Source organism: Paenisporosarcina sp. TG-14, from assembly GCF_000297555.1.
Classification (GTDB): domain Bacteria; phylum Bacillota; class Bacilli; order Bacillales_A; family Planococcaceae; genus Paenisporosarcina; species Paenisporosarcina antarctica.
In genome coordinates this window covers 1-55,971 of record NZ_AMGD01000019.1, presented here as the reverse complement: position 1 = coordinate 55,971, position 55,971 = coordinate 1, and the positions used below count along the sequence as shown (strand labels likewise).

Below are 55,971 nucleotides of genomic sequence, written 5' to 3'. Positions count from 1 at the left end.
TATATAGGTGTTTTGCTTCCTTTATTGTCTGTATATTGATGAAATTCCCCAATACTTTCAAAAGGCGTCAGTGGCTTCAGTAAAACATGTCGTTTTTCCTCCACCTGTTATATTGTAGGTACTTATTAGACAACTTCTTTTTAACATTCTTTTTTTGAATGACAGAATATCATATGAAATATACACTATTTAGTCGATTTTAGTCTGAGTATCGCAGTTGAAAATTAACATATATTAATGAAAAAAAGAAAAATTTCCATGTTAAACGGAAAATTTTAAATGAGTTTTTTCTGCCATGGAAGTAGAGCTAGGTTGGTCATTTATGAATAAAGTGGGAGCGTTTCGTCTTAATTAAGCCGACTCAAGGTTTGACCAAAATGCTAGTTTTGAATATAATAGAAAAGTTATATTACTAGAAATAAGGGTGAATAAAGTGCTTTTTAATTCGATTGAATTTTTGTTATTATTTTTGCCAGTAGTGTTTTTAATATATTTTGGATTACATAAAATAAAATTACATAAAATGGCTTTATTTCTCTTAATTATTTCTTCTCTTGTCTTCTATAGTTTTTGGAACCCTGTTTATTTGTTCTTAATTGTAGGTTCTATGATTTTTAACTTTTTAATAGGAACTATAATGAATGGTTCAAAAAAAATATTTTCTCGAAATCTGTTATTGGTTATGGGCGTCTTAGGCAACGTTTCGTTATTGGGGTATTTTAAATACTATGATTTCTTTGTTGAGAATGCAAATTTCTTATTTGAAACGAATATAGCTTTACAGAATTTACTATTGCCTTTAGCAATAAGTTTTTTCACGTTCCAACAGATTGCCTTTATTATAGATACTTATCGTGGGGAGACAAAACAATATTCATTTATGACATATGCATTATTTGTCACCTTTTTCCCTCAATTAATTGCAGGTCCAATTGTCCATCATCATGAAATGATTCCTCAATTTAACGATAAAAGTAAATATCACATTCAATTGAGTAACATAGTTAAAGGTATTTTTATTTTTTCAATTGGATTGTTCAAAAAGGTAGGAATCGCAGATACTTTTGCTGTGTGGGCTAATGAAGGTTATGCAAATGTAGAAACATTAACGTTTGTAGAATCTTGGTTAACCTCTCTTTCATATACGATGCAACTCTATTTTGATTTCAGTGGTTATTGTGACATGGCTATTGGTTTAGCTTTATTGTTTAATATTAAATTACCGGTAAACTTTTTCTCACCATATAAATCTCGAAATATCCAAGAATTTTGGAAACGTTGGCATATGACGCTTAGTCGTTTTTTAACTCACTATCTCTATTTCCCGTTAGGTGGTAATCGTAAAGGCGAGTATCGAACATATATAAATATCATTATCATCTTTGCAGTTAGTGGTTTATGGCATGGTGCAGGCTGGACGTTTGTGGTTTGGGGAACTTTACATGGGTTTGCTTCCATCATTGTAAGAGTATGGGGCAAAACCAAAATTGTCCTTCCATTCGTAGTATCTTGGTTTATTACTTTCTCTTTCATTAACTTAGCATGGGTGTACTTCAGAGCGGAAAGTTTAGGACAAGCTCATACGTTGTTTGGGAAAATGTTTACATTGGATCAAAGTATTCTTCATGTATTCAATCAAAAACTTGCATTCGCGTCTACATGGGAAACCTTCGAGTTTTTAGGTGTCCATTGGTTAACGAATCCTATGTTTGTATTGCCTTTTCTACTATTATTTTTGGCAGTATCTTTACTGGCTCCGAATTCAATTCAATTATTGGAGAAATTCGAACCTAAAGTATCTACATTACTGCTAGTGAATTTCTGTATTATTGCTGTATTATTTGTTACGTATATCCTTCATAAGAATAGTGAATTTTTGTATTTTAATTTTTAGGAGTGTCTTTATTTGAATTATCGAAAATGGTTCAATCTATTTCTTGTGAGCATGTTGATTGTTCTCATCCCCGTATTTGGTGTAATGGGGTTCAATTATTATGTGGATCCTTATTGGAATTTCCAACATGCACATGCACATAATGATTATCAAAATGGTTTTGATGAGCGAATACAAAAAACGAATCTATTAGTTAATAATAGTCAATCTTTTAGTTCGTTACTTATTGGCTCAAGCCGTGTAACTTATATGAACACCAACAGCTTTAAGCAAGATGAAGTTTTTAATTATGGATTAAGTTCCATGCATATAAGCGAATACAGTGATTATATTGCTTTTGCCAAAAAAATAAATGATGGTGTACTAAATGACATATATGTTGAATTATCGTTACATTCCTACTATGCGAATGTCCAACCGCCGATGGGGAAACCTGATACTTTTTTTGAACAAGCCCAAAATCGAGTATTAGATTATACAGTACTCTTCTCAAAAGACACATTAGACAAATCATTGGTAAATTACAATGCATCAAAAGCAAATGCTTATCCTCTACAAAGATCGTATACGAGAGACAACCAAGTAAAAACAACTTATCCAAATAATCGATTATTAAAAGCTAAAGAAGATTTTAAAAGTCGATATGATAAAACAAACTATACGACTGGTTTCGCTTATAACGAATCTTACAAAGATGAGTTGATGAAGATTAAAAGAGAAAATAAAGACTCCAAATTTGTTATTTTCACGGACATGGCGCATGAAGACCGTTTGAAAATATACTTACGCAATCCGAATTTCTTTGATGCTTACGCACGCTCCATTCGCGAAATAGTCGAGGTGTTTGGTGAAGTGAAATCTTTTCATATGCAAAATGACCTAACTCAAAACGATAAACACTGGATGGACTTCTATCACTTTTATCCTGAAATTGGCGATAAAATGATTCATTCGTTAGAAACTGGGGATGGCGAAGGCGAAATTTATCTAAGTGTTACAGAGAATAATGTAGATCAATATTTAAGGGATATGAAGAATTGGATAAGCGAATAATCAGGAAACACTGGTCATAGGGCTCATCCAACTAATCAATATGTATTTAAAACTAGCAGCTTATTAAAGTTGCTGGTTTTTTTGTTGTAATAGATTTAATGGACTTAGAGATCATCAAATTACATCTTCACTCATCGCTCTCTTTTGAAAAGGCTTTTTTCTTGGCTATTTTCAAAGATGAGACAGAGATTAAGCCCTGTAACAAATCACTGGAATTTAAAAAGGATGATTTCTGTGCAATACAGAAATCATCTCCACTGAAGAGAAATAAATTAATTTGAAATTTCGTTTATAAACAATACACTATATCTTATCAAACTTCTTCTTTAAGCTCAGCTATATTAACTTCTGATCTTTCTTCTAGAGAGCGTCTTAAATGAACTGTCGCAAGTTCACCATTTTCATGTATCTGGTCAATCCAAACTGATACGCCATTGTATGTTACCTCAATTTCTTTAGGTGAAGAGACGATTTGTTTTATTCGTTTAGTATCCAAAAGAATTCCTCCTTATAATTGTAAAGTAGATTCGTATTAGTTTGAGTTTAAAAAGGAATAATCATGTATATAATTCTGGAGATATTTTTTAACCACTTGCAAAAAGTACATCATAGGGATTTATTATAGATTTTGTTAATATAATAAGAAATAAATAGGCTAAAATTAATTTCTGGTAATTTAATTGATTGAAAGAATACCAAACATAATAAAAGGAGCGTATTGGATGTTTAACTATTTCAAGAAGTCTTGCACGATTTGCAAACGTAAAATAAAACCATTGACAGCGTATAAAACTGATACGGGTAAGATATTGAAAGTATGCAATGCTTGTAGAGAGTATGCCGAGAGACGAGCTTATAAGAAACTTTAATATTTGAGTTTATTGTGTATGAGAAGTTAGTAACTATAAGCTACAAAAATATGAAACCAGTTGCGGTATAGTAGTTGTTTTTATAAACAAGTGTACGTGAAAAGTCCTGTAACTGCTTTTAAACAAATCAGTGGATGCAACTAAATGGATGTAAAAGCGAATTATCAGATTGTTTTAAAGGTTAAAATAAATTCGACAATTAATGACAAAAATTCTTGTTTAAAAATGGAAGTGCTTCCTATATAATTAGTTATAGATAAAAAGTACTTAGTAATAGATAAATAGTCTTGAAATTAATTTTTTTATTAAATAAACATCACTTTTTATAACTGTCTATATACCCAGTAGTAGTTATTTAAAGCGTTTTAAGACTTGAATTCTTATTAGAAAAGCCTTTTTTAGAAATATAGAAGAATGGGACTGAATTTTATGATCAAATTATGGAAAAAATCATGTGCGATTTGTAAAGATCAAGAGAGTTCCTTGATAAAATACGAAAATAGTAGTGGAATTCGCATGATTTTTTGCTACTCATGCAAAAATTATGCGGAAAAAAGGTCGTTTAAGATAGTAAAGCATTATCCTCAGACGAAAATTAGTAAACGTCTATTATTAAGGTGACGTGATACCGTAATTTACTTATAATAAATCCAAATATGAATTCAGCACTGACACTGGGTGCTGAATTTTTTTACACTCATACTGTAATCCATCTCTTATTCTTAATGCAATTGCTACTGAATAGAATGTATAAATCAGATGTCTAAAAATGTGAAATGGATTCACAAAAATTTATGGAGGGTAACTAATGAAGTATGAAAATTACCGATTACTATTATGGAAAAAGAAATTAAAAGATACTGAGCAAAAACACAAATTTATTGAAGCATATAAAAAAACAATAAAATACTTCGCAGAAACGAAAAAGGATCGAATGGAAAGTGGTAAATATGGCTTTGTAAAATGGGAACAGGGAAATCAACCAGAGCAAAGAAATAGCATCATTAAGACAATTGGAGAAATTTTTGGTGTAACTGCGTTAATGTCCATTACAGTTCTATCAATCTTAAGTGTATTAATTCTGTCTTTCGTTATGAGTGAACTGCTTACCTATTTTCGAGAGTTTGGATGGCTGACGTTAGGATTAGCGGGAATTATGCTTGGGGTAAGTTGGTATAAACCTTATAAAATTTGGAGTTTAATTATAGCCTTCTTAGGTTCATTTTTGTTCATTGTTACATTCGGTCCGCTTATTATTGAGGCGTATACAGGCGGTAAATTAATTGATGTTACTTATAAAAATGGTTATTTACTTACATTAAAAGCAACGCTCGTGTTTGTTAGTTATGTTATTGGGGGTATTACGTTTACTACATGGATTTATTTAATATGCAAAGGCCAACGTCAAAACCCATTAAGTAGATTACGTTATTTGCAGTTTAGAACGAAAAATACGTAATTAATTTGGGCATTAACCAATTAAAAAAGACAATCCGCATTGACAGGATTGTCTTTTTTTTGTTGAAAAAGTATTACAAAGACTTTTCTTTATAAACCACTGAGATTAATGACTTGGTTGCTTGACCTGAAGAAAAGGTGTTCCAATGATTTTTAAAGAAATCAATCTTTTCAAAATCAATTGTAGGATCTAAAATATGATTGATAACTTCGGTTGTTGATTTTACAATCGGGCCAGGAAAATAAAGACTATTTTCTGCCCATAAACCTTGTTCTTTATCATATGAATCCAAATCGTATGTGTAAAAAATCATTTTTTTACGCAATAGTGAAAACTCGAAAGGAATCGAGGAATAATCCGATATTAAGATATCACTTACTACCAATAGTTCATTGAGATAAGGATAAGCACTTACAACGAGGACTCTAGGATGGGTAGGTATATGCGTCAACGCTTTAACAGAAGGATGCAATCTGATGAGAAGTATATAATTATCGTCTAGTCTATCGAGAAATTCATTTATTTCAAGTTGCAAGTTCATTTTTTCCAGTGAGTCTTTCCTGAAAGTTGGAGCATATAAAACTACTTTTTTCCCTAGGATTATCGGATAAGTTTCTATAACGCGGTCCAAACTTTTTTTCTTGGCGATTTCATCATAATAAAAATCAGTTAGCGGAACACCTGTGAATAAAAATCGATTTTGATCCACTTGAAAAGATTCAGCAAATATTTGAGTCATTTGTTCTGAACCGACTGGGATATATTGAAATTGATTATATACTTTTTGAAATCTTTCTCTCGCTTGTTCGCTTCTTTCATTAGAAGTGGGATCGCTCCATCCGAATCGTTTAATAGCTCCAGCTGCATGCCATAATTGCACACACTTGACTTCTTTTCGAAATCTTATAGCCGACAATACACCTACATAGTTATCGACGAACACATATTTAGAAGTGGCCAAATGGTAAATTGATAGACAAGTATGTAGTAAATTTGATGTTTCGAACGCGTATATCTTCTTTTTGTCGGTAGGAATAGTAGAAAAATCAATTTTACAGCGAGATTTATTCAAAAAGATAAGTGAATGATTTTTTGAATGAGCTAATTCTTTTGCAACGAAAAGGGCATTATCGCCAAATGATGAAAGGAAAACAGTTTTATTTTGCAGTGGAAGAAATTTAAATACAGTAAAGATTACTTTAAAAAGGAATAAATATAATGAAATAATAGCTTCCTTTAACATTTTTTGTTAAATAAATCCTTTTTAATCTTAGAACTTGAAATTCCTTCAGTTCTTGGTAAGTAGATAACTTCACAATAAGGCATAAGTTCGTCGAATTTACCTTCCCAATCCGAACCCATAACGAATAGATCAATTTCATTAGATTGTATATCTATTATTTTTTGATTCCAATTATCTTCAGATATCACTTCATCGACATATTTAATTGCTTCTAAAATCAATTTTCTTTCTTCAAAAGAATAATAAGCTTCTTTTTCTTTTAAGGCATTAAATTCGTCTGATGATAGTCCTACAATTAAATAATCTCCATATTCTTTCGCTTTTCTCAAGATATTGATATGGCCGTGATGGATAAGATCAAATGTTCCATAGGTTATTACTTTTTTCATAAATGCTCACTCCATAAAAGGTTATTTTATTAATTCTACTGAAAATGGTATGATTATAGTTTATGTTATCATTTTAGAACAATATCATTTTTAAAAAAAATGAAAATTAGAGCAAAGAAGGAATTTCTATGAAAGTATACAGTAAAAATGTTCAATTAGTTGAAGATACATTACATAAAATCGAATTTATTATATTAGAGAATGAAAATGTCTTTATAATTGATTTGAATCTTGTGAATATTGAGAAACCACTTAATATTGGACAATATCAGACGGTAGATCAAGTCTTATTAAAAAAAGAAATGATTGATTATAACATCTTAGTATACACTAAATTTGGAGATATATTAGTAACTCGTGTAAATCATATTCCAAACGTAAAATTTCAAAAAACAGAAACTTCATATGAATTAAACTTTGAAAATTTTTCGGATTTATTATCATTTAAACAAACAGGAGAAACAACTTTCTCAGTATTCAATTTTAAAGAACAATATTTATTTAGTATTCACGATAGTGTATCACATGATTTATTAACTGATATATACCCAGTTGATCTTGAACTAACTACGATTGAATACCGTTATTTAACTATCGGTAAAATATATTACTCAACATATAATGAGTTTATTATTTATGATTTATTTAGAAAAGAATTATTTACAAAAAAAGTGATTTTAATAAATGAATTACCTATTATTGATTTAGAATTTAACTTAACCAGTCCAAGTTCACTTGAAATATCTTTTGAGGATGAAAGAGCTTCCATTAACTTTAAAAAAATATCAGGAAAAGGCACAAAAATATTTAATGTCGCTCAGTTAAAAAAACATCGTGAGAAACATATACTTGGAAAGTTTAATATTAATGGGTCCAAATACTATCTTCATAATAAGCAAAATGGAATCTTTTTAACTCGTTCAAATCCAACAAAAATTTCTGGATTCTATCCAAATATGAAATTACGTTTTTTCGGTAAAAACTTGTATATTTTTGGACGTAATACCCATTATGCCTATAAAGCGAGTGGAAGATATGAATATCTATATATTGGTGATTCTGACAAACCGATATCAAAATTTGTTAGACTCTTCAAATTGCCGTTACTTAGACGGTATGGTTTCTTTAAGGTTCCAATTGCATCTTTATATGTAAATAATCGTATCCATAATAATTTTTATTTAGGAAGTAAAATGAATGTTTTGCATAATTTAAAGCTTAAATTACGTCCTCGAAAAGCAAAAACATTGGACTTAACTATATACGATGATCAAGTTAATATTATAAGGACTAATTTGAGGGGGAGATCTCACTTCCACTATTATTTCTAAATCCGAAGAGTACACCCTGTTAAATAGGAATTTAATTTATTTGGCATTTATTTTATCTAAGATAATTTCAATGAGAAAAGAAAAAGTTAATCTGTATTTTGAGAAGAAGAGTATGAAAGCAGATGAATCGGCAATCAGAGTTTTTGAAAAAGTGATGATAGAAAAAAATATTAAGTCAAAAAATTACTTTATTCTTAGTAAGGAAGCCGAGAATTATAAAGCTCTTAAAAAGTCTTATAATAAGTCAATTGTTAAGAAACATAGCTTTTACCATTACTTCTTAACATTCAATGCATCTAACTTCATTTCAAGCGAGTTATCTAATCATTTGTTAAATGATCGTCTATATATAGACGTTATTCGCGAAAAAATTAAATCCGTTCCATTAATTTTCCTTCAACATGGAATTATGTTTGCAAAACCCGTAGATAACCCAATGGCTTTTGGATTTCATAAGGATAAAAATGTGTATAATATGAATAAATCTGTTATTAGTTCGGAGTTAGAAGCTGAAGAGTTTTATAAGATGGGTTACGACAGAGATGATTTAATTCTTACTGGTTTGGCAACGTTTGATCATGCCTCATTAAATGAATCAGCTGATAAAATTGCTTTTATGCCTACTTATCGCTACTGGGAAGAAGGCTTAATTTACCGAGGATTGATTGAACAGACAACTTATTATTTACAAATCATGCGTGTGATTGAAGCCTTTAAAGAGAAAGGGTTGTTGGATCGGTTATTAATTGTTCCACATAATAAATTTTCTGAATTTATTTATGAGAATATGAAAGAATATCAGCACATCATTAGTGCAAATCCATCAGAGGCATTAAGGGAATCTGTCATCACATTACTGACTATTCTTCAGCAATTTATGATGCTACTTTCAGAGGGGCTTATCCCATATTCTTCTGGGAGGAAAAAGACTATTTAATCGAACAATACAAGGCAATTCCTCCAGTTAATGATGAAAATGCACCGGGAGCGATCGCTTATACAATCAAGGAATTGATGGACACTGTCAATAAAGTCATTAACCAAAATTATCGTCTTGAAGACGAAATTCGACACAAATATATGCAAATTAATGAGTTTGACGATAGACAAAACACTGCCCGTATTATTGAGTTTTTAAAGAAGGATAAAATCTTGTAGTTATTGTGATAATAAACATATCTACGTTAAGTTAATAATATGAAAGAAAAATTGTATGCAGAATTGAGGTCTTTATCATGCTAAAAGGTCTTAAAAATAGTAAGTTCTTGTTAAAAGTATTTCGTTCCATTTTTGTTGTCATGGGAAGGATGCCTAAAAAGAAGAAATTGGTCATGTTCGAAAGTTTCCATGCCAAACAGTATAGTGACAATCCGCGTGCCATTTATGAGTATATGAAAGAGCAGCATAAGGATTACCAGTTACTATGGAGTATTGACAAACGATCCATGAAGTTATTCGATGATTTTCAGGTTCCATATATTACTCGATTTTCATTACAGTGGTTTCTAACATTCCCTCGCGCAAAGTATTGGGTTAATAATGTACGTTTACCAGGGTGGATGCCTAAACCTGAAGGGACAGTATACGTTCAAACTTGGCATGGGACACCATTAAAGAAACTTGGACTAGATATAGAACAAATACACATGCCTGGAACTAAAACAGATACGTATAAAAGGAACTTTATTAACGAATCTCGAAATTGGGATTACCTGATTTCTCCTAATGCGTATTCAACAGAAATTTTTAAAAGAGCATTTCACTATGATGGAAAAGTCATTGAATCAGGATATCCACGAAATGATGTCTTGTCTATTCCTTCAGAAGACGTGGTCAAAGGTTTGAAGAAAAAATTAGGAATTCCTGAAGAGAAGAAAATTATGCTTTATGCTCCAACATGGCGCGATAATGAATTTCATCAAAAAGGAAAATATAAATTTAACTTCAAATTTGATTTAGAAAACTGGAAAAGAGAATTCGGTTCCGAGTGGGTGTTATTATCAAGAATGCATTACTTAATAGCCGAAAACTTTGACTTCTCTGCACATGAAGGAACTGTTTACGACGTGTCTTCTTATCCAGATATTCGAGAGCTTTATCTAAGTGCAGATCTTTTAATCACAGATTATTCATCTGTATTCTTTGATTTCGCCATATTGAATAGACCGATTGTGTTCTTTATGTATGATTTAGAAACATACAGAGATGAACTTAGAGGCTTCTATATGAATATTCAAGAAGATGCTCCAGGACCAATTGTTCAAACAGAGGAAGAGCTGTTCCAAGCGATAAATGAACTTGAGCAAACTAATGTTCAATCTAATCCAACGTTTAAATCCTTTAAAACCAAGTTTACTTCATTGGAGGATGGTCATGCTACTAAACGTGTGGTACAAGCTTTCTTGAAATAGTGTGTGATAAAAAGTGAGTAGGTGATTAATTCTAATGAAATCAGTACTAAAGATTCTAAAAGAACAATTTCAATTTTTCTATTTGGTTAGAAGATTATCTATATATGAATTACGGAGTTTAACGAGCGGCAACTACTTAGGGGCTGCTTGGGAAATTATCAACCCGGCGATTCAAATATTAATTTACTGGTTCGTATTTGGTTTTGGGATTCGCCAGCGAGAAGCAATCGATGGTATTCCGTATTTCCAATGGATGTTTGCGGGTATTCTGGTGTGGTTCTTTATTAATCAAAGTGTTATGAAAGCATCCAAATCGATTTATAGCAAGATTCGGATGTTATCTAAAATGAGCTTTCCAATGAGTGTAATTCCGAATTATGTTATTTTTTCTCAATTTTATCCGCATCTATTGCTTTTAGGACTAGGAATGATCTTGTTACAGTTTATGGGTTTTCCAATTTCCATATACTATCTTCAACTGCCATTATATATAGCGGCTGTATTAGTCTTCATATTTAGCCTATCGCTTATTACTTCTACATTGACAACTATTGCACGTGACGTTCAGATGTTATTGCAGTCCGTCATGCGTATGCTCTTATATTTGTCTCCCATTTTATGGCCACCGACATTGTTACCAGAATCCTGGCAGATTTGGGTTAAGTTAAACCCCTTCTACTATATAATAGAAGGATATCGTTATTCTTTGCTTGGTCAAGGATGGTATTTCATAGAAAATCCACTTTACACCTTATATTTTATTGCAGTAATGGGTTTAACTTTGTTAATTGGTTCATATTTGCACGTGAAATTCAGAAGTCAATTTATTGATTTCCTATAAAAATTGGAAGTGACATGCATGGTAAAAACAGTCGAAGTTCAGAATGTATATAAGAGATATAAACTCTATAAGAAAAAATCGGAACGTATTCTTGATTTAATAATGCCTCACAAAGAATATGGCGAGGATTTTTTTGCACTACAAAACGTCTCTTTTGATGTAGAAAAAGGGTCGATCATTGGTCTTGTCGGTATTAATGGCTCTGGAAAGTCCACACTTGCGAATATCATCGCAGGTGTAATTCCAACTACTACAGGTGAAATTAAAATTCAAGGTAATGTGGCTTTGATTGCCGTTAACGCAGGGTTAGATGCAGGGTTAACTGGAAGAGAAAACATTGAACTTAAACTTCTAATGCTCGGTTTTTCCAAAAAAGAAATCATAAATATGGAAGAAGAGATCATTGAGTTTGCAGAGTTAGAGAAGTTTATTGATCAACCTGTTAAAACTTACTCAAGTGGTATGAAGTCTCGATTAGGTTTTTCCATATCTGTGAGAGTAGATCCCGATATTTTAATCATTGATGAGGCCTTGTCTGTAGGCGATAAAGCATTTGCAGAGAAGAGTCTTGAAAAAATGATGGAATTTAAGGTAAGAGGCAAAACGATGTTTTTTGTCAGTCATTCAATATCCCAAATGAAAAAGTTTTGTGAACAAATAATTTGGTTAGAGTTTGGTACTGTGAAAGAATATGGCAAGGCTAGTGAAGTTTTAAAGCACTACGAATCATTTTTGGCAGAATATCAAGCATTAACCAAAACAGATAAGAAGAAATACCGAACAGATGCCCTTAATAGGCAATCTTTGAAAAAAGAAAAAATCCTGTAAACATCATAAGATGTTTACAGGATTTTTTTTATATATGTCTTTCACGTTTCACATAAAATTTACGACTCGTCCATTTTTGTTTGTAAACTTCAGCTACAAAAATTGGTAATTTAATCATTCTCTTACTACGAATAGGCTGTGTAATTAAGCGGTACATCCATTCTAAATTATGTTTAAGCCAAAATTGTGGAGCTCTTTTCGTTCGGCCTGCTAAAACGTCAAAACTACCGCCAACACCCATTACTACAGCATTAGGAAATAAATGCTTATATTCTGCAGCCCAATTCTCTTGCAGAGGGGCACCAAGACCAATAAATACGAAATCAGGGTTTGTAGAAGCAATTTCTTCCGCAACCTCTTGTCCATAGCCTAAATAGCCATTTTTAGTACCTGCAATTCGAATATTTGGGTAAAGCTTAATTGCGTTGATAGCAGCGTCAACAGCTACACCTTCTTGAGAACCGAAGAAGTAAACAGACTTCCGTTTTTCGCTTGCATAAGATAGAAATGTATGGACAAGGTCATAACCTGTTATTTTTTCTTTTAAAGGATGTTGCAATATTTCAGATGCCCTCATGACTCCTGAACCATCAGGTACTATAAAATCAGCTTTTAAAATGGAATCTCGGTAAGATTTCGATTTCTTTGCACTCATGATGATTTCTGGATTAGCAGTTACAATGAATATATTCTTTTGTTTGAGTTCGATCTCATTGTAAACCACATCTAGGAGTCTATTTTTTGATAAGTTATCAATAGGCATATCCACAATCGTTACTTTATCATGCATCATAAGATTTCACCTCTTATTCTTTTGATTTCCATTAATAGATGTAAAGACTTTGTAAATGATTATACCATTTTTGTTAAGGTTTTATCAAGATACTGTAAAGGGGTTATCCTGTCTATGTAGAGGATAATTTGTAAGAGGTGTGCATGGAATCGTCTGAAACTGCATCTTCAGCCGAGATACTAATAGAAATATAATGTTGATTCTTTTTTTAGCAAAAAAGATATTGTACTGGTCAATCTCAGACCTTAGATGAATTTCTTAATATAGATGTTGTTTAGTATTTGGCTGATGAAGGGTATAAATGGATTAAGGATTAATTGAAGGAAAAAGGGGGATTCAAGATGAGCAAGCGAGTTGTTGGAGTTTATAATAGTAAAGAAGCAGCGATGTTAGAGATTGGTAAGTTAAAAAAATTAGGGCATGATGAGAACACAATTTTTATTTTAGCAAAGGATCCTGCGAGCGTTTCAGCGATTGTAAGAGATACTGGCGTTCAATTAGAAGAGGTTCCTGAGAATGGTGAACTGGAGCCGAAAAGCACTGGATTATTTGGTCGAGTTTTCTATGCGTTAGATTTTGATACGAAACATTCAGGAGTGGCAGCTGCATTAAAGTCGGCTGGAATAATGGAAGATGAAGTTGGAATTTATGTGCGGAAGATAGAACAAGGAGATTTAGTGGTCCTTGCTACTGCAGATGTACCACGTCAACCTTATACCGATGATACTGATACTGCTGATTTTTCAAACGAAGAACAATCCATGCAGTATTATGAAAATAATGAATACATCCCAACTCAAGTGACGATGCAAGATCAAACATTAAATGAACATACGGAGAAATTACTTGATGATGTGTTAAATACATCACTAGAGCATATTCAACCTGAAGAAGTGCAAATTTATGATGAAGAGAATGAAAAAGAACAAGGGAAGAGTATAAGCGTAACGAAAGATGAAATATATGTAGAACACATTTATTTTGACAGTTCTACCCCTCCAATTGAGTCCGATGATGAAGAGTTAATCCGTGTACCAATTATTGAGGAACGAGTAAAAGTGATTAATGAAAAAGTCGTAACCGGGGAAATAGTTGTTCGAAAAAGAAGAATTTAACTGTAGTTTTAAAATAAAATGTTAGAGAAAACCTTCTGTTAATACAGAAGGTTTTTTTCTTTACAGAAAATCGTAATGATTACAACATATTCTTTTGTGTTTATCTATAATTCGAGTTTTATGCTCAATTTATTTGTGCAGAAGGCGTGACAGCAGTTAACGAGGCTTTGGTTGATGACATTCTCTTCCTGCTCTTTTTATGGTCAGGACCTTATTTTGATATGAAACAATTATGATTCAATTTAATTGACTCTAAAACCAATAATTTAGTTTCGTGCATGAATCTTTAAAAATCGGACATTCTATATGCAACAAGGAGGTGAGCGAAATGACTAACAACAATTCAAGTAATAAAATATCTGTACCCGGTGCCAAACAAGCTTTAGATCAAATGAAGTATGAAATTGCACAAGAATTTGGTGTGCAATTAGGCGAAAACTCAACATCGCGTGCTAACGGTTCCGTTGGCGGAGAAATTACGAAGCGATTAGTAGCGCAAGCCCAACAACAATTAAAAGGTAATCAAAACTCATAAAACAAAAGCCGGCAGTGAAAACTGTCGGTTTTTTATTTGTTTTAGGGAACAGCACTTAGAGATTTAATTGGTCCACTTTATAGTTCCCCAAAAGAAACATTTTAATGGGGAATGTGGCAATTAAAGAAAGGAGATTATTTAATTGTTTTTAGCGCCATATTTACTTATCATTTGGGCTATATTCATTTTAATGGCAGGCTGTACTTCAGACGCTCATGCCTTTTTATATGAACAATTAGTAAGCTTTAATATGAACTTAACACCGAACTATAGTGACTTGCTAATTACAAGTGACATTCATTTTTCAAATGAGTTTTACGTAATTCAAAAAACAGGTCATATTGTTGCATTTGGATTGCTTTATTTTTTAGTGCTAACCACGATTAAACGATTTGGAATTTCAATCATACTATGTAGTGTTTATGCAGTCTTTACGGAAGTTCTTCAACTGCATTTTAATCGAAACGGCAGACTTTTTGATGTTGGTGTAGATGTATTTGGAATTCTATTAGCGTATTTTTTATATAGAATTTTTATTGTTACTTCAAATAAGGTGTATGAAACAAGTATAGAGAATATATGAAAAACGAATATATAATTATAAAAAAGTTGTTTAATAAATACAACTTTAAGAAAATAAATTCAACATGAATGTGACGAATTTATGAACTTATGTCTTTTTTCGCAATGTGACAAATTACTACAACAAGAATCATATATGATGTATCTTGTATCTCGATATTGAGTAAAGACTTATTAATATAGTATGGAGGATAAAGAGCTAATGAAAAATATGCACCAAGATATCTTGTTAACTCAAATTAAGTTGAAAAAGAGAATTATGTATATGAGAGCCAATCTTTTTGGTCGAACACATTCCAGTGTTGTAACATGCAGTCAAGAACTCGATACTTTGCTTAATAAATACCAAGGAATATAAGTGAATAATTAGTGGAATAACAGATTTTCGTTAAACCCAATATATAACAACTTAATAAGTTAAAAAGAGAATCTAAAGCAGAGGCTTTTTAAGATTCTTTTTTTATGTAATGAGAACTGAAAATAACGAGAGAGTACCCAGAGACTAAATTTGTCACTGAGGTGTTTTTTCTCTGTCTTTGAGAAATTGAAATGATTAATTTTGATATTTAAAAAAATTGATAGAATGGACATGTCGACCGTTTATATGTAATTAATTTCGTTCTAGTTCTGACACCATTGTAGAGTCTAATTATGTGTGGAATCATGTTAAGATACGCTCCTCAATGCAGTGGTCGAGCAAAAATCAAAGGTTTGAAAATACTATGTAGCTTATGGAATTTACTTATTAATTGATTAAAAGTAAATTTTTCGAAAAATCAAATATAGACGAATCTCTAAAATCATGTATGATAAAAGGATAACTTCATTGTATTAATAGAATTTAGCAAAATGGAGGTTAAGCGTTAATGAAAGTTTTAGGAATTGACATTGGAGGAACGAAAATTCGAATGGGTATTGTCGATTCGAATGGACAAGTAGTGGAAGATCATAAAATTCCTACAGAATCTCCTCTTTATCCGTATTTAGAAAATAAGATTATTCAGTTTTTAAAAGAGCATACGCATGTCCAGGCAATTGGAATTGGCACAAGAGGAATGGTTGATGCAGAAAATGGCGTCATTACGTTTGAAAGTGGAACATTACCTGGTTGGCAGGGAACAGAAGTAAAGGCACTTTTAGAAAAAGCGACAGGACTTTACGTTGAAGTAAACAATGATGCTAACTGTGCAGGACTTGCAGAAGCTCGTTTGGGGTCAGCGAGAGGTTATCGTCGTACCGTATGTTTAACGATTGGTACGGGACTTGGTGGCGGATTTGTTATAGATGGAAAAATAATGAATGGAACACATGGCGGTGCAGGTGAAGTTGGACACATGATTTTGTATCCAGGTGGTCATATATGTAGTTGTGGTCGTCCGGGATGTAGTGAACAATATGTTTCTGGAACTGCTCTAAGAAGATCTATTGCTGAGATGAACATAGTTGATGAGAATAATAAGTTAATTACACCAAACCGAATGTTCGAACTTGCACTTGAAGGTCATAGCGATGCATTAGCAATTACCAAAAAATTCACGAATGACTTGGCAATTGTCATTAGTTCAATCCAGGCTGTACTAGATATGGATTGTGTAATTATTGGTGGTGGTGTTTCAGAGTCAGCAGAAAGCTGGTGGTCGTTCTTATTGACTGCACTGGAACCGTTATTATTAAAACCGTTAGAAGTGAAAAAAGCGAAGTTTGGCAATGAAGCAGGAATGTTAGGTGCAGCTTTACTTGTGCTAACTGATGAAAAAGATGGCGTATTCAAAAAATAAGTAAAGGTTGTGGATAAAATGGCAAATCTAGTATTAGAAAATATATCAAAAGTTTATGATAAGAATGTCTTAGCAGTCTCAAATTTCAATTTAGAAGTTGAAGACAAAGAATTTATTGTTTTTGTTGGCCCTTCAGGATGTGGGAAGTCTACTACATTACGCATGATTGCAGGTCTTGAAGATATTTCTTCCGGAGATTTTTATATTGATGGTAAGAGAATGAACGATGTGGCACCAAAAGAACGAGATATTGCAATGGTTTTCCAAAACTATGCATTATATCCGCATATGACTGTATATGAAAATATGGCGTTTGGATTAAAATTGCGTAAATTTCCGAAAGAAGAAATTAAAGAACGCGTACAAAACGCTGCAGAAATATTAGGTTTAGAAGCTTACTTGGATCGTAAACCGAAAGCATTATCAGGCGGTCAGCGTCAACGTGTAGCGCTTGGAAGAGCTATCGTTCGAGATGCAAAACTATTTTTAATGGATGAACCTTTATCAAATCTTGATTCCAAGTTACGTGTACAAATGCGTGCTGAAATTGCAAAACTACATCAACGCCTTAACACAACAACGATTTATGTTACTCATGATCAAACTGAGGCAATGACAATGGCTACTCGAATTGTCATTATGAAAGACGGACTAGTCCTACAAATTGGTACACCCAAAGAAGTATATGATAAACCTGATAACGTTTTTGTAGGTGGCTTCATAGGTTCACCTTCTATGAATTTCTTCAAAGGAAAATTGGTTTATGGTATGTTCGTAATTGGGAATACTTCACTAAAAGTTCCGGAATCACATCTAGCTTATTTAAAAGATCAAGGATATGATGGAAAAGAATTAATTTTAGGTATTCGACCTGAACATATTAGCAATGAAGCTTCAGATGGGCACCAGACTTTAAACTTGAAAGTAGATGTATCTGAACTTACGGGTGCTGAATTAATGGTGTATTCTAGCATCGAAGGTCAAGATTTTGTTGCTCGTTTAGACTCTAGTAACCCCGTTCAACCAGGGAATGAAATTGATCTATCGTTTAATTTAGAAAGAGGACATTTCTTTGACCGAGATAGCGAACTACGAATTAAGTAATTGATTACGAATGTTGGTTAAATCGTTTACTTTTGTGATACGAGAAGGCTCATGTTGAAAACGTTTAATATAAGTGCTAAGAGGGCTTAATATTAACGTTTTCATCATGTATAATATATTTATTGTGTTTTTGTGCAAACGTTTCCACAACCGAGATGATTAGGTAATCTAATTCAGATTTTGGGAAAGAAATTAATTAACCCGTCACATTTAATAGAACGACAATTACGTCAAGAAAATGTAAATGGACACGTAATTTGTGTTTGTTTAACTTTTACAAATGAAAGAGGTCGAGCCATGAAAAGAAACTGGTGGAAAGAGGCAATTGTCTACCAAGTGTATCCCCGTAGCTTTATGGATTCTAATGGAGACGGCATTGGTGATTTACAAGGAGTCATTTCAAAATTAGATTATTTAAAAGAATTAGGGATTGATGTCATATGGATTTGCCCGATGTACAAATCGCCAAATGATGACAATGGCTATGACATTAGTGATTATCAAGATATTATGGATGAGTTTGGCACGATGGCAGATTTCACGCAATTACTACAAGAAGTACATGTCCGTGGAATGAAGCTTATTATTGATTTGGTTATTAACCATACAAGTGACGAGCATCAGTGGTTCATCGAATCAAAATCATCAAAGAACAATCCGAAACGTGATTGGTACATTTGGCGTGATGGCAAAAATGGCAAAGAACCAAACAACTGGGAAAGTATTTTTAGTGGACCTGCGTGGCAATATGATGAGTTAACCGAACAATACTATTTGCACATTTTTTCGCAAAAACAACCAGATTTAAACTGGGAAAATACGGATGTGCGGACCGCGCTTTATGACATGATTAATTGGTGGCTAGATCAAGGTATTGATGGTTTCCGAGTCGATGCAATTAGTCATATTAAAAAAGATGAAAACTTTTCAGATATGCCCAATGAACAAGGATTACCTACCGTACTGGCATGGGATAAATTTATGAATGTCAACGGAATTCACCCTTTCTTGCAAGAGTTAAAGAAAGAAACATTTGCTAAATATGACATTATGACCGTAGGTGAGGCTAATGGAGTAGGGGTAGATGAAATTGATTTGTGGGTCGGTGAAGAGCATGGTTCATTTAATATGGTCTTCCAATTTGAACATCTCGGTTTGTGGGATGCAGAAAAGAAAACATCTCTCGATATTGTCGCGTTAAAAGAAGTATTATCTCGTTGGCAAAAAGGGCTTGAGAACAAGGGATGGAATGCATTATTTATTGAAAATCATGACAAAGCTCGCTCCGTATCGACATGGGGAAATGATAAAGACTATTGGTATGAGAGTGCTACGGCAATGGCTTCCATGTATTTCTTCATGCAAGGTACACCGTTCATTTACCAAGGACAAGAAATTGGTATGACCAATGTCAAATTTTCATCGATTGAAGATTACAATGATATTGCTACTAAGAATTTGTATGATGCAAAGCGCAGTGAAGGCGTCTCGCACGAAGACATAATGGGTATTATTTGGGCTTCAAGTCGAGATAACGCACGCACACCAATGCAGTGGTCGTCTGAAAAAAATGCTGGATTCTCTAGTGAATTACCTTGGATAGGCGTCAATCCAAACTTTGCAGAGATTAATGTAGAAGATCAGTTAAGGGATGATCATTCGATTTATCATTTTTATAAAAAAATGATCCAATTGAAAAAATCTCATGACGTCTTTACGTATGGTACGTATGATTTATTGCTTCCTTACCATCCAGAAATTTATGCGTATTCACGCACATTAGGTGACGATCAAGTCATCGTGTTGTCGAATTTATCTACAAAAAAGGTAGAGGTTTCACATGTTTCAGATATGCCTTTTGAGTATTCTAGATTGCTACTAGCAAATCTAGAAATTGTAAGTCATGATGCTAAGACGCATTTAGAACTTGCCCCATATGAAACAAGAATTTATCAAATGAAGTAATCTTATAGCAGAACCCTCCGAATCGCAATGTGATAGGAGGGTTCTGCTATTTCTAATAGAGGAAACTATTTGGTACTTCTATTGAGATGTACGTAAAAAGCGACTATCACGTAGTGTGCAGTCGCTTTTTAAACTTCAGTTAAAAGTGTTGCTTAAAATGTTGGTATTAAACAAATCCTGGCTTTTGTAGGATTTTAAAGATGTTTGTTTTGTAATCTTCTACACCTGGTTGGTCAAAGGGATTGATTTCCAATAGATAGGCACTATACGCACATGAAACCATATAGAAATACAACAAGAAGCCAATATTTTCTTCATTAAGTTCTTTAATGGTAAGCCCTATTTGTGGAACTTCACCAGATAAATGAGCACTTGAAGTCGCTTCATAACAAGCTAAGTTAAATTCATTTAACGTTAAACCACTTAAATAATTCAATTCATCTCCGTTATTTTCTGCAGTGAATACAGAGAGGTCAGTGGCTGTTTCTTCTATAATAAGGAACGATTCAAACAAGATGCGTTGTCCATCTTGAATGTATTGTCCAAGAGAATGTAAATCTGTAGAAAATGAAACGGATGCTGGGAATATACCTTTTTGTTCTTTTCCTTCACTTTCTCCAAATAATTGCTTCCACCATTCTTGCAAATACGCTAATTTCGGTTCAAATGTAGCTAAAATTTCAATTGAGTAGTTTTGATTATATAAATGATTACGAATTACAGCATATTGAATAGCTGCGTTTGAGTTCATGTCAAATTGTTGGAATGTTTTTTCTGCAGTAGATGCACCCTTAACTAAGTCTCGAATGGAATGGCCAGCAACAGCTATTGGCAGCAAGCCGACAGCTGTTAATACAGAATAGCGTCCACCGATGTCAGCTGGAACTTCAAATCGTTGATATCCTTTTTCTTTTGACAAACTTAGTAATGAACCTTTTTCAGCATCTGTTGTGACGATGATTCGCGATACTGCATCTTCACCATAGCGATCTTCCATATATTTTTGTAGGAACCTAAACGCAAGAGCGGGCTCTGTTGTTGTGCCAGATTTTGAAATCACATTTACTGTTACTTCTTTATCATTCAGATATTTCATGAGTTTGGCTAAATACTCTCCACTAACATGATGTCCTGCGTATATCACTTCTATTTCTGGTTTTGTATGAAAATGTGGAGTCAATGCTTCAATGACAGCCTTTGAACCTAAATAAGAGCCACCAATGCCGATGACAACAAGTACATCTGAATTTTGACGAATACGGTCTGCCGTTTGTTGGATCTCTTGAAGGAACGTCTCGTTCATACGACTTGCCCAATCATGCCATCCTAAATAGTCTGAGCCAACACCCGTTTTATTCTGCATATTGTTATGAATCACGTTTAGTTTTGCTTCAATTTCTGGGGATATTAATTGTTGATAATCGCCAGAGTAAGTTACTTTAATTGTCATGGAATTCTCCTTTAGTTTTAGTTTTTAATTCCTCTCTCTATTTTAACAGTTAAAAGGGGAGAGAGGTATCTAGACTATTAGTTAAGTTATTTTCTTGTATTCTTTGGTGGATTTCTAAAGGCGATAGAGTATCTCTAAATTCCAGATGCCATATAAAAGTTGGTGTTAAATTGCCAAGAACAACTGGTGGTATGTATGCAACTGGAAAGTCAGTTGCGAAGAAAAATCTTAAAGTTAGTGACGTAGTATTTTTCAATACCTCAGGTAAAGGCGTTTCTCATGCCGGAATTTATATTGGTAATGGGAAATTCGCACATTCTTCATCTAGTAAAGGCGTTTAGTAGCGAAAATTAACGATCCGTACTATTGGTGTTCAAAATATATGGGTGCAAAACGTGTTGCTAAAGTAACTCAGGTTGCAGTTAAAAAATAGAAGAACATTTCAGAAACACCTTATCGCAGATATGTGATAAGGTGATTTTTGGATTTCATTTAAATCAATAGAGATGCTTGAAATTGTCACGATATTTTTACAGTTTGGAAGAACGATCGTATTGTTTGATTTCATTATTTGTATTGTCATCGAAAGATATCGAAATGGGTATGGTAGATTAAAGAGTGGAACGTGATAAATCGACTGAATCATATATAATCTAACCGAGAAAGATTGTGGATACTTTTACTTCTATAATAGATTAATAAAAGGTACAGAAAAAAGAAGCGCTAGTATTTAACGCTTCTTTTTGTTTGGTTCAACTGGTTTTGAATCTATTTTATGAACATCATTTCTGAGTAAAAAGAATGCAACGATACCTGATACAATAGACCCGCCAGCTGCGATTATTATTCGTGTATCAAAGGGGACTTGAGAGTGATATTTATTTAAGATCCACATTGCAAGTATGGCGACGATTAACATGATGGGAATGATAAAGCTAAAGCGTTTCATAATAAGTACTTCCTTTTTTCTTTTATTTTACCATAAGTCCGTATCGTTCTCGCATTTCTTTATGGCTAACTCCGAAACCCAGCTCTCAGGCTACATTTCAGACTCCAAAAATGGTTTAGAGGATAAATGAGCTGCTCCACTTTTCAGGCTACCTAGCTTTAATGGCCAGCCCACACCTAAGCTTCTTCCAGCGCCGGTGACGGTCTACCAGGCCCTTTCCGCTTTAAGGTTTGTCTAGCTCGAAGCCCAGTTCTCACCTAAGCTTCAGAAACTCATTCGAAAACGAGTTTTCGATTCGCTTCTTCCAGCGCCGGTGATGTGCTAACAGGCTCTTTCGGCTTTAAGTGCTACCAGAGGATTTCCCATTTTCTTTTTTCAGCGACTGCTCTTAGGCGTGATTCGGGACGGACTGCTACTGGGTTTCCGACGAGCTCAAGTACAGTTATATCTGAAATACTGTCTCCATATGCTGAACTGTTTTTCCAGTCGATATCTAGTCCTTGTAATGCTTTTTCAATCATTTCATTTTTGCGTTCACCTTGAATATGGTAAAGGGCTTTGTTGGTGTCTATTTTGCCATTACTCATTGGTATTTCTGTCCCAATTACGTTATGAATGGCGAAGTCGCGCGTTACTTCGTTAAGCATAGGCGTGAATGCACCGGATACGAGTAGGACATGATCTCCTTCAATCAGATGCTTTTGTAAGCGATCGACGACTGATAGATTAAGTTCGTTGCGCATTTCTTTTGACATGTCTTCAAAATATGTTTCTATTTCTTGTTGATGCAAACCTTTTAAGGCATCTAAATAGAGTTGCATCGATTTGGCTTTCATTTTGTTTTCAGGGTATATTTTCATTTTATATGCAAGATAAGGTTTCATGAGTGCTCGATAAAAAGGTTGATATTTAGATGAATGGATAGGGTGTTGCTTTAGATAATTCATCATCAGTTTATAGGTTTCTTGTGGATACAGTGTTCCGTCAAAGTCAAAAATAGCTACGCGCATTAGTAATCACTCCTGTTCTGATGTTTTTAGTTTATCACGAATTGATGAGTAGTAACCTAGGTATGCCTATGGGAAGCTACAAAAATACGTGAAACTCTGTAACGGCACAACTGTGACGTATCTGACAGGAGATGTAAATTCATATTGAGTGAATTCAACAGCAAAAGAGCGACCGTTTTTTAAACGGCCGCTGCATTTTGTTAAAGGGGTATATGTTTTTGTCAATTAACCAAATTAGGCTTTGGTGTAGTTGTTTTCGAGTTCTGCTTTTAAGGCTATCGCTAGTTGCAACATGCCATATTTACCGGCTATTTTTTCGGCATCGGCATTGTAGTTAGTGTTGGTGTTAACGTCGTACGTGTAGATTTCACCGTTTGAGTCACGAATGAATTCGATACCGGCTACTTTAATTTGGTTTTGTTTAAGGAATTGCTCATACTTTTCAATGATGGCTTCATTAAAGTTTTCGATGATTTGAAATTTCGGTTGTTCTAAATTTGATTCCGTTTCACCAACTGGACAGAACATGTCGTCAATTTGGCAAGCATCTGCAGGGCATAGTTCAAAGCCTTCTGAAGTGTCGACTTTTACTGCGTATTGGAATTTTCCATTAATGAATTCACAACGTGTAATGTAGGGTTGTGGTGCTTGGATATACTGTTGAATCAAAGTGATTCCATCGACAGGTTCTTCAAAAGTTGAACCTTCAATATATGTTCTTAAGCTTTCAATTGTGTGAAAGAGTTGAACTCCAAGACCTTTGCCAGCACGGTTGTGTTTGGTAATAAAGGAGGTTTCTCCTAATTCTTGCGCAGCTTTAATAATTTGTTCTTTGCCGACAGCAGCAATGGTTTTCGGAGTCTTGATTCCAGCAGCCTCTAGAGCGGTGTACTGAAGAACTTTGCTCAGTTCGAGTCTTAGAGCATTGCTACCGTTAAAAATAGTACGGTCATGATGCTCAAGCCACGCTAATACGGCGGAAGTGAGTTCGGGTGCGTAGCGATGATTTCGCGTATGGGAAGAGGCACTCATGCGATTATAGAAAATTCCTTCAGGTGGAGCCTCAGTAAGATTGACGATACCTTGATCGAGATGCCATTCTTCATAAGGAACCTTTAGTTCTTCAAGTCTTCTTGTTAAATGGACGGTCCATTCACTGTTTTCATGAAGTATATAAACTTTAGTCATATGATTGTCCTCCTATTTATCTTTAATTAATCCTATAGGATAACTAGACTATTGGTCAACTATAGAGATTGTGAACTTCGTGGCAGTTGGCTTGCCAACTGCCACGAAATTAGAGGGAAAGGGAATGTCTTCATTACGCTTGTGGATATCTAGAATTCAAGGTGATTTATTTCGTATTTAATCAGTTGTGTATATCTAGAAATTCATTAGTGTTTATCTGAAATTCGCGTCCTATATCAACTGTTCGCGTAAAGTAGGGGAGAGAGGGGAAGGTGGGTGTTACGCACAATTAATGCAAGATGATTACCTGCCTGATAGAAAGGAAGCGATGTGAAAGATTCACATCGCTAGCTAGTCTCTGTAATTCTTTAGGTTATGTGCATGTGCTTTGCGTGCTAGGAGATTATGAAACCCTAGTCAATCTATCTATAATCCTGTATGTGTATTAGCCACGTTTTAAAGTGGGTGGAATTTCTTCAGGATCCACCATTATTTCAATTACAGTTGGTCCATTGTAGGTCTTTGCAAAGACAAGTGCTTCTTCGATTTGTTGTGCTGTAAAGCAACGGAATGCTGCTGCACCAAGTGATTCTCCAAATAGACTCAAGTTTGCAGGAGCTTCATAAACTGTACCCACTGAGCGTCCCAAGTTGTAGCGCATTCCTTTATCAACCATGTCGAGACGACCATTGTTGAAGACGATAAATGGAATTTGTAAGTCATGACATACGGCAGCAGAAATTTCTGCACCATGCATCATCATACAACCGTCCCCTGTTAAGCAGGCAATGTCTTGCTGAGGGTTTGCAAATTTTGCCCCAATTGCGTATCCAATTGCATGCCCCATTGTACCAAAAATATCGTCCGAAAAAAATGTGCCTGGTTGTTGAATATCGAAATGTTGGATTGCGTAAAAAGTATGACTGCCATCGTCTCCAAACAGAATTGTCTCTGCTGGTAAGTGTTTGGTCATTAAGTTAACTGCAGTAACGGCTGACAGTTTTTCATCAGTTGAAGGTAGAACGTTTATTATTTCTTTCTCTACGAATATAGTTGCTGCTGCGATTTCAAGTAAAGCTGGGTCAAGAATCGCTTGTATATTAACTTTTGCGTCTCCAATGACCGACAATGTTGGAACTGGTATTGATTTACCTACAAACGTAGATTCAATGTCAAATTGAATGACTTGTTTTGGATACATAGCTTTTGTAAATCCAGGTAAAGTCATGTCGGTAAGTTTAGTGCCGATGACAATTAATAAATCGACATCACCATTCATATAGTCACTTGCGGCTTGCGTTCCACCTAAACCAAATGGTCCTAGGTAACCGGGATGATCACTGCAAATCGTGCCTTTTCCACCAGGTGTCGTGATGACTGGCAGATTATATTGAAGCGATAGATTCTTTACTTCTTCATATGCCCGTGAAATATGTACACCTTTTCCAAGGAAAAGGAGAGGTTTTTTTGCTTGTTCAAGTAAGAATTTCACTTCATTCATGTAAGGTGATACGTGTTGTTGTAGGTTCGGTAAAGACAGTGTGAATGGTTCGATTTCTTGCATAAGTACATCTGCAGGGATAGATAAATGAACGGGTCCTTTACGTCCGGTTAATGCATGTTCAAGTGCGTGTTGGAAGTACATCTGAAATTGGTCACCACGCTCGACTCTCGCACTAAATAGGGTAACGGGTTCGAACATTTTGACCAGATCTGTTCCAAAGATACTGGAATCTTGACCCATTGCGCGCCCCGATTCTTTGACAGATGGATGACCTGTAATGAAAAGGACGGGCAAGTGAAAGGCCTTTGCTTGTCCAGCCGCTGTCAGCAAGTTTGTGCCGCCAGGTCCTGATGTGCCGATTGCAACCCCGAGTGAATGGTTTTGTCGTGAATAACCACCTGCCATAAAGCCAGCACCAGATTCGTGTCTGCTTAATACGAACTCAAGGTCGCTCTTTTCCATCGCAAGGAGAAGTGGAACGACGGCTTTACCAGGGATTCCGAATGCGTGGGTAACTTGAAATGATTTTAAATGTTGGACCAGAAGTGAAGCGACTGTTTTCATAGTTGAATGACACCTCTAGAAGAATTTAGTATATATTTTCTTTCAATATCGATTGCAGGTAAAGGTTTACTGAAATAGAACCCTTGTATTTCATCACAATTTAAGTTGCGCAGATAGAGAAGCTGTTCCTCATTTTCTACGCCCTCTGCAATGACTTTTAAATTGAGGGCGTGAGCAATTGAAATGATTGTGCCTACAATTTTCGCATCTTTTGGTCCATTAATCATGTCATGAATAAAGCTGCGGTCAATTTTCAAGCGGTGAATATGGAAATTCTTTAAATAGTTTAGTGAACTGAAACCTTTACCAAAGTCATCAATGGCAATTTGTATTCCGAGTTCACTTAATTCTTCTAAAATAGAGGTAGAGCGAATAACATCCATTGTCATGGATTCGGTGATTTCAAGTTCCAAGCAATTTGGTGTAAGTCCAGTATCGAGCAATACTTGTTTTACTTTATCAACGAGACGTTGTTTTAAAAATTCTTGTGGAGATAAATTGATGGAAATTTTAAGTGATGTCAACCCTTGGTCATGCCAAGTTTTCATTTGCCTACAACCTTGATAAAGGACCCATTCGCCTAAATTGACCATTAAACCCATTTCTTCAGCAATAGGAATGAAATCAGCTGGTGGAATAAGCCCAAGTTGGGGATGATTCCACCGTAGTAAAGCCTCCATTCCAACAATTTGATTGGTTTGTAAATCGATTTGTGGTTGATAATGAAGCACAAGGTCATCGTTTTTAATAGCTAATTCGAGCTCCGTTTCAAGAGTCAGCTTTTTCATCGACTCTTCATTCATGCCTGAATCGTAGAAACAATAGCCATTTTTACCTCGTTCTTTTGCGCGATACATGGCATTATCAGCATGTGAGAAAAGAGTAGTAACATCTGAACCGTCATTCGGGTAAATGGCGATGCCGATACTCGTGCTTATATGAAATTCAAGACTTTGAATGACAAAAGGTTTACGAACAATTTCAATAATGTCATCAGCTATATTTTTTAGGTCATCGAATGTTTGGCTCGCAGTTAAGACAATTGTAAATTCATCACCTCCCATACGAAATAGCTTGCCTTTATTGAGTAAATAATCATTTAATCGTTGTGCAATTTCCACAAGTAACGTATCACCTTTTGAGTGACCAAGTGTATCGTTTATTAACTTAAAGCGATCGAGGTCTAGCAAGAAAACTGCCAGCATATTTTCATGTGATTGAGATGATTCGAGAATGCTATTTACATACATTTGGAAATAGCGTCTGTTGGGAAGGCCGGTTAGTTCATCATGATGCGCGTGATGTTTCATAAGAAGTTGGTTTTCATAGCGTTCTGTGATGTCACGGAAGCTACCTACTGTACCAATAAAATGTTTATTCTCACTGTAAATCGGTCTACCATCGAACAAACAAATGGTTTCTTTTGAGGAATCTATATTATTGAATATAACTTCTAAATCAGAGAATCTATCTTTTGTTTTAATAATTTTTTGTATCCAATCACCAACAATTGCTAAATCTTGCGCAGGTTGATTGAGAACGTTTTTTCGTTTTAAGCCAGTCAATTTTTCAGCATATGGATTAAACTCCATTATGCGTCCATCTTGATCTGTTAAAATCATAGCAGTTTGCGCTGATTCAGTTAACACTTGGTTTAATACATTCAAGTCTTTATTTTGTTCTCGCAGTTGGATTTCACGTTCAATACTATTACCAACAATAGAAAGTAATGAAAGTAGCAATGGATCTTGGAAGTTTAAAGCAGTCATGATTGAAACTGTCCCAAATGTTCCATCGGTACGATGATTTTTAAATGGTACGGAATAACAAGCGGATTGACTAAGAAAATCATGATAATGTTGAGGGCCAATTACTTCAACTGGTTTGTTATGGTCGAGTGCTAGACTAATACAGTTTGTTCCATTGTAACTCTCTGTAAATTGCACGCCGGTTCTAAACCCAAACTGTTTAATGACATCTTTAATCGTACTGTCACCTTCAATATACGTAACAATGCCTTGATTATCGGTCACCACGATTAGAAGGGGGGTGCCTTTCACCATATTTAAAAATTCAGGAATAAAAAATTCAACCACTTTTAATGTTTCAAGAGTTTCTCGTTGAATATGTTGCAGTTGCTCTTGGCTAATTTGAATAGATTCTGGAACAATTGTTGGATCTAATCCTAATGATCTACATCTTTGGTTTGATTCTTCAATGAGTCTTAAATTTTCTTGGTATGAGTCAATGTTAGTTGGCATCTGAATCACCTCTCTATACTTATTTTTCGTGTAATTCCGAGTACATTAGACAATTAACTTCAAGATTCACCAATTTCTATAAAAATATCTACTATTATTATAGTCCAAAAGGAGGGAATTCACCTGTCTTATACTGGATAAATACATATTGTTTCAAGAAAAACTTTTAATTTAAGTAATTATTATTAATTAATGTCATATAATTTCCGTTTTCGTTGCACACAGACGAAGGTGTTTGGGAAAGATTAAGTGACTTCTTTATTTTTATCGTGAGAGAATGCTCAGTTGGAAAATTTGTGGTCCAAGTTGGAATAGAGAAATATTGGAATTTGTAACGAAGGATGTCGACAACAGAAAACGATTTTGGAGGTAACCAAAATCCAAGTATGGTTTTAAAGTATGTAAAAAGGCAACCGAAGTGGTAACTTCGGTTGCCTTTTTACTATAGATATGCTTGTTTTGATTATTTCCAAGAGTCTTTGTAGTTTAATAGTTCTTCTAATGAGACGAATGTTGGGATTGAGCTACCTTTGTACTTTTCAATGATGAATTCTTCTACTTCTTTTGAATGGTAGATTTCCACGAGTTTTTGTAGTTCTGGACGGTCAGAGTCACCAGTTTTTACTGCAATAATATTGATGTATGGTTTAGCAGTTGCGCTTTCGTGAAAGAGCGCTTCTTTTAATTCTAAGTCGGCTTCTATTGCAAAGTTGTTGTTTATGATTGAAGCATCGACGTCGTCAAGGAAACGTGGTGTGTTGCCAGCAGCGACTGCTTCGATTTTTAAATTTTTCGGGTTGTCTTTAATTTTGTCCATTGCGCCAATTCCTACGAAGTCATCTGTTAATGTGATTAAACCAGCTTCTTGCATAAGGAGTAAAGCACGACCGAAGTTTGTTCCTTCGTTTGGTAAAGCAATTGTTGCGCCGTCTGGAAGATCTTCAAGTGTTTTGTGCTTTTTTGAATGAATGGCCATTGGTGCTATTACTGTTGAACCAATTGCTTCTAAATCTAAACTTTGAGCTGTTTTAAATTCGTCAAAGTAAGAGATAGTTTGGAATGCATTTGCGTCGAGTTCGCCTTCATCTAATGCGATGTTTGGTTGAACGTAATCGTTAAATGTAACAAGTTCAATATCCAAACCTTGGTCTTTTGAAATATCTACGATGTAATCCCATGTACGTGTGTCGCCGCCACTTACGCCGACTTTTACTTTAGTTAAGCCTTCTTCAGCGTTAGCTTCTTCTTTATTGCCACAAGCTGCAAGTAATCCTAGTGTTAAAACTAATAGTATCAATATAAATTTTTTCATTTTTTCCTACCTCCAATAGTTATCTTCTTCTTATTTTTTTTGAAACCATGTTTCCACCTGATTGTAGTAATTGAACGATGATGACGAGTGCCGCAACAGTGACAAACATGGTCATGGTGTCAAAGCGCTGGTATCCATAGGTCAATGCTAAGTCACCAACACCACCAGCTCCAACGGCTCCGGCCATTGCAGATGCTCCAACTAAGCCAATGGTTGCAGTAGTAAAGGTTAGGATTAGTGAGCTCAATCCTTCTGGTATTAAAAATTTAAAGATGATTTGAGGAACTGTTGCACCCATAGACTGAGCGGCTTCAATAATTCCTTTATCGACTTCAAGTAGTGAATTTTCGACGAGTCGAGCAATGTACGGTGCTGCATAAAAGACGAGTGGTACGATTGCTGCGGTCGTCCCAATGGCTGATCCAACAATAAATCTAGTTAGTGGAATAATTGCGACGAGTAGAATGATGAATGGGACGGAACGCAAAATGTTGATAATAGGATTTAAGATATTGAAAATCCATTTGTTTTCTAAGATATGTCCTTTTCGTGTGATGACGAGCAATATACCTAGTGGCAAACCGATAAGTGCTGAGAAAAGAAGTGATATCGCGACCATGTAAAGTGTGTCGCCAAAAGCAACCAGTAGTTGCTCTGCTGTAATTTCCATTCCCCATAATGTGTTACTCATGTAGGTTCACCTCCTGAACGATAAACCCTTCGTCTCTGATGTATATTAATGCTTCTTGAATCTCGTTTTGATCACCGGTAACTTCAATAATTAAGTTACCAAATGGCGTTTCTTGAATTTCCGAAATATTTGCTGAGAGAACACTTAAGTGCACATCGTATTTCTTCGCAACTGTCGATAACAATGGTTTACTCGAGGTGCTGCCAACAAAGTTTATTTTCCAAATAATCGGATGCTTGTTGGAACTGAGCGCATCGCTGCGAACGCTTTGTGGAATCTCATCATGAATCACCGTACGAACGAAATTTTTAGCAATTTCAGTTTTAGGTGATGCGAAGATATCAAATACCGAACCTTGCTCAACCACGAGGCCACCTTCCATTACGGCCACTTTGTTACAAATTTCTCGTATCACTGACATTTCATGAGTAATGAGAAGGATTGTGATGTTGTATTGTTTGTTAACTTTTTTAAGAAGTTGCAATACAGCACTTGTTGTTTGTGGATCGAGTGCTGAAGTTGCTTCATCACATAGTAAAATGGATGGGTTTGTAGCAAGTGCTCGGGCGATACCGATCCGCTGTTTTTGACCTCCCGATAATTGTTCAGGGTAGTTTTTTGCTTTATCATCTAAACCAACAAATTCGAGTAGTTCTTCTACACGTGTTTTAATTTCTGGTTTAGATGTACCCGATAACTCGAGAGGGATAGCAACGTTGTCAAATACAGTTTTGGAATTGAGAAGGTTAAAATGTTGAAAAATCATACCGATTTTTTTCTTCTCTGCTCGTAGTTGCTTTGGTTTAAGTTGCGTTAGTGGTTGCCCGTTAACGAGAACTTGACCAGTTGATGGTCGCTCGAGTAGGTTAACTAGTCGAATGAGTGTGCTTTTTCCGGCACCACTGTAGCCAACAACTCCAAAAATGTCTCCCTTTTCAACAGTTAGGTCAATGCCTTTTAACGCTTCAACCGTTTGCTTTTTAGTTTGAAATGATTTTGTTACTTGTTGAAATTCAATCACATGTGTCGCCCCTTTCTTGGTGAAATTCGTTAACTTTGAGTAGGGAGGGAGAAGGCAATAAAAAATGCCCCTTCTGTCGTTAGACAGAAGGGGCATACGAATGCGAAATAAAATGCGGACACAAATCCACAGGAAATTAGCTCGAATACTCCTTCTTATCTATCGAACAAATAATTGTTCGCTGGAATTAGCACAGTATTTTCACGTAAAGTAAAAACCCGCTGCTGAGGTATCATAGGGCCAGGCCCTCCACATCTCTTGATAAGAATTAACGCATATTTAATTATGTTGTTTACTATAACTTCATTGTATTAGCTTGTCAACTGGATGATTAGTAATCGGTATAGATAGATTTCATTAGAGGTAAGACCATATAAAACTAAAAAGAAAGTCCGATTTTCAATAGAGAAATACTGGAAGTTGAACTGTGTCATCTGAACATAATTGCTAAAAGTAAGTATAGAGAGTAAAAGGTCTGCCGTATTTAACAACGGCCGTCTTTCTTCTATATAAAGGGCAGAACATTCTTCTATTCTTCAAATATAAGCTTGTAATTAACGTTAACGTAAATGATAAAATAATTTAAAACATGCGAGTAAAGGAGGAGTTAGTGTGAAGAGTATTGCCGATGTGGCGAGAGAGTTTGGGGTAACTACTAGAACGATTCGTTATTATGAGGAGCTTGGCTTGTTAAACCCTAAGCGGACAGAAAGCAATATTCGTGTCTTTAAACCATCTGATTGTGCAAAGTTAAAGTTAATTGTTCGTGGCAAGCAATATGGATTTAATTTGGAGGAAATCAAAGAAATGGTATTGTTATTTGATCAAGATCGAACGGGTGTAAGACAGCTAGAGCGAACTATTGAATACGGAAATAAACGGTTAGCTGAAATTGCTGTTAAGATTCACGATTTACAAGAGATGAAGTCAGAAATAGAGTTGCTGCATCATCAATTTTCGGAAAAACTATTAAACATAAAGGGGAATAGACAATGAACTTATCTAATGAGGCTTCCGATTATGCACATCAACGAGATGCATTCGGTCATAAACTTATAGCTTTTCCAATGGTGCAAGATACGTTAGGAAAATTAACTGCAAAAATGGAAGTTGAACTTGCGACTGTCTTTGATTTAATTACGTTATATGACCGTGTGGTTGCCAAAGAAGCATGTGAAGAAGAACTAATATTGAATCGATTATTTATTGCAATCATGAAAAAAGAATCAGCTGAACAAGCGATATATTTTTCCCATGAAGCTATTGAAATGCATGGAGGAAATGGTTACATCGAAGATTTTGTGACCCCACGATTGCTAAGAGATGCACAAGTGTTAACCGTGTGGGAAGGTACTGCAAACATATTAGGTTTAGAGTTTGTAAGATTAGTAAGAAAATTTAATGCACATACATTATTTATATCATCAATGAAATTACGACTCGAAAAAGTATCAAAGAGTACTTTAAAACCAATAGTTGTAAAAGTATTGGATGAATTACAAATTGACCTAAATATATTTACTTCTTTAGAAGAAGACATGCAAAAGTTTGAAGCTAAAGCAATGGCTCAGCGGATGGCTGTCGTTTATGAAAGTGTTATAGCGCTTGAAATGGCTGAGGTAACTGGAGAACATATGGCTCTTTTAGCTGATATTTACTTGGAAACGTCCTGGGGTTTGCGAAAACTCGGGGATCCCATGAAAACTTGTCAATTATTTAAGTAAATATATTAGAAGATTCACTTTAAATTCTAAAAGTAAAATATTCGGTATATAGTAGACTACAATAATATCAAATTAATGGAAGTAAAGATTAGTTTTAATTGTGAAATAACCAAAAGAAGGCTACCACAAATTCCCTTTTTGTGAGAGGATTAGTTCACATAATAAAGATGGGGGTGCCTATAGCGATGCTATTTCCAATATTATTAATTTTACTTATCATTGGATCGGCTGTATTGAAATCTCCAAAAGTGAAAGGTTTTTTGGGGGAATTAAGTGTAAGAATCATATTAAAGAAGTTGAAAAAAGAAGAGTTTGAAGTTCTTCATAACATTATGTTGGAGAAAGATGGGAAGACTACTCAAATTGATCATGTAATCATAGGACGGACAGGAATATTTGTTGTGGAAACGAAGAACTATAAAGGATGGATTTTTGGTTCAGAACATAGCAAGTTTTGGACACAAACCATATTCAAGAGTAAAAAGAGGTTTCAAAATCCAATTCACCAAAATTATGGTCACATCAAGTTTTTGGAACACCATCTACAAGATTATTCTGGACCATTCTTTTCAATCGTTGCATTTAGCAAGAGAGGAACGCTTAAGAAAATTGATATTATATCTGAGGATATCCACGTGGTACATTCACAACAATTGCCGAGGGTAATAAACTCGAAAACAGTAGTGGGCATGTCAACTGATTCTGTTCATAGAGTGGCTGAAATGATTCGAAACGCAAATTGTATGAATAAAGAATTAGCAAAAAAACATGTGCAAACGATAAAACAAGAGAGAAAAATTAAAGATGACAAATTAGAGCAAAACATGTGCCCTAAATGTGATAATGAACTAATTGAGAAATCAGGAAAGAATGGCAAGTTTACTAGTTGTAGTCAATATCCAAAATGTAGGTATACCATTTAAAGAGTGGTATACCTTTTTAATTGGATGGAAATATAATAATCTGAAAAATAAAATGTTTAAAAAATGAAGAATGCGGATATTATATTACAATACATATAAAAGACTAGCTCTGATAAGTATAAACGCAGATTCATAATTTAAGGGGAGTTTAATAAATGGTGAATTCAATTTCACAAATTAAAATAAATAGTGATGAATTTAATTGGAAGAATAAAGAAGGAGTATTGAACTTCAATGATGAGCCTTCTATCATTGTGTGGAATAAAACTCTTGAGATCTTAATAAAGACATTAGATGAAGTTGCAGGTATAGAGAAAAGTAATGAAGTTCTTGAAATCTTTGGTTATCGTTTAGGCTATCTGGTCAGCCAATCCTATGCAGGGCGAAGTGATTTAGAAAATATCTTAATTGAATTCAGCGATTTTCACCGCAATGCAGGGTGGGGCAATGTTAAAATTACCATGTTTTCTAAACAAGAAAAACGGATTGAGTTGGAATTACACAATAGTTGGGAAGACCATGTGTTTAAGTCGCTTAATAAAGAACAAAAATGCATTATCTTACCAATTTTTTGGGTAGGTTTTATGAGTGCTTTGATGAAAGAAAATATGAGTTGTTCAATTTCGAAGAATACTAAAAATGGGATAGAATTTAACGAACTTCAAATTTTCGTGAAAGACTAGAGTTTATTTTTGACACCGAAATAAGATGAGAAGATAGATTTTTTTAGTCTATACCACTATTCACCAATATAATTATTTAATCTTTATGTTATAAGTTTGTTCATTTAGGAGAGAACAACAAAGACATGAATTTTAAATGGAGAGGTGGATGTAAAATGAATGAAACACATGACGAAAAGCAACCTAAGAACCAACCTGTAAATGCTCAAATTCAACAACCAGAAAAGTTAAGCAAGGAAGAAAAAGAAATTCTTCAAGTACGTGATGGTCAACATAATCATAATGTAGATGAACGTGGCGGATTTTAGTTGCTGGTCATGAATAGAGAGGAAAACCACTACTGCTACTAATAGAAGCCACTAAAAAACCTACGTTTTTAAAATTGTAAGTGTGTATAAATTGAAAAAGGTAACATTTCGTTAGATTTTGAACGAAATGTTACCTTTTTCTTTCGTATTACTTACTCTGCATACTTCAGTAAGGCCATAATTCGTATGGGTTTACAGCAAATATTGCCATGGCTCCTTACATCTGCACAACGATATCGTAAATCGCCATAAATGCGCTAAGATTTAAAGATTCTTGATTGGAACTCATCGGGACACCCCCTGAAATTAGTATTATTAACAACAAAACAAGCAATCTTTTCCTCTAAAATTGAGGGAAGAATTGCTTGTTAGATTGAAAAGCTAGGGGGACATTCTGTTAGATTTTGAACAGAAAAAGGAACCTCCCCTTTTTAAAATGAAAGAAAATATTTGTACAATTGATTGAAGTGGAAGGCGGCGACTCCCGCGGGAAGAGCGAGACAGACGAGCCCCGCAGGAGCAAGGGTTTTCTAGCGGACGAGGAGGCTTGGCGATCGCCCCGCGGAACGCGTCCGTCTGGAACTGAAATCGCCTATACTACCATAAGCTAAGTCAGTGGCCACAAATGGGGTTGTGGTTTTTTATTTAATTGAAATTAATACAAAAGTCATACAGTCCATGTTAGATAATATATGGAAAATATAAGTAAGTAAAACTTTTCACATTATGTGGAAGGTTTTTTTCGTTTTTCTAGTGCGCCAAAGAGATATATCTTGTATTCACGGGTTTATACCTGGAATTCATAAATAATTATCTATTATTCACGTAATATACTTAACTTAAACGTGCAAGAATGGTGTCATTTGTAGTGGATGATATATACATAAGGAAAACTTGTGATATGGATACAATTACCTTTGCCCCTAATTGGTGCTTAATGTGTATATTCCTCTACCTTAAGTGTTTATTCTGTTTATTTAACGCTTAATAGTAAGCCTTTTCATTTTTACGTCCAAAATGTTTCGATAATTATGTATAATTAGACTTGTTGAAATTTTTATATACGAAAAAGGGAGGAAATTATAAATGAAAACAAAATTAGTAAAAGGCTTAGCTACGGTACTACTTGCAAGTGTAGTTTTAGCAGCATGTGGTGCAGATGAGGGCGAAAAAACTTCGGAAGGTAATGGTTCTGAAGGTCTAGATTCCAATTTAGTAACGATTGCAACTGGTGGAGCTTCGGGTCCATATAACATTATTGGAACAGCTTTAGGAGAACTATACTCAAGTGAGTTAGGAGTTAACTCAAAAACACAAACTACTGGTGCCTCTGTAGAAAATATTAATTTGATCAAGCAAGAGAAAATTGAAATGGCATTTGTTATGAGTGACGTATTAAGTGAAGCGGTTGACGGTGAAGGAAACTTTGATGAAAAAGTTGAAAATGTTTCTCAAATTGCATCCCTTTATCCAAACTACGTTCAAATTGTGACAACTAAAAAAACAGGCATTAACTCGTTTGGGGATTTAAAAGGTAAGCGTATTGCAGTTGGTGCACAAAACTCTGGTGTTGAAGTAAATGCACGTAATTTACTAGAAGGCCACGGAATTACTTATGACGATGTCGAAGTAGATTACTTAGGATATGCAGAAGCAGCGGATGCTTTAAAATCTGGTAAAATAGATGCAGCATTCTTAACAAGCGGTATACCAAATGCTTCACTCATGGAGCTTGAACAAGGTTTAGATATGATGCTAGTACCTGTAGATCCTGAGAAAATCAAGGAAATTGCACAAGATCAAACGTATTTCGTAGCTCTTGATATTCCTGCTGGAACTTACGGAAATGAAGAAGCCATTCCAACTGCAGCAATAATGAATGCTTTAGTTGTACGTTCTGATATGAGTGATGATGATGTGTATAAACTAACTAAATCATTCTTTGAAGGTCTTGAAGATTTAACAAATGCCCATCAAGCGGCTTCAGATATTTCATTAGAAGCAGCGCAAGAAGGCATGGTAGCCCCAGTACATCCAGGTGCACAAAGGTACTATGACGAACAATAAAAGGAAACTGAGGGGTCCATTTTTATTGGTGCTCCTCTTCTTTTTATTAATATTTGTAGTATTCCCACTACGATTTGTTGAAATTACACTTCCTAATTCCACGCTCTTTATTTATGAAAAGACCTTTGATGTTCAGTGGATTCATTCGGTTGAAAAAGAAGAATGGATCGAATCATATAGAGTTAATAGTGACAAATTCATATTAACTAGTACAGCTTTTAAAACATTTGGTGCTGGTGTTCCAAGTGATGGATTAGTAGAAATACGAGACGATGGTTTTGTTCACATGAACATTAATCGGGAAATGGATGACATTTTACTCGTTGTTTCGGATTTAGTGAAAACAACTATTTACTTTGATACTAAAGAAATTCTTTTATATGAACTTGTCGATGATTACGAAGAAGTTCTTCTGGAGAGTAAATTGCTCCCTTGGTGGAATATTTTAAAATGAAAAGAAAAAGAGGTGTACGGCATGGGTTTAGAACCAAAAGCAGCAAATACAGCTGATCCGGCTATAGATGGACAAAAAGTTTTAGAGAAATTCGACCGGGAATCTGTTGTACGTCAAATCACGAATAAACGTATTACGTGGTTTATTACTGCGATGGCTATTGCTTATTCCCTTTTCCATTTGTACATCACATATAATCCAATGCCTGAACTACAAGCTCGTTCCATTCATGTGGCCATTGGAATTGCACTCGTGTTCTTAATTTATCCTGCTCATAAAAAGCAAGATAGGACCAAAGTAGCTTGGTATGACTGGATATTATTTGCAGCATCCATCGCTTCAACAGCCTATTTATTGAAAGAGTACACAGCAATTATGACCACACGTGGTGGTATTCCAAATACAGCGGATATTGTTATGTCTATCATTACAGTTATTCTAGTGCTCGAAGCAGCTAGACGGATTACTGGGCTCATTCTGCCTGTACTCGCATTAGTGTTCTTGGGTTACACATTCGTCAGTCATTTAAGTTGGATGCCTTCACGCTTGATGACTCGTCAATATGATTTAGCTGATATTTTTGGGCAAATGTATTTGAAAACGGAAGGATTATTTTCAAGTGCAATCGGTGCTTCCGTTACATTCATTTTCCTTTTCATTTTGTTCGGAGCATTCTTGTCCAAATCTGGAATGGGTCAATTGTTTAATGATTTATCATTAGCGTTAGCGGGTGCTCAAAGAGGAGGACCTGCTAAGGTTGCCGTAATTTCTAGCGGATTTATGGGAAGTATTAACGGGGCAGCAGTAGCCAATGTTGTAGGTACTGGGGCTTTTACCATACCGTTAATGAAGAAAATTGGGTACTCGAAAAACTTTGCTGGAGCGGTTGAAGCAAGTGCTTCTATCGGTGGGCAAATTTTGCCTCCAATCATGGGTGCGAGTGCGTTCATTATGGCTGAAACCACAGGTGTTAGCTATGGCTCTATTGCTTTAGCAGCATTGTTACCAGCATTGCTTTATTTCTTAGGTGTTATTGCACAAGTTCATTATCGAGCGGGACGTGATAATTTACAAGGTGTGCCAAAAGCTGATTTACCTAAATTAAAAGAAGTATTAAAAGCACGAGGACACTTATTGTTGCCGATTTTTGGACTCGTGTACTTCTTATATATATCAATGCCAATCGGGTATGCCGCGTTTTATACCATTCTATTAACGATTCTTGTTAGTTTGATTAGAAAAGAAACTCGTATGTATCCACGCGATATTTTAGATGCATTAGCTGACGGCGCAAGACAATCGCTCTCTGTAATGACTGCCTGTGCGGTTGTTGGAATCATCATTGGAGTTGTTACTTTAACAAGTTTTGGAACGGTGATGACTTCATCTATCACAAGCTTAGGTGCGGGTTCGCTATTCTTAACGCTATTCTTCACGATGATTGCTTCAATGATTTTAGGAATGGGTTTACCTTCAATCCCTGCATACATCATTACAGCAACCATGGCAGCTCCAGCCTTAGCTGCTTTTGATATTCCAATATTAGTTGCTCATTTGTTTGTTTTCTACTTTGGTATTTTCGCTAATATTACACCACCAGTCGCGTTAGCTGCATTTGCAGGAGCTGGAATATCAGGTGGAGATCCTATGAAAACTGGCTTCCAGGCGTTGAAATTGTCGATAGCCGGATTTATCATTCCCTATTTATTTGTTTATAATCCAGCCATGTTGATGATTGATACTACTGGTGTTGCAACAAATGCTAAAGAGTTCCCCTTGCCTGAAATTAGTGCAATTATATTGATTGTCCTTACATCAATTATTGGGATATTAGCACTAAGTGCCGCTGTAGAAGGTTACTTTAAAGTGGAAATGAATATCATAACAAGATTAGTATTAGGTGTAAGTGCAATATTACTAGTATTCCCAGAAGGTTATACGGATATTATTGGTTTTATTGGTGTTGCAATATTGATTACATTTAATGTATTAAGTGCTAGAAAACAACAAATTATATCTGCATAAATGAAATAAAGCTGAACAACGAATCAGTTGTTCAGCTTTATTTCATAATATTGTTTACACATCAGGATAAATTAAATTACTGCGTTACAATGAACTGATAAAAGTGAGGTGAATTTGATGAAAACTTTATTATTGACAGGTTTTGAACCATTCTTATCTTTCACAGTAAATCCAACGATGAAAATAGTGGAAGAATTAAATGGACAATATATTGGAGACTATCAAATTGTAGGTAATACGATGACGGTAGATTTTAAGTCTTCAGCTAGTCAATTAATTGATTTGATTATAGATATAAAGCCGGATGCAGTCATTTCACTAGGACTCGCAGGAGGTCGTAATAAAATCACACCCGAACGAATTGCAGTAAATGTTAAAGATGGTGCAGCGGATAATGAAGGGAATACCCCTGTGGACGAAGTGATTCAACAGGATGGACCTGCAGGATACTTATCGACATTACCTATTCGATCAATGGTTGAGAAATTAATAGAGTTAGGTTATCCTGCTTCAATTTCAAATACTGCAGGCACTTATTTATGCAATAACGTGATGTATGAAGGACTTCATTACACAGCTACAAATAAACTAAGGGTACCAAGTGGTTTTATTCATATTCCAGCTTCTCATGAACTTGCCATCCAACACGGAAATTTACCAAGTTGGTCACATGAAGATTTAAAGCAAGGTATTATGGCTTGTATTTCAGTTTTATCAGATAGTGAAAGATACCTTTAAATTGTGAATTAAACTCTTGATTTTAACTTTCAAGGAACACCAAAAATAGGATTATCCATAGATACGGGAAGGTGGAATTAAATTTTGACTGAACAATATAACTTACAACAAGCTTTACTTTGTGATTACGATCAAACATGGTCAAAGAATGGGATTTCAGGTGAGCGAATAGCGAAACGATTACATGAGTTATCAAAAATAGGACTGACTTCTCAAAATGGTGTATCTCGTGTGGGCTTTTCACCACTTGAGCAACAGGCGAAAGTGCTTGTGATGGACTGGATGAAGAATGCTGGAATGACGGTAACACAAGATGGTGCAGGAAACGTGGTTGGACGAATTGCAGGACAAAATAATAATATTCCTTCTATTGCATCTGGTTCTCACGTTGATAGTGTCCCTGAAGGTGGTCATTTTGACGGTCCACTAGGTGTCATTGCTGCGCTTGAAGTGGTAGAGGCTTGGAAAGAGCAAGGGATTATTCCATTGAAACCTTATGAAGTTTATGTATTTACAGATGAAGAAGGTACGCGGTTTAGTGGTGGATTAACGGGTAGTCGTGCGATGACTGGTGTAATAGATATGAACAATCAAGTGACATTAAAAGATGTGGATGGCTTAACTTTTGAAGAAGTTTTAGCGACCACAGGGAAAACACTTGAAGGGTTTACTAAAGCCAAACGAACTAATCTTGGAATCGAGCGATTTATAGAAATACATATTGAACAAGGGAAAATATTAGAGAATGCGAATTTGCCTGTTGGAATTGTCAAAGGAATAGCAGGTCCTTCATGGATTGAATTTGTCTTTGAGGGGAAAGCAGGACATGCAGGAAATACACCAATGGATGATCGACAAGATGCTTTAACTGCAGCTTCTGAATTAATTTTAAACATTGAAAAAGCTCCTTCCAAGGTAAGTGCAACTAGTGTAGCTACGGTTGGTAAAATTCAAGTAGAACCGAATGGAGCAAATGTGATTCCAGGTAAAGTCAGTCTTATCACTGACATTCGTGATATTAATGAAAAAACACGAGATCAAATCGTTTCTAACATCGTAAATAAAGCACAAGAGATTGCCATGTCTCGAAATATTAACGTGACAATTACTGAAAAAATGCGCACACCTCCAGTACCAATTGGTGAAGAAATGACTGAAATTCTTAATGGCGTATTCAATGATATGAAGATTGATAAACAATATCTAGTTAGTGGTGCGGGACATGATGCCATGATGCTAGGTGCGCTCATTCCAGTGGCCATGATATTTGTTAGAAGTAAGGATGGTGTAAGTCATAATCCTGCTGAATGGACAACTTTAATTGACTGTACCATCAGTGCTCATGTACTAAAACAAGCCATTGAAAAGTGCATGGAACTGTAGGGAAATAATTGAAGGAAAAGTGAAATAACGAATGTTTTATTGGAAGATATCCTGACAAATTACCTTATTGGTTAAAAATTGCTGAAGGCACTTTAAGATGGCAAGGTATTATATAAAAAAATGTACAAAGTCCGTGCAGGCCATTGAACTTTATTGAAACACAATTAACATCCATTCTGATGAGTTTATTTTAAAAAATAAAGTTAACTAAGCAAAGACACAAATGTCCATCGATTTGTGTCTTTGCTTTAGTCTTAGGAATAGAAGCAATTGGGCTTACGTAAGATGAAGAACCACTGTATCTAATTAAACGGATCGAATTAGTTCTCAATGGTCTAGGTAAAATGATAAAATGTGTTGTGGAGGAGATTCAATGTTAACAAAACAACAAGCTCTATTAACGAAAGAAGACTTTTCAACACGAACAGATTTACCTAAATGGTTGATAGATGAATATAAAACATTTCACAACATAGTGACTGATAAAACGTTTCCTTGTCATTTTGGAATGGGTGGAGAGTTAAAAGGCGAATTACGTTATGGCTATATAACTCAAGATGACTGGTCCAATTTACCGAAAACCTTGGAAGGGTTTCTAGACTTATTTCAAAATCCAAAGCATAAAAGACATGGTTTATTTGTATTTGTAGAACCATTTAAAGTTGAAGGTAATCTAGAACAATATCGGAAACAGTTTTGGGATATTCTACAGTATTTACATAAAGTAGACCCGGTAGAATGGCCTGAAAATGCTCCTCGTGACCCTGCGCATCATATGTGGGATTTCCGCTTTCATGGAGAACCAATTTTCGTATTTGCCAATGCACCAGCTTACAAGCAACGAAAGACACGTCATTTAGGGAACTCAATGGTACTTGGATTCCAACCTCGTAAAATTTTTCAAGGTCTTGAAGGGACTGAAAAAGGAGGCATCATGTCTCGTGATAAAGTTCGTGAACGTGTGGAAGCTTGGGATGAATTGCCAAAGCACCCGGACATAAGCCATTTTGGTGACCCACATCATAATGAATGGAAGCAGTTCTTTATTGGAGATGACGTTGAGCCGTTAACAGGCAAATGTCCTTTCAATCATAAATCCTCTTAATTGTAGTTTGCTATATTGTAGGATTTAAAATGCGGAAAATTGAAAATACCATTCTTTCAGAGACTTCAGCTTCAATTGAAGTCTCTTTTTTCTCTCTATTCATAAGGTCCAATTCCCTCGGCCACTGTATTCAAGGCGAAATGCATGCTACACTAAGATGTAAACTTTATTAATTAAGGACGTGTTTTAAATGATAGGACGTAATGATCCGTGCCTATGTGGTAGCGGTAAAAAATATAAAAAGTGTTGCGAAAGTAAACAAGCGGTCTCTATGGATGAAGTACGTTCAGAAGAGTTAGATCGCCTACTACAATTATTTTATGATGAATATCCAGAACGAAAAGATTTACCTGCTTTGCTAAGTGTCATGGACGAATGGAAATCTAAGTTAGACAAATTCTTAGTTGAAGAAATGATTGAAGCAATTGCAATTGATGAATTCTTCTTCCATAATAAACCTGAAATATGGCTAAAATATATTGAAAAACAACAAAAAAGAGCAGTTCGGCCAGCTGTGGTCGAGGTGTTAGAACATTGGAAAACACCGACCGTACTCCTTGGAGAAGTAGTTGGAGTGGAACTGAAATTTATGTTGGTAAAAGACATATTTACAAACGAAACTCTGTATTTGAAACGTGAAAGTGAAAAGCCTGTTCCTTTAGGTGTGCATGCTTTCTGCTTTATGCTGCCTGATATCACCTTAAAAGAAAATCACTATCTAGCTGTTTCAAGTTTAATTTTCCTTCCTACTGATCATCATGATTCAATCACATCATTTGCTAAGGAAAATTCTGCTACGAGTAATGAAGAGTCATCTAAGTTCTTACAAAATCATCTCATTGAATTCTGGCAAATGCTTGGGTCAAGTGGTTATGATGGTGGGGAATTTACAGATTTTGAAGCGGGAATACTGATTGAAGTCATGGGAAGATTAGAGAAACATAATCGTAATCCAAAAAAATTGTTAAGTATTATTGAAGATTATCTAGTCATCAATCAACCTAATGCTAGAAAAGAAGGAGCCGTCGCTGCCGGTGCCATTCGCTTTGGTCAAGAACATGAGTTATTTGAAGGTCCTTACTGGAGTATAAAAGAGATTGCTGAATGGTATGAGGTTTCGACTCATTCATTAAATAAATATTATAAAGATATTAACGAATTTTATTTAGTAAGTACATCAAAATAAGTAGAGTAGCCCGCCGAAAAGATAATTTCGGCGGGCTTTCTCGTACTCAGTTCCATTTATCTGAATTTCAGTAGTTAATTGATTAAGAAAGTTTTTTTATTGTCAAAGAAGCATTTACAAGGATTTCCTTGCTAACTAAATCTGTTTGTAGGTCTATATAGGAAGTTGTTAAAGTATGGTTTCGTAAAGTAAGTTCGCTGTTTGAGGCTAATGAAAGGATGGTCAAACCATTATTTTGTTGATTCTCGATATTTGAACTGAAAGTAGTATTAGGAATAGCTACGCCATTAGCAAAAAGAGTGAATTGATTTTGGTGGAGTGCAGACACTTGAAAGATAATTTCATATATACCAGCTTTTTTTACGACAATGCTTCCTTCACCTTCATTATGCAAAAAGCCTTCGGTTAGGATACCATTTGAGCTAAATTTGAGAGATTCCTCTTTTGCTAAACGTTGAATGTCCGTGTTGTAAATATGGGCAAATTCTGCAAATCCGCCAGATATCCCTGGTTTACCTTTAGAGCCTACTTTTCCTTGTAAACCTTTTTTACCCTGAGGTCCAATTATGCCTTGTATCCCAGTATCGCCTTTAACTCCCGGGTCACCTTGAGGTCCAACAGCACCTTGTATACCAGCTTCCCCCTGAGGGCCGGTATCACCTTTAACTCCCGATTCACCTTGAGGCCCGATAGCACCTTGTATACCAGTTTTGCCCTTAGAGCCAGTGTCGCCTTTAACTCCCGGGTCACCTTGAGGCCCGATAGCACCTTGTATACCAGTTTCAGCCTGAGAGTCCGTATCGACTTTAACTCCAGGTATTCCTTGAAATCCCATATAGCCTCGTGGTCCTCTTTCACCAGGGATACCTTTTTCACCGCGTTCACCTGGTGGTCCCGCATATCCTTGAAGACCGGTGAATCCCCTAGGACCTCGTCTTGCTTTGCATGTTGAACAATTACAACATTTTCGTTTTTTTTGCTCGTCCATGAATTCACCTCCATTCATCTTAGCGTATTCATTAATAATGAATGGAGTTGGACTTTTAAGCTTAAATTGATGAACTAAGTTGTGTTAAAACGCCCACAATTATCAGGATGATGATAGCTAAAGTACCATCAAAAAATAAGTAACTTCGTTTGCTAAGGGACCCAGTTTTTTTCATATGTTGACGAATAAAACTTCCTAGGATGAAGACACCAATTACCGCGATAATTTTCGCAATTAACCAGTATCCCCATGCAGTCGTCCATAGTAAAGAAAGTGATGGTGCTAGTAGCCATGCGTAAATGCTGCCTGTAACCGTTAAAATAATTATGCTAAGTAAAGCCATTTTAGAGAAAGTTGGAATGAACGGTTGTGCCATACTCTTTTTCCGTAAAAGGATGACATAAAATAATCCTGCTAACCATAAAGCTGCAAACAGTAAATGAATGAAGTTTAAACTAACCGTAACAATAGGAAGTTGAGAAGCAATTGCATGACTGTTTAGGCTTTTTGTTATTAAAATTGCCGATAGCCATGCGAGATCAACGTATCGATTACGGCCAACAATATAAAGACCTAAAACAGTAATTATGAGAGCTGCCGTCCAAAATTGTCCAACCTCTGTTCGAAGAAATAAATCCTGCCATGGTATACCTTCAAACACTCGTGTAAAGTTACGAGCCTGAGACCATGTGAAAAGGGCTAGCATTACTAGATGAATCAATTGCATCTGCGCCAAATAAGGGATTTTATATCCTTTGAATCTCCATAACAAAGAACCAGTTAGTACTAACAGAGTTAGTAAGTATGTTGATTTAATGATGGATGAAAGGGGAGTAGCGGTTTTATTGGTAGTGAATTCCATCTTGTCCGCTGAAGAAATCTTATCCTTCGACGGTTGCTCATCTATTTCATATAAAGACTCAGTTGGGACTTGTTGTTGTGGTTCAATAATTGTAGGAGAATCTGTTTGTTCATTTTCACTAATGCCAGTAGATGATGACTCAGCTGACAGATTCTCTTCTGTTACAGAAGAGGTTAGTTGTTCTTCAATTTCAATGGTAAAAGAAATGATTCCTTCAATCGGGTGACCATCTTTTGAAATCACCGAATAAGGTATGGTGACTAAACCGTTAGTTGTATCTAAAAGAGAAATTGTTAATTGATCACCAGCAGAATTTATGGAAGGTTCTCCATTTACTACCGATTCACCTTGTTCATTTTGCGCATCCATTTTATATACTTGATTGTCAATTGCAGTACTAAATGTAAGGACAACTTCATTTGGTAAAGTTTTGAGTATTGCTCCTTCAACAGGAGAACTAGATGCTAAATCTGCATGAGCATCCACATTTATGGTGTATGTAAATAAGTTCATTGTTACACATAAAATCAAGATAATTGTTTTCATCCTACACACCTCTTTTTATTCTATAGAAAGAAAACGAAAAGAATGTTCAAAAAGACTAGTTATTCTAGTAATAAGTGAACCAATTGCCACTAAAGTATCGAGCATCTACTAAATTGATACATACTAAAATGTTTCTCGTTTCATCTAGCTTGACAATGTTTTCAAAAATTTCACTTCACCATCTGCACGGAATTGTTCAATAAAACCTAATTTCTTATGTGCAAAGATGCTGCATTCATTGAATTCTTCTGTGTCTGAAGCTATTTGATGACATCCTTTTTTGATCGTCCACGTTTCAACAGCATTAACTAATAGCTTTCCGAAACCTATTTTTCGGTACAAGTCTTTTACAAACCAACCTTCAATATAGCCAGCTAACCCAAAATGCATATGTGCATGTTGATGTAATTTGGCCTCTACAAAACCAACATATTCATTTTGAACTTCTACAATAAATGCTTGAAACGTTTGTGGGGAATTCAGTTGTTCAATTATTTCTTGTTTATGCTTGTTTAATTGACAATGTGGCCATAATAAAGTCCTCATATCCAGCCATGCTGAGATATCATCAATTGTCATTTTCCTTACAATGGCTTGTGTTGTTAATGTCAAAGAACCACAACTTTCTTGTCAAATTTATAATAATAACGATTACAAGCATGAAGAGATATTACATATATTTTTATGGGCATTAAAGCCTACTTAAAGAACGGATAATATGAATCAGTATACCATTTTAGGTGTGGGTATATTTAAATGAAACTATAACATTATTTGGCAGGAATTTATGCGGCTATTGTAGAAATATAGAGATAAAGGAGTGGTGAAAACTAAAAAAATATTATCCATTATAATATATTCATTATTGGAATTGTAGTAGTTTTACCGGGATTGTAACCTCATTAAGTAATGGTGGACTGAAAGCGTCAATAAATTTGATGAAATAAGTAATAATTTCTCCATTTCGATCCTGTTTTCAATCTTGTTTCCCTATGTAGTTATAGGAATCGTATTAATTGGTTTGTCTTAAGTTGTTAATATTTCGCAAAAATTAGTTAATCATTTTATTGGTATTCCAGAAAAAGTAGAGCCAGTCTTCAATGACTTAGTTGAAAATAAAGATTAAGAAAAAGTTTCTTTAGCGACTAAAGTAGAAATTAATATGTTTAATGAAGAAAAATCGCTACAAATTGACGAGATACGTCCAACAAAATTTGAAGATTTTTATATTGTTATCCGTGGAAATGATAAAGATTTAGTAGAACTAGGGGGCTTTCATCCAATAATTGTTTCAAATGAGAGGTTAGAACATTCTCAAACTTTAAAGGAGTTATTGCAGTAATTGAAGGATTTGGACACAATTTGGTCATAATGGGTTCCATAAAAAGATAGCCAATTTACTACCAGATAACTAATAACGAAAGTCTATATACATTTGTTATTACAAGATACTCTATTAATCGCTAATTTCTTTTATAATTCGTCTCGAGAAGGCCTCGTTTTCTTGGGATTTACAGAGTTAACCGAAATATTTAATTTAGCAGAGTTTAGGTGTGAAAATTATAGTAATATATCAAATTAATAATATATTTAGAATCTTCGAAATATTATATTGACTTGAGCGGTCGCTCATTTGTACAATGAATATACGCTTTACTTGAGAAGGCAAAGTAAGGAGGAGAAAAGATGAACAACATGTTGACTATTGAAAATCTCTCACTTCAGTTTGGAGGAGTAAAAGCATTAAATGATGTAAGTTTCCACATTGAAGAAGGAGAAATTTTCTCATTAATTGGACCTAACGGTGCTGGAAAAACGAGTATGCTAAATTGTATTAGTGGTCTATATCAACCAACAAAAGGATCTATGAAATTTCAAAATCAAGAAATATTGACAATGAAACCTTATAACAGAACTGGACTAGGAATTGCACGTGCATTCCAGAATATTGCACTATTTGCTCATATGTCGGTGTTAGACAATCTTAAACTTGGTAGACATATTCATATGAAATCCGGACTATTTGCGGGGGGTTTATACTGGGGTGCTGCTCAAAAAGAAGAGGTTGAGCACCGACATGCAGTGGAGGAAGTAATTGAATTCCTTGAAATGCAAGATATTCGTAACGTTCCTGTAGGTACATTATCATATGGGCTTCAAAAACGAGTGGAAGTAGGGAGAGCATTAGCTCTTAATCCAAAGATGATTTTATTAGATGAGCCAATGGCTGGCATGAACAGCAGTGAAAAAGAAGATATGGCGCGTTACATTATCGATATGCATGAAATAAAAGGAATGACAGTAGTATTAATTGAACATGATATGGGCGTTATTATGGATCTATCTGATCATATTGCTGTACTGGATTTTGGTAAGTTGATTGGTTTTGGAACACCAGAAGAAATTCAAAATAATCCAGAGGTAATTAAGGCTTATTTAGGGGAAGAAGAAGCTGGTTAAGAGGAGGCAATGAAACAATGACTGGGAAAACGTTGCCGCAACTACTATTAAATAAAGCGGAAAATAATGGTAATGATATTGCAATGAGACAAAAGTACTTGGGAATATGGAATGAAATAACATGGGCTTCCTATTATAGTAACGTAAAGGATTTGGCTGTAGGTCTAGTTCATTCATTAGATTTTAGACAGGGCGATAAATTGGCGATTATTGGAGAAAATAAGCCACAATGGCTTTATGCCGAATTAGCAGCACAAAGTGTTGGTGGTATTGCTGTTGGTGTTTATCAAGAGTCCACCCCTTCAGAATTTGCCTTTATGTTAAATCATTGCGAGGCGAAAATTGTCATTGTCGAAGATCAAGAACTAGTTGATAGATTATTAAGTATTGAAGATCAAATACCTGCTATCGAGAAAATTATCTACTATAACTCTAAAGGGATGAGAAACTATAAACATCCTAAGCTAATGTATATCCATGATTTACAAGAACATGGGAAAATCTATGATGATAGGAATCCCGATGAATTTCAAAAGCTTATTGCCAATGGTAAGTCTACTGACACAGCAATCATTGCATTTACATCTGGAACAATTGGAGAGCCTAGAGGAGCACTTTTATCGCATCAAAACTTAATTTCCTCAGCTAATCAAATGGCGAAAATAGAAACAGTTAAAGAAGGCGATGACTATCTTTCTTTTCTTCCACTAGTTTGGATAGGTGAACAAGTAATGAATATCACAATGTCTCTACTTCATGGAGCAACGCTAAACTTTCCAGAAGAAACATCAACGGTTGGCGGAGATTTACGAGAAATAGGACCACATGTGTTATTTGCTCCACCTAGAATGTATGAAAACATACTCTCTAAGTTCAAATTACGAATTCAAGGATCTAGTTGGTTTAAAAAGAAAGTTTACGACTTATTTAAACCTTACGGCGATAAAATGGCTGAAGCAAAGCTTCATAATAAACCTGTATCTTTGAGTACTAAGCTTATATATACACTTGGAGATTATTTAATCTTTAGTGCCATTCGAGATCATTTAGGTTTAGCAAGAGTAAAAAGCGCATACACAAACGGAGGTTCTATTGGGACAGAAGTACTTGAATTTTTCCATGGACTAGGTGTTAATTTAAAACAAACTTATGGGTCAGCTGAGCTGTCAGGAGTTGCCTTTGCACACCGTAATGGAGATATAAATTTGGATAGCGTTGGTGTTCCACTACCTGATACAGAAGTGAAAATTTCTGAGGAGGGTGAAATTTTAATCAAAAGCCCGGGTGTTTTCCAAGGTTACTATAACAATGAAATATTGACTAAAAAAGTGCTTAATGGTGGTTGGATGCATATGGGAGATTCTGGATACATTGGTGATGATGGTCATTTATATGTTATTGATCGTATGCAAGACGTTTTCCAGTCAAAAGAAGGAAAAAAAATCTCTCCTGCTCTTATTGAAAATAAGCTAAAACTTAGTCCTTATATTCGTGAAGCAGTTGTCATCGGAAAAGATCGTCCATACATCGTAGCTATGGTAAATATTGATCTCGATAACGTAGGTAGATGGGCGGAAAAGAAACAACTCAATTACACGAAATATTCTGACCTCACAGCATTACCTGATGTAATTAATCTTATTGAAAAAGAAGTTTCAATAATTATGAAAGCGGTTCCTGAAAATCTACAAGTAAGGAATTTTGTTCTCCTTGATAAAGAACTAAGTACAGCGGATCAAGAATTAACTCGTCTTAGAAAGGTAAGAAGAAATTTTGTTATTAAAAAATACCAATATGTAATAGATGAACTGTACGGGGTAGAAAGTGGAATAAGTGTTAACGATACAAAAATCACACAGATAGAACAGGAGGTGACTTAGAGCATGACATTTTTCTTGCAAATGCTTATAACGGGCGTTGTTGTTGGTAGTATTTACTCGTTAGTTGCTCTAGGATTTGTTCTTATCTATAAAGCAAGTGATGCCTTAAACTTTGCAAATGGAGAATTCGTTTTAATTGGATCCTACATTTGTCTTACATTAGTTGCCGTTTATAAAATACCATTTCTTATCGCATTTGTACTAACACTTGTGTTCAATGCCTTGTTAGGAATGGCGGTTGAAAAAGTGGTTCTAAGGCCATTAACAAATGCACCCGTAATATCGGTCATTATGGCTACGATTGGGTTAGCTAGTTTGCTAGGTGGTATTGTCCATATGATTTGGGGACACCAAACAAAATCATTCCCACCTATCTTTTCGTCTGAACTAATTCGAATTGGGGATATTATCATCTCACCAATCTATATGTGGTCTTTCATTATTGTCATGATCTTACTTGCAATATTCACATTATTCTTCAAATTTTCAAAAATGGGACTTGCTATGCGTGCTGTTGCAGATGATCAAATGGCAGCGCTATCTATGGGGATTAGTGTTAAATCGGTATATGCCATCACATGGGGAATCGCTGCACTTGTGGCTGCAGTAGGTGGAATTCTATTAGGAAATATCAATGGTGTAGATGCTTCTATGACAGTGATTGGTCTAACTGTACTTCCTGTTGTTATTTTAGGCGGATTAGATAGCATTCCAGGTGCTATTGTTGGAGGCTTTATAATTGGTATTTTGCAAAGTTTATCAGTAGGTTATCTCCAGCCAATTATTGGTGGGGGGATAAAGGAAGTAATACCATTTATCGTTGTAATCATTATTTTAATGATTAAACCATACGGTCTCTTTGGTAAAGGTGGAATTGAAAGGGTGTGACGGAATGAAGAATCCATTTGTAATGGAATGCGGAAATTACAAGACGAGTTATAGTAAAGACATGGAATTATTTCGCGTTCGACGTGTAAAAATAAGGATGTTAATTATCGTCATATTGCTGTTTTTATTTCCACTATTTGCTTCTAATTATGTTATTGGTTTAGCTACACTATGTGCTATTGCTGTAATTGGCGCTATAGGGCTAAATATATTAACTGGTTTTACAGGACAAATTTCAGTAGGTGTTGGAGCATTCTTAGCTGTTGGTGGTTATACTTCTGCCATATTTACAACGACATATGGCTTGAGCTTTTGGATATCACTGCCACTCGCTGGATTAATCACTGCAATCATCGGTGGTATGTTCGGTATACCATCGCTTAGACTTAAAGGTTTATATTTAGCTATTGCCACATTGGCAGCTCAAGTTATCATTCTTTGGGTTATTAGTAGTTGGAGTGTAACTGGTGGTGGGGCAGGGATGGTATTGGAACGTCCAGCAATTGGAGGATTTTCGTTTTATGACCAGAACAGTTACTACTATCTGTGTTTGATCGTCGCAGTATTTACTACAATTTATGCACTTAATTTATTTAGAACACGCACAGGACGTGCATTCTTAGCTGTACGTGATAGAGATGTTGCAGCTCAAATTATGGGGATTAACTTATTTAGTTATAAAGTTATGTCATTTGCTATTAGTTCATTCATTGTTGGAATTGCGGGAGCGCTACTTGCTCATTACACAATGATTGTCACTGTAGAACTTTATAGTATACAAGTTTCTATTCAATACTTAGCAATGATTTTAATCGGTGGATTAGGTAGTGTGTTTGGTGCCATATTAGGTGCTGTATTTATTACTTTATTACCAGTAGGGCTAGGTTACATGGTAGAATATTTAACCATATTTATACCAGATGCTCATTCGTTACTCTCATCATTCCGTGAAGTTGTTTTCGGATTAGTCATTATATTATTTTTAATCTTTGAACCAGGTGGTTTAGTTCACATTTGGAATAATATTAAAAACTACTTCCGGTTATGGCCATTTTCTACTAAAGAATAAGTATGTTAAGTAGTTTTACTTTTAAAATCTCTACATGAGATTTTGAGTATATATAATAAGGGGGAATTAATTTGTCGATATTTTATAGTTGGAAGAAGCTAAGCTTAACTTTGGTAAGTCTGGTACTTTTGATGGGTGTTCTAGCAGCTTGTGGCGATGGAGATTCAGAGGCTGGTGGCGAATCATCAGGAGATAAAGTTATTAAGTTAGGTGGACTATTTGATGAATCAGGTGCTACTGGTGATGTAGGAGCTCCATATGCAGAAGGAGAAAGAGCATTTTTTGAAAACTTAAATTCTAAGGGTGGAATTGATGGCTATAAAGTTGACTTTATTGGTGAAGATTACGCCTATGATACTAGTCGAGCTCAACAAGTTTATCAAGGATTAAGAGATCGACATGAAGTAGTGGCTGTTCTTGGATGGGGTACTGCGGATACAGAAGCACTTAGAAAACAAATCATTAATGACAAAATTCCATTTTTCTCAGCATCGTATTCTGAGAACTTAAAAGATACAGGAAATGAAAGTGGTTATAACTATCTAACTGCAGCAAGTTATTCTGATCAAGGTCGTGCAATTCTTGAATGGATTAAAGAAAACCATAAAGGTGAATCGCCTGCAAAAGTGGCGTTAGTTTATCATAAAGGGCATCCTTTCTCTGAATCACCGATTCAAGATATTAAAGACTATGCTAAAGAAAATTTAGATGGTGTAGTAGAAATTACGCCGGATGTATTAATTGAACTTGGTGATACAGATCCTCTAACAACACTTCAGTCTTGGTCAAGAAGCAATGAGGAACCTGACTATACAATCATTAACTATACATGGGGTCAAACAAGAAATGTTGTACGTGATGCGAAATCATTAGGATGGAAAACACAATTCATGGGGTTAAACTGGACTGCAGGAGAAGGATTAATACCTGCTGGAGCAGACAACCAACAATGGGTTGATGTATTAGATGGCTTTATTGGTGTAGTAACACATGCATTCCCAACAGAAGATCTTCCAGGTATGGAGCCAATTGTTGAATATTTAGATTCAAAAGGTAAAACAGTTGAGGATATTAACCAAAAATTCGTTCAAGGTTGGGCGACAGCAAGTATTATGGCTGAAGCGATGAAAATTGCAATAGCTGAAACTGATGGTGATGTTACAGGTACAGATATGAAAGCAGCAATTGAATCAATTCAAGATTTCGAATTACATGGTTTAGGAGCAGATGTCTCTTTCTCAGCTGATAATCAAGCCGGTACTGATAAAATTCGTTTAGGTCAACTTAAAGATGGTGAGTGGGAAATCATTACAGAATACTTTGGTATTAGCGACAAATAATTCTTTATAGAGAGGCATTTTGTTCTAGTGTCCTCTCTATATTTCTAATTTAAGGAGGTTGACATATGCTCCGTCTTAGTAATATCGAAGTTGTTTATTCGAAAATTATTCTCGTAGTAAAAGGAATGTCACTTGAAGTTCCAGATGGTAAAATTGTTGCTCTTTTAGGTAGTAATGGAGCGGGGAAATCTACAACGTTAAAAGCGATTTCCGGGTTGTTAAGTAAAGAAGGCGGCCAAGTTACAGATGGTGTAATAGAGTTTCAGGGCGAAAAAATTAATGGAATTGACCCAGATCGAATTGTAAGAAATGGTATTTTTCAATGTATTGAAGGTAGAAGAGTTTTTAAACATTTAAGTGTAGAAGAAAACCTGATGGCAGGTGCTTATACAAGGAAAGACCGAAACAATCTTAAGGACGATATAGATAGGGTTTACCATTATTTCCCTAAATTAAAAGCATTAAGAAATAAAGCATCGGGCTTATTATCTGGTGGAGAACAGCAAATGCTAGCTATTGGAAGAGGCATTATGGCTAAACCGAAATTACTTCTATTAGATGAACCGTCTCTTGGAATTGCACCTTTACTTGTAAAAGAAATTTTCCAAAACATTAAACAAATAAATAAGGATGAGGGTATGTCTATTCTTGTCGTAGAGCAAAATGCTAATGTTGCGTTATCTATAGCTGATTACGGTTATATTATGGAGAATGGACGAATTGCACTAGAAGGACCAGTCGAATCATTATTGGCTAATGAAGAAGTGCGTGAATTTTATCTTGGTATGAGTGATAAAGGGAGAAAGAGTTTCCGCGAAGGAAAATCTTATAAAAAGCATGTTCGTTACGTATAAGGGAATGTTTAAAAAGATCGAAACCTTCTCTTTTTTTCACTCAAAATGAGGTTTAAATAACTTAGCATTAGAACTCCTTCATTGAATAATAATGAAGGAGTTCTCTTACTATGATTAAAATGCTGACTGTTTATTTTTCAATTCCGGTTGTACAATATATGACGTTGGCGAAATAAATTCCCCTTCTCGATAAAACAGGAGAAAGGGATGGAATTTCATTAATGTCATTTTTTTATAAATATCTATGAAACAAAAAGAGCTTAATACACGCTGATTTCCGTTCCGAGCGGACGCGTTCCGTGGGGCGTGCGGTGAGCCTCCTCGTCGCAAAACCGTGCTCCTGCGGGG

General features: G+C 35.2%; 53 protein-coding genes and 1 riboswitch. Of the genes, 37 read left to right on the top strand and 16 right to left on the bottom strand.

Annotated elements, in window-relative coordinates; translation table 11 throughout:
- The first annotated feature begins 433 nt into the window (after positions 1 to 433).
- Complete coding sequence (locus C406_RS0106710) at positions 434 to 1,894, top strand: MBOAT family O-acyltransferase (protein WP_017379837.1); 1,461 nt, start codon at positions 434 to 436, stop codon at positions 1,892 to 1,894.
- A 12-nt stretch (positions 1,895 to 1,906) separates the two neighbouring features.
- Positions 1,907 to 2,947: a hypothetical protein gene (locus tag C406_RS0106705; RefSeq protein WP_017379836.1), complete on the top strand. Its 1,041-nt coding sequence runs from the start codon at positions 1,907 to 1,909 to the stop codon at positions 2,945 to 2,947.
- Between the two features lie 313 nt (positions 2,948 to 3,260).
- On the opposite strand, the gene C406_RS0106700 is transcribed toward C406_RS0106705, so the two are convergent.
- Positions 3,261 to 3,443 (bottom strand): H-type small acid-soluble spore protein, encoded by a 183-nt coding sequence (locus C406_RS0106700; RefSeq protein ID WP_017379835.1) that lies wholly within the window; start codon positions 3,441 to 3,443, stop codon positions 3,261 to 3,263.
- A gap of 1,181 nt (positions 3,444 to 4,624) precedes the next feature.
- Between C406_RS0106700 and C406_RS0106695 the strand changes: the two genes are divergently transcribed.
- Positions 4,625 to 5,275 (top strand): hypothetical protein, encoded by a 651-nt coding sequence (locus C406_RS0106695; protein ID WP_017379834.1) that lies wholly within the window; start codon positions 4,625 to 4,627, stop codon positions 5,273 to 5,275.
- 73 nt (positions 5,276 to 5,348) lie between these two features.
- Here C406_RS0106695 and C406_RS0106690 read toward each other — a convergent pair whose 3' ends face one another.
- Both C406_RS0106690 and tagD read right to left on the bottom strand, forming a co-directional pair.
- A complete protein-coding gene (locus C406_RS0106690) occupies positions 5,349 to 6,518 on the bottom strand; it encodes a CDP-glycerol glycerophosphotransferase family protein (protein WP_017379833.1) in 1,170 nt (389 codons plus the stop codon).
- Entirely contained in the window at positions 6,512 to 6,907 is a 396-nt protein-coding gene (gene tagD / locus C406_RS0106685; protein WP_017379832.1) for a glycerol-3-phosphate cytidylyltransferase, read from the bottom strand. The genes C406_RS0106690 and tagD overlap by 7 nt, the downstream gene beginning before the upstream one ends.
- A gap of 128 nt (positions 6,908 to 7,035) precedes the next feature.
- Here tagD and C406_RS19855 point away from each other — a divergent pair, with 128 nt between their 5' ends.
- From C406_RS19855 to tagH, 6 genes are all read left to right on the top strand, one after another.
- Positions 7,036 to 8,238: a hypothetical protein gene (locus tag C406_RS19855; protein WP_051005489.1), complete on the top strand. Its 1,203-nt coding sequence runs from the start codon at positions 7,036 to 7,038 to the stop codon at positions 8,236 to 8,238.
- 70 nt (positions 8,239 to 8,308) lie between these two features.
- Positions 8,309 to 9,175: a CDP-glycerol glycerophosphotransferase family protein gene (locus C406_RS19850; RefSeq protein ID WP_237740524.1), complete on the top strand. Its 867-nt coding sequence runs from the start codon at positions 8,309 to 8,311 to the stop codon at positions 9,173 to 9,175.
- Positions 9,061 to 9,396, top strand: coding sequence for a CDP-glycerol glycerophosphotransferase family protein (locus C406_RS21395; RefSeq protein WP_155966711.1), 336 nt, complete (start codon positions 9,061 to 9,063; stop codon positions 9,394 to 9,396). The genes C406_RS19850 and C406_RS21395 overlap by 115 nt, the downstream gene beginning before the upstream one ends.
- A gap of 77 nt (positions 9,397 to 9,473) precedes the next feature.
- Positions 9,474 to 10,649 (top strand): CDP-glycerol glycerophosphotransferase family protein, encoded by a 1,176-nt coding sequence (locus tag C406_RS0106675; protein WP_017379831.1) that lies wholly within the window; start codon positions 9,474 to 9,476, stop codon positions 10,647 to 10,649.
- Positions 10,650 to 10,683: 34 nt separating this feature from the next.
- Entirely contained in the window at positions 10,684 to 11,490 is an 807-nt protein-coding gene (locus C406_RS0106670; protein WP_017379830.1) for an ABC transporter permease, read from the top strand.
- An 18-nt stretch (positions 11,491 to 11,508) separates the two neighbouring features.
- Positions 11,509 to 12,318 carry a teichoic acids export ABC transporter ATP-binding subunit TagH gene (gene tagH, locus C406_RS0106665; RefSeq protein WP_017379829.1) on the top strand — a complete coding sequence of 270 codons (810 nt, stop codon included), beginning with the start codon at positions 11,509 to 11,511 and terminating at the stop codon, positions 12,316 to 12,318.
- A 28-nt stretch (positions 12,319 to 12,346) separates the two neighbouring features.
- Here the strand turns inward: tagH and C406_RS0106660 are convergent, their stop codons facing one another.
- Positions 12,347 to 13,108, bottom strand: coding sequence for a WecB/TagA/CpsF family glycosyltransferase (locus C406_RS0106660; protein WP_237740523.1), 762 nt, complete (start codon positions 13,106 to 13,108; stop codon positions 12,347 to 12,349).
- Between the two features lie 344 nt (positions 13,109 to 13,452).
- Here C406_RS0106660 and C406_RS0106655 point away from each other — a divergent pair, with 344 nt between their 5' ends.
- The 7 genes from C406_RS0106655 (at position 13,453) to C406_RS0106625 (ending at position 20,190) form a co-directional block, all read left to right on the top strand.
- A complete protein-coding gene (locus C406_RS0106655) occupies positions 13,453 to 14,226 on the top strand; it encodes a general stress protein (protein ID WP_017379827.1) in 774 nt (257 codons plus the stop codon).
- Positions 14,227 to 14,554: 328 nt separating this feature from the next.
- A complete protein-coding gene (locus C406_RS0106650) occupies positions 14,555 to 14,761 on the top strand; it encodes an alpha/beta-type small acid-soluble spore protein (RefSeq protein WP_017379826.1) in 207 nt (68 codons plus the stop codon).
- Between the two features lie 142 nt (positions 14,762 to 14,903).
- The gene (locus C406_RS0106645) at positions 14,904 to 15,344 is read left to right on the top strand and encodes a VanZ family protein (protein WP_017379825.1); all 441 of its coding nucleotides are present in this window, start codon (positions 14,904 to 14,906) and stop codon (positions 15,342 to 15,344) included.
- Positions 15,345 to 15,545: 201 nt separating this feature from the next.
- A complete protein-coding gene (locus C406_RS20155; RefSeq protein ID WP_017379824.1) occupies positions 15,546 to 15,701 on the top strand; it encodes an aspartyl-phosphate phosphatase Spo0E family protein in 156 nt (51 codons plus the stop codon).
- Positions 15,702 to 16,209: 508 nt separating this feature from the next.
- Complete coding sequence (locus C406_RS0106635; RefSeq protein WP_017379823.1) at positions 16,210 to 17,121, top strand: ROK family protein; 912 nt, start codon at positions 16,210 to 16,212, stop codon at positions 17,119 to 17,121.
- 18 nt (positions 17,122 to 17,139) lie between these two features.
- Positions 17,140 to 18,225 carry an ABC transporter ATP-binding protein gene (locus tag C406_RS0106630; RefSeq protein WP_017379822.1) on the top strand — a complete coding sequence of 362 codons (1,086 nt, stop codon included), beginning with the start codon at positions 17,140 to 17,142 and terminating at the stop codon, positions 18,223 to 18,225.
- Between the two features lie 297 nt (positions 18,226 to 18,522).
- Complete coding sequence (locus C406_RS0106625) at positions 18,523 to 20,190, top strand: glycoside hydrolase family 13 protein (RefSeq protein ID WP_017379821.1); 1,668 nt, start codon at positions 18,523 to 18,525, stop codon at positions 20,188 to 20,190.
- 166 nt (positions 20,191 to 20,356) lie between these two features.
- Here the strand turns inward: C406_RS0106625 and C406_RS0106620 are convergent, their stop codons facing one another.
- Positions 20,357 to 21,640, bottom strand: a complete 1,284-nt coding sequence (locus C406_RS0106620) for a glucose-6-phosphate isomerase (protein ID WP_017379820.1) — start codon at positions 21,638 to 21,640, stop codon at positions 20,357 to 20,359.
- 170 nt (positions 21,641 to 21,810) lie between these two features.
- On the opposite strand from C406_RS0106620, the gene C406_RS20980 reads away from it, so the two are divergent.
- Together C406_RS20980 and C406_RS21240 are read left to right on the top strand one after the other, a co-directional pair.
- Positions 21,811 to 21,981, top strand: coding sequence for a C40 family peptidase (locus C406_RS20980; protein ID WP_017379819.1), 171 nt, complete (start codon positions 21,811 to 21,813; stop codon positions 21,979 to 21,981).
- 165 nt (positions 21,982 to 22,146) lie between these two features.
- Positions 22,147 to 22,269: a hypothetical protein gene (locus C406_RS21240; RefSeq protein WP_272942997.1), complete on the top strand. Its 123-nt coding sequence runs from the start codon at positions 22,147 to 22,149 to the stop codon at positions 22,267 to 22,269.
- Positions 22,270 to 22,370: 101 nt separating this feature from the next.
- Here C406_RS21240 and C406_RS0106610 read toward each other — a convergent pair whose 3' ends face one another.
- The 8 genes from C406_RS0106610 to C406_RS0106575 all read right to left on the bottom strand — a co-directional run bounded on the left by C406_RS0106610 (position 22,371) and on the right by C406_RS0106575 (position 32,140).
- Positions 22,371 to 22,589 carry a hypothetical protein gene (locus C406_RS0106610; RefSeq protein ID WP_017379818.1) on the bottom strand — a complete coding sequence of 73 codons (219 nt, stop codon included), beginning with the start codon at positions 22,587 to 22,589 and terminating at the stop codon, positions 22,371 to 22,373.
- A 347-nt stretch (positions 22,590 to 22,936) separates the two neighbouring features.
- Entirely contained in the window at positions 22,937 to 23,599 is a 663-nt protein-coding gene (locus tag C406_RS0106605) for an HAD family hydrolase (protein ID WP_017379817.1), read from the bottom strand.
- Between the two features lie 234 nt (positions 23,600 to 23,833).
- Complete coding sequence (locus C406_RS0106600) at positions 23,834 to 24,787, bottom strand: ATP-grasp domain-containing protein (protein ID WP_017379816.1); 954 nt, start codon at positions 24,785 to 24,787, stop codon at positions 23,834 to 23,836.
- 445 nt (positions 24,788 to 25,232) lie between these two features.
- Entirely contained in the window at positions 25,233 to 26,855 is a 1,623-nt protein-coding gene (locus tag C406_RS0106595) for a thiamine pyrophosphate-binding protein (protein ID WP_017379815.1), read from the bottom strand.
- Complete coding sequence (locus tag C406_RS0106590) at positions 26,852 to 29,116, bottom strand: EAL domain-containing protein (protein WP_017379814.1); 2,265 nt, start codon at positions 29,114 to 29,116, stop codon at positions 26,852 to 26,854. The genes C406_RS0106595 and C406_RS0106590 overlap by 4 nt, the downstream gene beginning before the upstream one ends.
- A 463-nt stretch (positions 29,117 to 29,579) precedes the next feature.
- Positions 29,580 to 30,428, bottom strand: a complete 849-nt coding sequence (locus tag C406_RS0106585) for a MetQ/NlpA family ABC transporter substrate-binding protein (protein WP_017379813.1) — start codon at positions 30,426 to 30,428, stop codon at positions 29,580 to 29,582.
- Between the two features lie 19 nt (positions 30,429 to 30,447).
- Positions 30,448 to 31,098, bottom strand: a complete 651-nt coding sequence (locus tag C406_RS0106580; protein WP_026045631.1) for a methionine ABC transporter permease — start codon at positions 31,096 to 31,098, stop codon at positions 30,448 to 30,450.
- Between the two features lie 13 nt (positions 31,099 to 31,111).
- Entirely contained in the window at positions 31,112 to 32,140 is a 1,029-nt protein-coding gene (locus C406_RS0106575) for a methionine ABC transporter ATP-binding protein (RefSeq protein ID WP_017379811.1), read from the bottom strand.
- 152 nt (positions 32,141 to 32,292) lie between these two features.
- A riboswitch (SAM riboswitch) is annotated at positions 32,293 to 32,408 on the bottom strand.
- A 344-nt stretch (positions 32,409 to 32,752) separates the two neighbouring features.
- Here C406_RS0106575 and C406_RS0106570 point away from each other — a divergent pair.
- The 12 genes from C406_RS0106570 to C406_RS0106515 all read left to right on the top strand — a co-directional run bounded on the left by C406_RS0106570 (position 32,753) and on the right by C406_RS0106515 (position 44,736).
- A complete protein-coding gene (locus C406_RS0106570) occupies positions 32,753 to 33,136 on the top strand; it encodes a MerR family transcriptional regulator (RefSeq protein ID WP_017379810.1) in 384 nt (127 codons plus the stop codon).
- Positions 33,133 to 33,864 carry an acyl-CoA dehydrogenase family protein gene (locus tag C406_RS19355; protein WP_017379809.1) on the top strand — a complete coding sequence of 244 codons (732 nt, stop codon included), beginning with the start codon at positions 33,133 to 33,135 and terminating at the stop codon, positions 33,862 to 33,864. The genes C406_RS0106570 and C406_RS19355 overlap by 4 nt, the downstream gene beginning before the upstream one ends.
- A gap of 167 nt (positions 33,865 to 34,031) precedes the next feature.
- Positions 34,032 to 34,787 (top strand): NERD domain-containing protein, encoded by a 756-nt coding sequence (locus tag C406_RS0106560; RefSeq protein ID WP_081503733.1) that lies wholly within the window; start codon positions 34,032 to 34,034, stop codon positions 34,785 to 34,787.
- Positions 34,788 to 34,942: 155 nt separating this feature from the next.
- Positions 34,943 to 35,470 (top strand): hypothetical protein, encoded by a 528-nt coding sequence (locus C406_RS0106555; protein ID WP_017379807.1) that lies wholly within the window; start codon positions 34,943 to 34,945, stop codon positions 35,468 to 35,470.
- A gap of 155 nt (positions 35,471 to 35,625) precedes the next feature.
- The gene (locus C406_RS20680; protein ID WP_017379806.1) at positions 35,626 to 35,778 is read left to right on the top strand and encodes a hypothetical protein; all 153 of its coding nucleotides are present in this window, start codon (positions 35,626 to 35,628) and stop codon (positions 35,776 to 35,778) included.
- A 1,086-nt stretch (positions 35,779 to 36,864) separates the two neighbouring features.
- Entirely contained in the window at positions 36,865 to 37,845 is a 981-nt protein-coding gene (locus C406_RS0106545) for a TAXI family TRAP transporter solute-binding subunit (RefSeq protein ID WP_017379805.1), read from the top strand.
- The gene (locus tag C406_RS0106540) at positions 37,832 to 38,299 is read left to right on the top strand and encodes a DUF1850 domain-containing protein (protein ID WP_237740521.1); all 468 of its coding nucleotides are present in this window, start codon (positions 37,832 to 37,834) and stop codon (positions 38,297 to 38,299) included. The genes C406_RS0106545 and C406_RS0106540 overlap by 14 nt, the downstream gene beginning before the upstream one ends.
- A gap of 21 nt (positions 38,300 to 38,320) precedes the next feature.
- Positions 38,321 to 40,324 carry a TRAP transporter permease gene (locus C406_RS0106535; RefSeq protein ID WP_017379803.1) on the top strand — a complete coding sequence of 668 codons (2,004 nt, stop codon included), beginning with the start codon at positions 38,321 to 38,323 and terminating at the stop codon, positions 40,322 to 40,324.
- Positions 40,325 to 40,441: 117 nt separating this feature from the next.
- Positions 40,442 to 41,062: a pyroglutamyl-peptidase I gene (gene pcp / locus C406_RS0106530; RefSeq protein ID WP_017379802.1), complete on the top strand. Its 621-nt coding sequence runs from the start codon at positions 40,442 to 40,444 to the stop codon at positions 41,060 to 41,062.
- 84 nt (positions 41,063 to 41,146) lie between these two features.
- A complete protein-coding gene (locus C406_RS0106525) occupies positions 41,147 to 42,445 on the top strand; it encodes a Zn-dependent hydrolase (RefSeq protein WP_017379801.1) in 1,299 nt (432 codons plus the stop codon).
- A 373-nt stretch (positions 42,446 to 42,818) separates the two neighbouring features.
- On the top strand, positions 42,819 to 43,550 hold the full coding sequence (locus C406_RS0106520) for a YqcI/YcgG family protein (protein ID WP_017379800.1): 732 nt from the start codon (positions 42,819 to 42,821) through the stop codon (positions 43,548 to 43,550).
- Positions 43,551 to 43,740: 190 nt separating this feature from the next.
- A complete protein-coding gene (locus tag C406_RS0106515; protein ID WP_017379798.1) occupies positions 43,741 to 44,736 on the top strand; it encodes a YecA family protein in 996 nt (331 codons plus the stop codon).
- Between the two features lie 82 nt (positions 44,737 to 44,818).
- On the opposite strand, the gene C406_RS19350 is transcribed toward C406_RS0106515, so the two are convergent.
- The 3 genes from C406_RS19350 to C406_RS19345 form a co-directional block, all read right to left on the bottom strand.
- Positions 44,819 to 45,724, bottom strand: a complete 906-nt coding sequence (locus C406_RS19350) for a collagen-like protein (protein WP_017379797.1) — start codon at positions 45,722 to 45,724, stop codon at positions 44,819 to 44,821.
- Positions 45,725 to 45,785: 61 nt separating this feature from the next.
- On the bottom strand, positions 45,786 to 47,132 hold the full coding sequence (locus tag C406_RS0106505; RefSeq protein WP_017379796.1) for a copper resistance CopC/CopD family protein: 1,347 nt from the start codon (positions 47,130 to 47,132) through the stop codon (positions 45,786 to 45,788).
- 144 nt (positions 47,133 to 47,276) lie between these two features.
- Positions 47,277 to 47,711: a GNAT family N-acetyltransferase gene (locus tag C406_RS19345; protein WP_237740520.1), complete on the bottom strand. Its 435-nt coding sequence runs from the start codon at positions 47,709 to 47,711 to the stop codon at positions 47,277 to 47,279.
- 583 nt (positions 47,712 to 48,294) lie between these two features.
- Between C406_RS19345 and C406_RS0106495 the strand changes: the two genes are divergently transcribed.
- The 7 genes from C406_RS0106495 (at position 48,295) to C406_RS0106465 (ending at position 55,623) form a co-directional block, all read left to right on the top strand.
- Positions 48,295 to 48,474 carry a hypothetical protein gene (locus C406_RS0106495; RefSeq protein ID WP_017379794.1) on the top strand — a complete coding sequence of 60 codons (180 nt, stop codon included), beginning with the start codon at positions 48,295 to 48,297 and terminating at the stop codon, positions 48,472 to 48,474.
- Positions 48,475 to 48,818: 344 nt separating this feature from the next.
- Entirely contained in the window at positions 48,819 to 49,592 is a 774-nt protein-coding gene (locus tag C406_RS0106490) for an ABC transporter ATP-binding protein (RefSeq protein WP_017379793.1), read from the top strand.
- A 17-nt stretch (positions 49,593 to 49,609) separates the two neighbouring features.
- Entirely contained in the window at positions 49,610 to 51,472 is a 1,863-nt protein-coding gene (locus tag C406_RS19340; RefSeq protein WP_017379792.1) for an AMP-binding protein, read from the top strand.
- A gap of 3 nt (positions 51,473 to 51,475) precedes the next feature.
- Complete coding sequence (locus tag C406_RS0106480; protein ID WP_017379791.1) at positions 51,476 to 52,360, top strand: branched-chain amino acid ABC transporter permease; 885 nt, start codon at positions 51,476 to 51,478, stop codon at positions 52,358 to 52,360.
- Positions 52,361 to 52,364: 4 nt separating this feature from the next.
- Complete coding sequence (locus C406_RS0106475; RefSeq protein WP_017379790.1) at positions 52,365 to 53,429, top strand: branched-chain amino acid ABC transporter permease; 1,065 nt, start codon at positions 52,365 to 52,367, stop codon at positions 53,427 to 53,429.
- Between the two features lie 71 nt (positions 53,430 to 53,500).
- Entirely contained in the window at positions 53,501 to 54,769 is a 1,269-nt protein-coding gene (locus C406_RS0106470; protein ID WP_017379789.1) for an ABC transporter substrate-binding protein, read from the top strand.
- 65 nt (positions 54,770 to 54,834) lie between these two features.
- On the top strand, positions 54,835 to 55,623 hold the full coding sequence (locus C406_RS0106465; RefSeq protein ID WP_017379788.1) for an ABC transporter ATP-binding protein: 789 nt from the start codon (positions 54,835 to 54,837) through the stop codon (positions 55,621 to 55,623).
- Positions 55,624 to 55,971 lie beyond the last annotated feature (348 nt).

What these genes read in the sequence shown, in the direction of transcription:
- C406_RS0106695 (WP_017379834.1), top strand. Translation starts at nt 4,625, where the DNA reads ATGAAGTATGAAAATTACCGATTACTATTATGGAAAAAGAAATTAAAA.
- C406_RS0106690 (WP_017379833.1), bottom strand. Translation starts at nt 6,518, where the DNA reads ATGTTAAAGGAAGCTATTATTTCATTATATTTATTCCTTTTTAAAGTA.
- tagD (WP_017379832.1), bottom strand. Translation starts at nt 6,907, where the DNA reads ATGAAAAAAGTAATAACCTATGGAACATTTGATCTTATCCATCACGGC.
- C406_RS19855 (WP_051005489.1), top strand. Translation starts at nt 7,036, where the DNA reads ATGAAAGTATACAGTAAAAATGTTCAATTAGTTGAAGATACATTACAT.
- C406_RS19850 (WP_237740524.1), top strand. Translation starts at nt 8,309, where the DNA reads ATGAGAAAAGAAAAAGTTAATCTGTATTTTGAGAAGAAGAGTATGAAA.
- C406_RS0106675 (WP_017379831.1), top strand. Translation starts at nt 9,474, where the DNA reads ATGCTAAAAGGTCTTAAAAATAGTAAGTTCTTGTTAAAAGTATTTCGT.
- C406_RS0106670 (WP_017379830.1), top strand. Translation starts at nt 10,684, where the DNA reads ATGAAATCAGTACTAAAGATTCTAAAAGAACAATTTCAATTTTTCTAT.
- tagH (WP_017379829.1), top strand. Translation starts at nt 11,509, where the DNA reads ATGGTAAAAACAGTCGAAGTTCAGAATGTATATAAGAGATATAAACTC.
- C406_RS0106660 (WP_237740523.1), bottom strand. Translation starts at nt 13,108, where the DNA reads ATGCATGATAAAGTAACGATTGTGGATATGCCTATTGATAACTTATCA.
- C406_RS0106655 (WP_017379827.1), top strand. Translation starts at nt 13,453, where the DNA reads ATGAGCAAGCGAGTTGTTGGAGTTTATAATAGTAAAGAAGCAGCGATG.
- C406_RS0106650 (WP_017379826.1), top strand. Translation starts at nt 14,555, where the DNA reads ATGACTAACAACAATTCAAGTAATAAAATATCTGTACCCGGTGCCAAA.
- C406_RS20155 (WP_017379824.1), top strand. Translation starts at nt 15,546, where the DNA reads ATGAAAAATATGCACCAAGATATCTTGTTAACTCAAATTAAGTTGAAA.
- C406_RS0106635 (WP_017379823.1), top strand. Translation starts at nt 16,210, where the DNA reads ATGAAAGTTTTAGGAATTGACATTGGAGGAACGAAAATTCGAATGGGT.
- C406_RS0106630 (WP_017379822.1), top strand. Translation starts at nt 17,140, where the DNA reads ATGGCAAATCTAGTATTAGAAAATATATCAAAAGTTTATGATAAGAAT.
- C406_RS0106625 (WP_017379821.1), top strand. Translation starts at nt 18,523, where the DNA reads ATGAAAAGAAACTGGTGGAAAGAGGCAATTGTCTACCAAGTGTATCCC.
- C406_RS0106620 (WP_017379820.1), bottom strand. Translation starts at nt 21,640, where the DNA reads ATGACAATTAAAGTAACTTACTCTGGCGATTATCAACAATTAATATCC.
- C406_RS21240 (WP_272942997.1), top strand. Translation starts at nt 22,147, where the DNA reads ATGCTTGAAATTGTCACGATATTTTTACAGTTTGGAAGAACGATCGTA.
- C406_RS0106610 (WP_017379818.1), bottom strand. Translation starts at nt 22,589, where the DNA reads ATGAAACGCTTTAGCTTTATCATTCCCATCATGTTAATCGTCGCCATA.
- C406_RS0106605 (WP_017379817.1), bottom strand. Translation starts at nt 23,599, where the DNA reads ATGCGCGTAGCTATTTTTGACTTTGACGGAACACTGTATCCACAAGAA.
- C406_RS0106600 (WP_017379816.1), bottom strand. Translation starts at nt 24,787, where the DNA reads ATGACTAAAGTTTATATACTTCATGAAAACAGTGAATGGACCGTCCAT.
- C406_RS0106595 (WP_017379815.1), bottom strand. Translation starts at nt 26,855, where the DNA reads ATGAAAACAGTCGCTTCACTTCTGGTCCAACATTTAAAATCATTTCAA.
- C406_RS0106590 (WP_017379814.1), bottom strand. Translation starts at nt 29,116, where the DNA reads ATGCCAACTAACATTGACTCATACCAAGAAAATTTAAGACTCATTGAA.
- C406_RS0106585 (WP_017379813.1), bottom strand. Translation starts at nt 30,428, where the DNA reads ATGAAAAAATTTATATTGATACTATTAGTTTTAACACTAGGATTACTT.
- C406_RS0106580 (WP_026045631.1), bottom strand. Translation starts at nt 31,098, where the DNA reads ATGGAAATTACAGCAGAGCAACTACTGGTTGCTTTTGGCGACACACTT.
- C406_RS19355 (WP_017379809.1), top strand. Translation starts at nt 33,133, where the DNA reads ATGAACTTATCTAATGAGGCTTCCGATTATGCACATCAACGAGATGCA.
- C406_RS0106560 (WP_081503733.1), top strand. Translation starts at nt 34,032, where the DNA reads ATGGGGGTGCCTATAGCGATGCTATTTCCAATATTATTAATTTTACTT.
- C406_RS0106555 (WP_017379807.1), top strand. Translation starts at nt 34,943, where the DNA reads ATGGTGAATTCAATTTCACAAATTAAAATAAATAGTGATGAATTTAAT.
- C406_RS20680 (WP_017379806.1), top strand. Translation starts at nt 35,626, where the DNA reads ATGAATGAAACACATGACGAAAAGCAACCTAAGAACCAACCTGTAAAT.
- C406_RS0106545 (WP_017379805.1), top strand. Translation starts at nt 36,865, where the DNA reads ATGAAAACAAAATTAGTAAAAGGCTTAGCTACGGTACTACTTGCAAGT.
- C406_RS0106540 (WP_237740521.1), top strand. Translation starts at nt 37,832, where the DNA reads ATGACGAACAATAAAAGGAAACTGAGGGGTCCATTTTTATTGGTGCTC.
- C406_RS0106535 (WP_017379803.1), top strand. Translation starts at nt 38,321, where the DNA reads ATGGGTTTAGAACCAAAAGCAGCAAATACAGCTGATCCGGCTATAGAT.
- pcp (WP_017379802.1), top strand. Translation starts at nt 40,442, where the DNA reads ATGAAAACTTTATTATTGACAGGTTTTGAACCATTCTTATCTTTCACA.
- C406_RS0106520 (WP_017379800.1), top strand. Translation starts at nt 42,819, where the DNA reads ATGTTAACAAAACAACAAGCTCTATTAACGAAAGAAGACTTTTCAACA.
- C406_RS0106515 (WP_017379798.1), top strand. Translation starts at nt 43,741, where the DNA reads ATGATAGGACGTAATGATCCGTGCCTATGTGGTAGCGGTAAAAAATAT.
- C406_RS19350 (WP_017379797.1), bottom strand. Translation starts at nt 45,724, where the DNA reads ATGGACGAGCAAAAAAAACGAAAATGTTGTAATTGTTCAACATGCAAA.
- C406_RS0106505 (WP_017379796.1), bottom strand. Translation starts at nt 47,132, where the DNA reads ATGAAAACAATTATCTTGATTTTATGTGTAACAATGAACTTATTTACA.
- C406_RS19345 (WP_237740520.1), bottom strand. Translation starts at nt 47,711, where the DNA reads ATGACAATTGATGATATCTCAGCATGGCTGGATATGAGGACTTTATTA.
- C406_RS0106495 (WP_017379794.1), top strand. Translation starts at nt 48,295, where the DNA reads ATGTTTAATGAAGAAAAATCGCTACAAATTGACGAGATACGTCCAACA.
- C406_RS0106490 (WP_017379793.1), top strand. Translation starts at nt 48,819, where the DNA reads ATGAACAACATGTTGACTATTGAAAATCTCTCACTTCAGTTTGGAGGA.
- C406_RS19340 (WP_017379792.1), top strand. Translation starts at nt 49,610, where the DNA reads ATGACTGGGAAAACGTTGCCGCAACTACTATTAAATAAAGCGGAAAAT.
- C406_RS0106480 (WP_017379791.1), top strand. Translation starts at nt 51,476, where the DNA reads ATGACATTTTTCTTGCAAATGCTTATAACGGGCGTTGTTGTTGGTAGT.
- C406_RS0106475 (WP_017379790.1), top strand. Translation starts at nt 52,365, where the DNA reads ATGAAGAATCCATTTGTAATGGAATGCGGAAATTACAAGACGAGTTAT.
- C406_RS0106465 (WP_017379788.1), top strand. Translation starts at nt 54,835, where the DNA reads ATGCTCCGTCTTAGTAATATCGAAGTTGTTTATTCGAAAATTATTCTC.